52 protein-coding genes and 2 pseudogenes (1 of these 54 running past the window's edge) are annotated in these 57,671 nt (G+C 42.1%); 22 read left to right on the top strand and 32 right to left on the bottom strand.

Going from position 1 to position 57,671, the window contains the following annotated elements; genetic code table 11:
• A protein-coding gene (locus tag RMZ95_RS13655; protein WP_322683023.1) for a diguanylate cyclase domain-containing protein crosses the window boundary here: on the top strand, nt 1-1,222 show its 3' portion. 146 nt of this gene lie to the left of the window's left edge; 1,222 of the gene's 1,368 nt are visible here — the last part of the coding sequence; its start codon lies beyond the left edge, outside the window; the stop codon is at nt 1,220-1,222.
• Between the two features lie 69 nt (nt 1,223-1,291).
• On the opposite strand, the gene RMZ95_RS13650 is transcribed toward RMZ95_RS13655, so the two are convergent.
• Both RMZ95_RS13650 and aat read right to left on the bottom strand, forming a co-directional pair.
• Nucleotides 1,292-1,912: a hypothetical protein gene (locus RMZ95_RS13650; RefSeq protein WP_322683022.1), complete on the bottom strand. Its 621-nt coding sequence runs from the start codon at nt 1,910-1,912 to the stop codon at nt 1,292-1,294.
• A 41-nt stretch (nt 1,913-1,953) separates the two neighbouring features.
• Nucleotides 1,954-2,529 (bottom strand): leucyl/phenylalanyl-tRNA--protein transferase, encoded by a 576-nt coding sequence (aat, locus tag RMZ95_RS13645; RefSeq protein ID WP_322670971.1) that lies wholly within the window; start codon nt 2,527-2,529, stop codon nt 1,954-1,956.
• Nucleotides 2,530-2,633: 104 nt separating this feature from the next.
• Here aat and RMZ95_RS13640 point away from each other — a divergent pair, with 104 nt between their 5' ends.
• Nucleotides 2,634-2,963 (top strand): hypothetical protein, encoded by a 330-nt coding sequence (locus RMZ95_RS13640; protein ID WP_012410384.1) that lies wholly within the window; start codon nt 2,634-2,636, stop codon nt 2,961-2,963.
• 83 nt (nt 2,964-3,046) lie between these two features.
• Here RMZ95_RS13640 and rpsN read toward each other — a convergent pair whose 3' ends face one another.
• From rpsN to RMZ95_RS13610, 6 genes are all read right to left on the bottom strand, one after another.
• Nucleotides 3,047-3,349, bottom strand: a complete 303-nt coding sequence (gene rpsN, locus RMZ95_RS13635; protein WP_190939279.1) for a 30S ribosomal protein S14 — start codon at nt 3,347-3,349, stop codon at nt 3,047-3,049.
• Between the two features lie 76 nt (nt 3,350-3,425).
• Nucleotides 3,426-4,115, bottom strand: a complete 690-nt coding sequence (gene nth, locus RMZ95_RS13630; RefSeq protein ID WP_322670969.1) for an endonuclease III — start codon at nt 4,113-4,115, stop codon at nt 3,426-3,428.
• Complete coding sequence (gene rseP, locus RMZ95_RS13625; RefSeq protein WP_322670968.1) at nt 4,091-5,191, bottom strand: RIP metalloprotease RseP; 1,101 nt, start codon at nt 5,189-5,191, stop codon at nt 4,091-4,093. The genes nth and rseP overlap by 25 nt, the downstream gene beginning before the upstream one ends.
• Nucleotides 5,192-5,314: 123 nt before the next feature.
• Nucleotides 5,315-6,595 carry a serine--tRNA ligase gene (gene serS / locus RMZ95_RS13620; RefSeq protein WP_322683021.1) on the bottom strand — a complete coding sequence of 427 codons (1,281 nt, stop codon included), beginning with the start codon at nt 6,593-6,595 and terminating at the stop codon, nt 5,315-5,317.
• A 101-nt stretch (nt 6,596-6,696) separates the two neighbouring features.
• Nucleotides 6,697-6,894 (bottom strand): hypothetical protein, encoded by a 198-nt coding sequence (locus tag RMZ95_RS13615; protein ID WP_322683020.1) that lies wholly within the window; start codon nt 6,892-6,894, stop codon nt 6,697-6,699.
• 233 nt (nt 6,895-7,127) lie between these two features.
• Complete coding sequence (locus RMZ95_RS13610; protein ID WP_322683068.1) at nt 7,128-7,706, bottom strand: DUF3611 family protein; 579 nt, start codon at nt 7,704-7,706, stop codon at nt 7,128-7,130.
• Between the two features lie 597 nt (nt 7,707-8,303).
• Here RMZ95_RS13610 and RMZ95_RS13605 point away from each other — a divergent pair.
• The gene (locus RMZ95_RS13605) at nt 8,304-8,651 is read left to right on the top strand and encodes a PadR family transcriptional regulator (protein ID WP_289798053.1); all 348 of its coding nucleotides are present in this window, start codon (nt 8,304-8,306) and stop codon (nt 8,649-8,651) included.
• 52 nt (nt 8,652-8,703) lie between these two features.
• Nucleotides 8,704-9,234, top strand: coding sequence for a cofactor assembly of complex C subunit B (locus tag RMZ95_RS13600; RefSeq protein ID WP_322683019.1), 531 nt, complete (start codon nt 8,704-8,706; stop codon nt 9,232-9,234).
• Between the two features lie 451 nt (nt 9,235-9,685).
• Here the strand turns inward: RMZ95_RS13600 and RMZ95_RS13595 are convergent, their stop codons facing one another.
• The gene (locus tag RMZ95_RS13595) at nt 9,686-10,003 is read right to left on the bottom strand and encodes a DUF3155 domain-containing protein (RefSeq protein WP_041566316.1); all 318 of its coding nucleotides are present in this window, start codon (nt 10,001-10,003) and stop codon (nt 9,686-9,688) included.
• Between the two features lie 287 nt (nt 10,004-10,290).
• Between RMZ95_RS13595 and RMZ95_RS13590 the strand changes: the two genes are divergently transcribed.
• Entirely contained in the window at nt 10,291-11,643 is a 1,353-nt protein-coding gene (locus tag RMZ95_RS13590; RefSeq protein WP_322683018.1) for an ATP-binding protein, read from the top strand.
• Nucleotides 11,644-11,668: 25 nt separating this feature from the next.
• On the opposite strand, the gene RMZ95_RS13585 is transcribed toward RMZ95_RS13590, so the two are convergent.
• The 3 genes from RMZ95_RS13585 to RMZ95_RS13575 all read right to left on the bottom strand — a co-directional run bounded on the left by RMZ95_RS13585 (nt 11,669) and on the right by RMZ95_RS13575 (nt 14,479).
• Nucleotides 11,669-12,556, bottom strand: coding sequence for an aldo/keto reductase family oxidoreductase (locus tag RMZ95_RS13585; protein WP_322683017.1), 888 nt, complete (start codon nt 12,554-12,556; stop codon nt 11,669-11,671).
• Between the two features lie 126 nt (nt 12,557-12,682).
• Complete coding sequence (locus RMZ95_RS13580; protein ID WP_322683016.1) at nt 12,683-13,513, bottom strand: SDR family oxidoreductase; 831 nt, start codon at nt 13,511-13,513, stop codon at nt 12,683-12,685.
• Entirely contained in the window at nt 13,514-14,479 is a 966-nt protein-coding gene (locus RMZ95_RS13575) for an NADP-dependent oxidoreductase (RefSeq protein ID WP_322683015.1), read from the bottom strand. It abuts the gene before it with no gap.
• A 296-nt stretch (nt 14,480-14,775) separates the two neighbouring features.
• Here RMZ95_RS13575 and RMZ95_RS13570 point away from each other — a divergent pair, with 296 nt between their 5' ends.
• The gene (locus tag RMZ95_RS13570; RefSeq protein ID WP_322670961.1) at nt 14,776-15,696 is read left to right on the top strand and encodes an AraC family transcriptional regulator; all 921 of its coding nucleotides are present in this window, start codon (nt 14,776-14,778) and stop codon (nt 15,694-15,696) included.
• A 410-nt stretch (nt 15,697-16,106) separates the two neighbouring features.
• On the opposite strand, the gene RMZ95_RS13565 is transcribed toward RMZ95_RS13570, so the two are convergent.
• The 4 genes and pseudogenes from RMZ95_RS13565 to RMZ95_RS13550 form a co-directional block, all read right to left on the bottom strand.
• Nucleotides 16,107-17,348, bottom strand: coding sequence for an S-layer homology domain-containing protein (locus tag RMZ95_RS13565; protein ID WP_322683014.1), 1,242 nt, complete (start codon nt 17,346-17,348; stop codon nt 16,107-16,109).
• A 416-nt stretch (nt 17,349-17,764) separates the two neighbouring features.
• Nucleotides 17,765-18,394: pseudogene (locus RMZ95_RS13560) on the bottom strand (S-layer homology domain-containing protein); the annotation flags it as partial.
• A 1,640-nt stretch (nt 18,395-20,034) separates the two neighbouring features.
• The gene (locus tag RMZ95_RS13555) at nt 20,035-20,754 is read right to left on the bottom strand and encodes a conjugal transfer protein TrbI (RefSeq protein ID WP_322683013.1); all 720 of its coding nucleotides are present in this window, start codon (nt 20,752-20,754) and stop codon (nt 20,035-20,037) included.
• 410 nt (nt 20,755-21,164) lie between these two features.
• Nucleotides 21,165-23,435 carry an NACHT domain-containing NTPase gene (locus RMZ95_RS13550; protein WP_322683012.1) on the bottom strand — a complete coding sequence of 757 codons (2,271 nt, stop codon included), beginning with the start codon at nt 23,433-23,435 and terminating at the stop codon, nt 21,165-21,167.
• Between the two features lie 162 nt (nt 23,436-23,597).
• On the opposite strand from RMZ95_RS13550, the gene RMZ95_RS13545 reads away from it, so the two are divergent.
• Together RMZ95_RS13545 and RMZ95_RS13540 are read left to right on the top strand one after the other, a co-directional pair.
• The gene (locus RMZ95_RS13545; RefSeq protein ID WP_322683011.1) at nt 23,598-23,792 is read left to right on the top strand and encodes a hypothetical protein; all 195 of its coding nucleotides are present in this window, start codon (nt 23,598-23,600) and stop codon (nt 23,790-23,792) included.
• Between the two features lie 354 nt (nt 23,793-24,146).
• Entirely contained in the window at nt 24,147-27,173 is a 3,027-nt protein-coding gene (locus RMZ95_RS13540; RefSeq protein ID WP_322683010.1) for an SMC family ATPase, read from the top strand.
• 25 nt (nt 27,174-27,198) lie between these two features.
• Here the strand turns inward: RMZ95_RS13540 and RMZ95_RS13535 are convergent, their stop codons facing one another.
• The 3 genes from RMZ95_RS13535 to RMZ95_RS13525 all read right to left on the bottom strand — a co-directional run bounded on the left by RMZ95_RS13535 (nt 27,199) and on the right by RMZ95_RS13525 (nt 31,258).
• A complete protein-coding gene (locus RMZ95_RS13535) occupies nt 27,199-28,620 on the bottom strand; it encodes a peptidoglycan-binding protein (RefSeq protein WP_322683009.1) in 1,422 nt (473 codons plus the stop codon).
• Between the two features lie 175 nt (nt 28,621-28,795).
• Nucleotides 28,796-29,305 carry an SH3 domain-containing protein gene (locus RMZ95_RS13530; protein ID WP_322683067.1) on the bottom strand — a complete coding sequence of 170 codons (510 nt, stop codon included), beginning with the start codon at nt 29,303-29,305 and terminating at the stop codon, nt 28,796-28,798.
• A 441-nt stretch (nt 29,306-29,746) separates the two neighbouring features.
• Nucleotides 29,747-31,258 carry an AAA family ATPase gene (locus RMZ95_RS13525; RefSeq protein WP_322683008.1) on the bottom strand — a complete coding sequence of 504 codons (1,512 nt, stop codon included), beginning with the start codon at nt 31,256-31,258 and terminating at the stop codon, nt 29,747-29,749.
• Nucleotides 31,259-31,565: 307 nt separating this feature from the next.
• Here RMZ95_RS13525 and RMZ95_RS13520 point away from each other — a divergent pair, with 307 nt between their 5' ends.
• Together RMZ95_RS13520 and RMZ95_RS13515 are read left to right on the top strand one after the other, a co-directional pair.
• Entirely contained in the window at nt 31,566-32,018 is a 453-nt protein-coding gene (locus tag RMZ95_RS13520) for a hypothetical protein (protein ID WP_322683007.1), read from the top strand.
• Between the two features lie 9 nt (nt 32,019-32,027).
• Nucleotides 32,028-34,193: an NACHT domain-containing protein gene (locus RMZ95_RS13515; protein WP_322683006.1), complete on the top strand. Its 2,166-nt coding sequence runs from the start codon at nt 32,028-32,030 to the stop codon at nt 34,191-34,193.
• 274 nt (nt 34,194-34,467) lie between these two features.
• Here RMZ95_RS13515 and RMZ95_RS13510 read toward each other — a convergent pair whose 3' ends face one another.
• From RMZ95_RS13510 to RMZ95_RS13480, 7 genes are all read right to left on the bottom strand, one after another.
• Nucleotides 34,468-34,986 (bottom strand): DUF177 domain-containing protein, encoded by a 519-nt coding sequence (locus RMZ95_RS13510; protein ID WP_322683005.1) that lies wholly within the window; start codon nt 34,984-34,986, stop codon nt 34,468-34,470.
• A gap of 172 nt (nt 34,987-35,158) precedes the next feature.
• The gene (locus tag RMZ95_RS13505; protein ID WP_322670949.1) at nt 35,159-35,686 is read right to left on the bottom strand and encodes a protein jag; all 528 of its coding nucleotides are present in this window, start codon (nt 35,684-35,686) and stop codon (nt 35,159-35,161) included.
• Entirely contained in the window at nt 35,683-36,834 is a 1,152-nt protein-coding gene (yidC, locus tag RMZ95_RS13500; RefSeq protein ID WP_322670948.1) for a membrane protein insertase YidC, read from the bottom strand. The genes RMZ95_RS13505 and yidC overlap by 4 nt, the downstream gene beginning before the upstream one ends.
• 174 nt (nt 36,835-37,008) lie before the next feature.
• A complete protein-coding gene (locus RMZ95_RS13495) occupies nt 37,009-37,401 on the bottom strand; it encodes a PH domain-containing protein (protein WP_322670947.1) in 393 nt (130 codons plus the stop codon).
• Nucleotides 37,388-37,810, bottom strand: a complete 423-nt coding sequence (gene rnpA, locus RMZ95_RS13490) for a ribonuclease P protein component (RefSeq protein WP_322670946.1) — start codon at nt 37,808-37,810, stop codon at nt 37,388-37,390. Before rnpA ends, RMZ95_RS13495 begins: the two co-directional genes overlap by 14 nt.
• 26 nt (nt 37,811-37,836) lie before the next feature.
• A complete protein-coding gene (gene rpmH / locus RMZ95_RS13485) occupies nt 37,837-37,971 on the bottom strand; it encodes a 50S ribosomal protein L34 (protein WP_099102484.1) in 135 nt (44 codons plus the stop codon).
• Nucleotides 37,972-38,077: 106 nt separating this feature from the next.
• The gene (locus tag RMZ95_RS13480) at nt 38,078-38,590 is read right to left on the bottom strand and encodes a DUF2808 domain-containing protein (RefSeq protein WP_322670945.1); all 513 of its coding nucleotides are present in this window, start codon (nt 38,588-38,590) and stop codon (nt 38,078-38,080) included.
• 816 nt (nt 38,591-39,406) lie between these two features.
• On the opposite strand from RMZ95_RS13480, the gene RMZ95_RS13475 reads away from it, so the two are divergent.
• The 7 genes from RMZ95_RS13475 (at nt 39,407) to RMZ95_RS13445 (ending at nt 44,302) form a co-directional block, all read left to right on the top strand.
• Nucleotides 39,407-40,582, top strand: a complete 1,176-nt coding sequence (locus RMZ95_RS13475) for a Re/Si-specific NAD(P)(+) transhydrogenase subunit alpha (protein ID WP_322683004.1) — start codon at nt 39,407-39,409, stop codon at nt 40,580-40,582.
• A gap of 126 nt (nt 40,583-40,708) precedes the next feature.
• On the top strand, nt 40,709-41,002 hold the full coding sequence (locus tag RMZ95_RS13470) for an NAD(P) transhydrogenase subunit alpha (protein ID WP_138499926.1): 294 nt from the start codon (nt 40,709-40,711) through the stop codon (nt 41,000-41,002).
• On the top strand, nt 40,999-42,405 hold the full coding sequence (locus RMZ95_RS13465; protein WP_322683003.1) for an NAD(P)(+) transhydrogenase (Re/Si-specific) subunit beta: 1,407 nt from the start codon (nt 40,999-41,001) through the stop codon (nt 42,403-42,405). Before RMZ95_RS13470 ends, RMZ95_RS13465 begins: the two co-directional genes overlap by 4 nt.
• 255 nt (nt 42,406-42,660) lie before the next feature.
• A complete protein-coding gene (locus RMZ95_RS13460; RefSeq protein ID WP_322683002.1) occupies nt 42,661-42,951 on the top strand; it encodes a hypothetical protein in 291 nt (96 codons plus the stop codon).
• A gap of 47 nt (nt 42,952-42,998) precedes the next feature.
• Nucleotides 42,999-43,265, top strand: a complete 267-nt coding sequence (locus RMZ95_RS13455; RefSeq protein WP_322683001.1) for a hypothetical protein — start codon at nt 42,999-43,001, stop codon at nt 43,263-43,265.
• On the top strand, nt 43,262-44,161 hold the full coding sequence (locus tag RMZ95_RS13450) for a DUF4351 domain-containing protein (RefSeq protein ID WP_322683000.1): 900 nt from the start codon (nt 43,262-43,264) through the stop codon (nt 44,159-44,161). The genes RMZ95_RS13455 and RMZ95_RS13450 overlap by 4 nt, the downstream gene beginning before the upstream one ends.
• A 3-nt stretch (nt 44,162-44,164) precedes the next feature.
• A complete protein-coding gene (locus tag RMZ95_RS13445; RefSeq protein ID WP_322682999.1) occupies nt 44,165-44,302 on the top strand; it encodes a hypothetical protein in 138 nt (45 codons plus the stop codon).
• Nucleotides 44,303-44,339: 37 nt separating this feature from the next.
• On the opposite strand, the gene RMZ95_RS13440 is transcribed toward RMZ95_RS13445, so the two are convergent.
• The 3 genes from RMZ95_RS13440 to petN form a co-directional block, all read right to left on the bottom strand.
• Nucleotides 44,340-47,489 carry a GAF domain-containing protein gene (locus tag RMZ95_RS13440; protein ID WP_322682998.1) on the bottom strand — a complete coding sequence of 1,050 codons (3,150 nt, stop codon included), beginning with the start codon at nt 47,487-47,489 and terminating at the stop codon, nt 44,340-44,342.
• Nucleotides 47,490-47,641: 152 nt separating this feature from the next.
• On the bottom strand, nt 47,642-47,803 hold the full coding sequence (locus tag RMZ95_RS13435; RefSeq protein WP_322670936.1) for a hypothetical protein: 162 nt from the start codon (nt 47,801-47,803) through the stop codon (nt 47,642-47,644).
• Between the two features lie 7 nt (nt 47,804-47,810).
• Nucleotides 47,811-47,900, bottom strand: a complete 90-nt coding sequence (petN, locus tag RMZ95_RS13430; protein ID WP_017322509.1) for a cytochrome b6-f complex subunit PetN — start codon at nt 47,898-47,900, stop codon at nt 47,811-47,813.
• A gap of 279 nt (nt 47,901-48,179) precedes the next feature.
• On the opposite strand from petN, the gene RMZ95_RS13425 reads away from it, so the two are divergent.
• The 5 genes from RMZ95_RS13425 to RMZ95_RS13405 all read left to right on the top strand — a co-directional run bounded on the left by RMZ95_RS13425 (nt 48,180) and on the right by RMZ95_RS13405 (nt 53,797).
• Nucleotides 48,180-50,066 carry an ATP-binding protein gene (locus tag RMZ95_RS13425; RefSeq protein WP_322682997.1) on the top strand — a complete coding sequence of 629 codons (1,887 nt, stop codon included), beginning with the start codon at nt 48,180-48,182 and terminating at the stop codon, nt 50,064-50,066.
• A gap of 30 nt (nt 50,067-50,096) precedes the next feature.
• On the top strand, nt 50,097-51,359 hold the full coding sequence (locus RMZ95_RS13420; protein ID WP_322682996.1) for a sensor histidine kinase: 1,263 nt from the start codon (nt 50,097-50,099) through the stop codon (nt 51,357-51,359).
• 125 nt (nt 51,360-51,484) lie between these two features.
• Entirely contained in the window at nt 51,485-51,919 is a 435-nt protein-coding gene (locus RMZ95_RS13415; protein WP_322671001.1) for a hypothetical protein, read from the top strand.
• 178 nt (nt 51,920-52,097) lie between these two features.
• Nucleotides 52,098-52,670 (top strand): 3'-5' exonuclease, encoded by a 573-nt coding sequence (locus RMZ95_RS13410; RefSeq protein WP_322670933.1) that lies wholly within the window; start codon nt 52,098-52,100, stop codon nt 52,668-52,670.
• 329 nt (nt 52,671-52,999) lie between these two features.
• Nucleotides 53,000-53,797 carry a superoxide dismutase gene (locus RMZ95_RS13405; RefSeq protein WP_322670932.1) on the top strand — a complete coding sequence of 266 codons (798 nt, stop codon included), beginning with the start codon at nt 53,000-53,002 and terminating at the stop codon, nt 53,795-53,797.
• A gap of 44 nt (nt 53,798-53,841) precedes the next feature.
• Here the strand turns inward: RMZ95_RS13405 and RMZ95_RS13400 are convergent.
• The 3 genes and pseudogenes from RMZ95_RS13400 to RMZ95_RS13390 form a co-directional block, all read right to left on the bottom strand.
• Nucleotides 53,842-54,366 (bottom strand): annotated as a pseudogene (locus RMZ95_RS13400) (ABC transporter ATP-binding protein); the annotation flags it as partial.
• Nucleotides 54,367-54,575: 209 nt separating this feature from the next.
• A complete protein-coding gene (locus RMZ95_RS13395) occupies nt 54,576-55,895 on the bottom strand; it encodes a hypothetical protein (RefSeq protein ID WP_322682995.1) in 1,320 nt (439 codons plus the stop codon).
• A gap of 125 nt (nt 55,896-56,020) precedes the next feature.
• On the bottom strand, nt 56,021-56,719 hold the full coding sequence (locus RMZ95_RS13390; protein ID WP_322670930.1) for a hypothetical protein: 699 nt from the start codon (nt 56,717-56,719) through the stop codon (nt 56,021-56,023).
• Nucleotides 56,720-57,671: the final 952 nt, after the last annotated feature.

The following is a 57,671-nucleotide window of genomic DNA, read 5'->3' as shown; positions in this document are numbered from 1 at the left end:
AATAAAGGCAAAGCGACCAGACATCATTCTTTTAGATATTAAAATGCCAGAAATGGATGGCTATCAAGTTTGTAGAACTCTGAAAGCCGATGAAGTTCTACGCACCATTCCCGTTATTTTTATTAGTGCTTTAGATGATGTCTTCGATAAAGTGATAGCCTTTGAGTCAGGGGGCATAGACTACATCACTAAACCCTTTCAGATGGAAGAAGTTGTAGCGCGTCTAGAAAATCAGTTAACCATTCAACGCCAGCAACGGCTTCTAGAACAAGAAAATATTAAGCGTAGGGAAACAGAAGAAATACTGTATCAGTCTAGGGCAATGCTAGCCAGTATTTTGAATAGTTCGCTAGATGGTATTGCCGCTATGCAAGCTGTCCGCAACCCTGTAACTGGAGACATTGAAGATTTTCGTTGCTTAGTTATCAATCCTGTTATTGCTAAAGCTTTCGGAAGCAAATGTGAAGAGATAATCGGCAAATTAGTACTCAAAAAACTCTTAGCTCATCTAGAACCAGAACTCTTTAATCACTTCGTTAATCTTGTCAAAACAGGGGAAGCTTTCAAGCGAGATTTTTATCATCCATTAGGTAATTCTTGCTGGTATCACTTTGTTGCAGTCAAACTAGATGATGGTTTTGCTATTACCATATGCGACATCACTGGACGAAAACAAATTGAATTGGCTCTCCAAGATGCAAATCAGAAACTAGAACAACTGGCAAATTTAGATGGCTTGACTCAGGTGGCTAACCGTCGTTGCTTTGATGCACGACTTAAAGCAGAATGGAGACGCCTTGCACGAGAACAACAACCCTTGTCACTGATTATGTTTGATGTTGATAAATTCAAACTTTACAACGATTACTATGGTCATCTTGCTGGCGATGATTGTCTAATGAGGATAGCGCAAACAGTGCAACAAACAATTCATCGTCCTGCCGATTTAGTAGCGCGTTACGGTGGAGAAGAATTTTTGGTACTCTTGCCCAATACTGACTTAGCGGGAGCGATTAAAGTAGGGCAAAGTATTCAGCAAGCAATTCATGCTCTGGCTATTCCCCATGTACAGTCTGATGTCAAAAATATTATCACCGTTAGTTTAGGAATTACCTCTCGCATACCTATTTGGAACATCAGGCCAGACACACTCATTGCTTCAGCAGATAAAGCACTGTACGATGCCAAACAAAATGGGCGCGATCGCTATTGTAATGATTGAAAGATTTTTATGGCAATACCTTCATTTCCAGCATTATTACATCAGTAACAATCACATCCAGCTTTTCTTTTAAAAGAATACAGGAGCTATTATTTCAATGCTGAATCGACCGTGCTTGAATACCACATTATACCATTCCTCGTCATCCATCTCGTTATAGTGTAGGTAGCCATCGCGGAATGCACAAACACGTTTAGGTTCAAGAAGCAACAGTTTCCAAAATGCCTTGGCAATACGTTCATAAATCTCAGTTGATGAACCATCTGGATTAAAACGTAGTCCAGCACGAAGATTGTAATCTTCACAGATAAATGGGTATGCTATCCAGTCTCCATTTGACCCTAGCTCACAAGCCATGAACATTTGCTCTATGAGTGCATACTTGTAGTCTGGAATAGACAAGCTGATCAAAATATTAGAACCAAATATGGCTGGAATTCTAGCCCGTACCCACACTGCATTAGCTGATTCTCCAAATAGATCCTGGCATCTCTGTAAAATACTTGGAGGTTGTCCCTCAATGTAGTCTGAAAGAGGAAACATTGGATCTTCTCCAACCCTCTGATATGAGATAATTTCTAGTTCGCTACCCAAGTCACCTAATAGCGCAATAAAAACAAACCCACCATGCTGGGCACATTCCCCAAGAATCTGATGAAACCATCCATGTTTGATAACAATGGAAACCATCAATCGAACTACTTATTTAATATTAATAGTTTTGTCATTATTTATACTAAATTACAAGTACGTTGCAACGCTTGCTGAAGTAAAGATTGATATTCTTCATCCCCAACCCGATAAGCGCCAAACCTTTCCAAATGGGGATTCATCATTTGGGCATCAAAAAATACAAATTTCCTCTGGCGCAATCTTTCCACCAATTTAACCATCGCCACCTTTGAGCCTTCGGGAATGCGGTAAAACATCGACTCGCCAATAAAAGCCCCACCAATCACAATCCCTAAAATTCCTCCAGCTAATTCGTCACCTTGCCAAGTTTCAAAACTATAAGCATAGCCACTCTGGTAAAGTAGCCAGTAAATCTTTTCTAATTCCGGTGAAATCCAGGTTGTCTCTCTATCAGCACAGCCAGCCACCACAGCTTGGAAGTCCCGATTAATCGCCACAGTAAACCGCTCTTGATTCAGAACACGCTGCAAAGACTTGGGATAACGAAACCGTTCATCCAAAGGAATAAAAGTTCGATCGCGACTTCCGTACCAACTCAGGCGATCGCGCTCATCAGCCATGAGAAAATAGCCTTGTGCATAGCCCTCAACAATAGCCGCGATATCATATTGCATAAATAAATATAAAAAAACACTCCTAGAAACGCAATTTGATGCTAAAAAATCAACCTCAGCGTTCCTCTGCGTTTCCCCTTGCGTCCCTCTGCGTTTAAAAAAAGATGACTCAACCAATTCCACCCATCACCCTACCACCGCCCGAAAACCCCCTACTCGAAGGTGAATGGTTACGAGAACGCTTACAACGGTGGCTAGATACAGAATTTATCCCCGAAGCAGTAAACCAAAATATTGCCCAACGAGCCGCACAGATTTTTGTGCGTCAACGGATGGAAGGAGAAAATGACCTTGGTTCTCTGGTAATTGCCATTGTCACAGAGATGCAGTCCTATGATTTTTCCAATAGCTTCTACGGAGAGTTTGCGATCGCCAACGCCGTCAGCGATCTACTCTTAGAAAGTCTGGGAATTGATAAGTGTTGTGGGCAATAATTTTTGTCATTTGTCATTTGTCATTTGTCCTTTGTCATTTGTTCTTTACCAATGACTAATGACTAATGACTAATGACTCTTGACTACCAACTAGACTTAACAACTCCAGGTAAAAGACCTTCATGCGCCCATTCTCGCAGTACGTTCCGAGACAACCCAAAATCGCGGTAAACTCCTCTAGAACGACCAGTCAACCAGCAACGGTTGCGGTGGCGGGTGGGCGCACTGTTCCGGGGTAGCTGTTGAATTTTCCGGTGGATTTCTAGTTTATCCAAAGGAGATGCTGCGCTTCTGAACTCTTCTAAGAGAGCTTCCCGCTTGTCAGCATACTTTTCGATCAACTTGGTGCGCTTTTTCTCGCGCTCAATCATGCTCTTTTTTGCCATATATTCTCTAACTTATTTGAAGACACCGTTTTCCATTCTACAGTCTCTCCATCAATTCTGGGGTTACTTGTGTCGCTTATCCTACAACCACTGGCTTATTTGCAGCCGGACATAAATCGGCAAGCTCGCAAGCAACGCAGACGGGAGAGCGGGCTTTACAAATAGCACGACCGTGATAAACCAGCCGAATTGACCAATTTTCCCAATCAGGCTGAGGCAATAAACCCATTAAATCTTGCTCAATCCGAATGGGGTCTGTATGTTCAGTTAAACCCAAGCGTTCGCACAGGCGCTTAACGTGAGTATCTACTGTCACGCCAGCATTAATCCCATAACCATGAGCTAGGACTACATTTGCTGTCTTGCGCGCCACACCTGGAAGCTTTAATAATTGCTCCATTTGGTTGGGGACAACAGAGTTAAACTCAGTGACAATCATCCGACAGGCGGCTTGAATGTTCTTGGCTTTATTGCGATAAAACCCTGTTGAACGCACCAAACTTTCTAATTCTACCAAATCAGCGATCGCTAAACTTTCTGCATCAGGAAACCGAGCAAATAAAGCTGGTGTTACTTTATTCACCCGCTCATCAGTACACTGAGCAGAGAGAATCGTTGCCACCAACAATTGTACTGGCGTTGAGTAGTTCAAAGAGCAAGTAGCATCTGGATAAAGACGCTTCAGCCGAGCTAAAATTTCTATCGCCCGTTGCTTTTTAGATAACGATTTGCAGGTAATGCTTACTGGAACAATTTTTGTACCCATTCCAATTGGCTAGTTAATTGGGTAGTTTCTTTGACGATCAGAAAAATTCCTAACCCTAAGAGTAACACCAAACCAGTTTGCATTACACTTTCTTGAATGCGGGCGGGTACAGGCTTACCGCGTAAACCTTCAATTAGCAGGAAAGCGAGTTGTCCGCCATCCAAAGCTGGTAAAGGCAAAATATTGATAATAGCCAAGTTAATGCTGATAATTGCCGCAAAAGACAACAGATTTACAGTATTGTCCTCAGCTAATTTCGCACCAATTTTGACAATATTAACTGGCCCAGAAACTTGCCCAGCAGTTTGTTGAAAGTTAGTAATTAACTGACCAAAACCGCTTAGTGTACCAACAAATAATTGTTGAAATCTATTAGCAGCAAGACCAAAAATTTCAAAAGGACTATTAGGACGGCGATAAATTGCTGTAGCATTTGGACTGAGTGCCACCCCAACTACGCCTTTGCCATCGGCTCCCAATTTCGGAGTTAATTTCAGGGTTTGTTGTTGGTTTTCACGTTGAATTTTCAGTTCGATTTGCTGATTGGGATGAGTTTGAATTTCTTTAGTCAGCAAAGGAGTTGATTTATCAGAAGCTAGGAGTTCCTGACCGTTAACAGCCAGAATAATATCTCCTTCCCGAATTCCTGCTTGGTAGGCAACAGATTCTTGATTAACAGGCTGGACAACGACACCAGCTTGATAGGTTAATTCCTTGGGAATGCCGACAATACCCAATTGCAGAGCCAACACCAAGTAGGCAAATATTAAATTGGCGATTACTCCAGCACTGATGACAATCGCCCGGTCTAAAACTGGACGGTTACGCAGCAGATTTGGGTCATTGGGTGGAACATCGCTATCGGGGTCATCATCGGGAAAGCCCACAAAACCGCCCAAAGGAAAGGCGCGGACAGCATATTCGGTTTGTGAACCTTGGTACTTCAAAAGAACCGGGCCAAAACCCAAAGAAAAACGGTTAACGAGAATGCCTTGAGAACGTGCTGCAACAAAATGCCCCAACTCGTGTACCAAGATCAAAACAGCCAAGACTGCGATCGCTGCTAAAACTGACATAGAGTAAATTGTGAAGATATTAAGCTATAGTTATCTCCATTCTAATTGGGCATTGGGCATTGGGCATGGGGCATAGCTCATTGGTAAAAGACAAATGACAAATGACCAATGACCAACGACAAATTACAAAACTTCACGTCCCAAGTAAGGTTGCAATACTTCTGGTATCTTCACCGTCCCATCAGATTGTTGATAATTCTCCAAAATTGCTGCCATCGTCCTTCCTACCGCCAAACCCGAACCATTGAGGGTATGTACGAACTGAGTACCTTTCTTCCCCGTCTCTTTGAAACGAATATCAGCCCGTCGTGCCTGAAAATCTATAGTATTGGAACAGCTAGAAATTTCACGGTATTTTCCAGAAGAGGGCAACCAAACCTCTAAATCATAAGTTTTAGTAGAGGCAAATCCTAAATCCCCAGTACTTAAATTTACTACTCGGTAAGGCAATCGCAACGCCTGTAAAATTGCTTCTGCATTCCCTACCAATTTTTCCAGTTCATCAAAAGACGTACTGGGTTCGACAAATTTCACCATTTCCACCTTGTTAAATTGATGCAGGCGAATTAATCCCCGCATATCGCGCCCATAACTACCAGCTTCGCGGCGAAAACAGGGAGTAAAGGCACAGTGGTAAATAGGCAAATCTTCAGCAGCGAGAATTTCACCCCGATAGAGATTTGTAACTGGAACTTCAGCTGTCGGAATCAGCCATAAGTCATCATCAGCGCATTTAAAGCTTTCTTCCGCAAACTTGGGTAACTGACCGGTCGCCGTCAAAGACTCAGTATTAACTAACAGCGGCGGACTGACTTCCACATACCCAGCTTGAGTATGGAGAGACAGCATAAATTGAATTAATGCCCTTTCCAATCCTGCACCAGCGCCTATTAATGTCACAAAGCGACTTTGGGCAACTTTTACAGCTCGTTCAACATTGAGAATACCCAGCTTTTCGCCAATTTCCCAGTGAGGGAGAATATTCGGATTTTGAGGAATGTACTCATCACCCCAACGCCGCACCTCTACGTTATCTTCCTCATTCTTTCCAAGGGGTGTAGAGTCGCTTGGTAAATTCGGAAGTGCCAACACAAGTTGAGCAATTTCAGCTTTGAGGTCTTTTTCTTGGGGTTCGAGTTGACTCAATGTCGCTTTGACAGAGTTACCTTCATCCCGCAAAGCTTGAATTTCTGGGTCTTGAGGATTGATCCCAGATTTTATCTTTTGCCCGACAATTTTACCAATTTCGTTGCTACGAGCTTGGAGCTGACTGCGCGTCCCCTCAAGTTCCCGTTGTTTCCGATCTAACTGTAAAATCGGTTCGATGTCGTATTTACCACTACGACTATTCAATCGTTCTTGAACTAATTGGGGATTTTCCCGTATTTGCTTGATATCCAGCACAGATTTTTCTCAGTTTTTAGCCTATTATCTACCTGCCAACACATCAGCATATACTGATTTTGGCTTTGTGTGAGCAGAAAAGCAAGCATTTAAATTTAGTATTATTCTGATTTTGTAGATTCCTGAGTGTTTGCAGGTGAGGCTAGCCAGTAGGCAAGTACGCCTGATAAACCACTCCAGTAAACTGCCTGGTTTTGGCTATTATCGCGTTCCAAAAAGATTAGGGAACTACATAATCCAATCATCAATGTGCTAAAAAGTACTTGTATACCAAACTTCCATATTTCTAGTTTTTTCATAGTGTCAGACCTTCAATAAAAATTAATTCACCTTGATAACGGTTCTAATATCACTCTTTAGATGGGTGCTAACGTAAGAAACTGGTATTATTCTTCACACAGTAATTTAATAATTTCGGAAAAGTACAATCAACATATTTGAATTATTGCCATACAACTTTTGAAAAAGAGGAGAAAAGAAGTCAAAAGAATTGCTGATTTTTGACTATTACCTTTTCTTCTGACTCCCTTTTCTACGGTCGGTTAATGCGATTGAGTAACCAAAGTGACGCCACCAGCCCTGCAAAGTGGGCTGAGACAGTGTTGGTGTTTGCCTGTACTACAAGCATATCTAGACCGCTAATAATCCGGGTAGGGTCAAAAAATTGGGTAGTTATCGCTTGCGGAGATATGGATCGTGCTACCAGTGTTCCAACGATCGCTTGCGCTCCCAAAAGAGTCACTAGCGTTCCTCCTAAATTCACCCACACACCTAAGCGTAATACTTGCACAGTCTCGCTTTTCCGAGGGCGGTTGCTGGGATTGGAGGATTCCAATTGCTTGCCAATTCTCGTGTAACGGTAAGCTAAATAAATCCCCCCACCTAAAACAACCAGTCCACAAATTGCTAAAAATACGCCAAAGCCAGTCCCAGGATTATTACTAGGACTGCCAGTTCTTTGATTAAAGATGGCGAACAGCAGCACAATTATGCTAGAAACAACGCCTAGTACTAGCTGAACCCAGAAGCTAATCCAACCTGTAAGGCGAAAAGTTTGGGCAATTGCCCTAAGAGTTGAGGAAGATGATGGGGCATCGGGAGTTTGTGACATAGCGATCGCTAATATGCTGGGTGCTTGATAAAGGAAGGCGAAGAGGAGAGGACGAAGGGAGTTTAGCGCCTTCTTTGATAAATTTACTATCACACTTGTCAAATAAGACAAAAAATTCTGCGATCGAGGAAATCAGAAATGATTACTGTTTAAGTATGTCTACCGACGTAGCAGTTCGATCTCAGATATATCCCTTAGCTTAAGATTTTAGAATTTGCATTGGGAAAATCACTGTAAAACAAAGTGTTTATTAAGCTTTACAGACAAAATAGCATTTTACCTGTAAAATTTCTTCGATGGCATTTTATTGCTTAAGCAGCTCGGCATCAGTTAACACCAAGATACTGAGTCTCTCACTGTCTGTTCGCTCCTCACCACACCGTATCGAGCTTGAGTGGGGGTACATTGTTTTGTGCCCCTAAAACTCGCAAACTCGCCCCACAACTTCACAGGCGTGGGTAATTGTTTGATGTTTACGCAATAGATATCTAGTCTAAGTAGCTTTATATGTATTACTCGCGTAGTAGTAGCACTGTATACTAGCTACAAGGATTGTAGACTTTACCCTAAGGCATTTTTTTTAGCCATTCACTAACCATGAAACTTGAGGATATATATCAATTTTTTGAGAATCCTCCGCCAACTTACCTTTGTCAAGAACTAGCAGTTTGTTACATACTGTCTGTTTTATTACAAGGTGAATCCTACGGAACCGAGTTGATTGAGCAATTAGAAACTGAGTATCCCGTCTATCGGCTTTCAGATACCGTACTTTATAGTGCAATCAAATTTCTAGAAGACCAAAAGGCAATCACTGGATATTGGAAGAAACTCGAAGGACGGGGGCGCCCCAGGCGGATGTACCAAGTTTCTCCTGAATGGCAAGTTCAAGCTCAGGATTTAGCTTTTCAATGGCTTGACTACATCAACGGGAGGAAAAAGTAACGAATCATTGATAATGAATAAGTCTCCTCCAGTCAAACACTAACAATTAGTTATGGATACTGCTATTCTGCCATCTACCTTCCTGCTAACCTTGTTGTTATCGGTTGGGCTGTTTTTCTTTATTCGTGCCTCGACTAAAGACCGCACAGAAATAGCCCACCTAGTATCTGAGCAAGATGAAGCTGTTTTAATGTCTCAATTAAAAGAGTATTTTCGATCGCGGTCTTACCGAGTGGCAACGGTAGACCGAGAACAAAATCAGGTAATTTTTGAAGGTAATGTTCGTCCCAGCTGGTTCTTAGCCATATTTCTAACTTTCCTAGCAGCGACTGGCATTGTTTGTCTATCTCTGGTGACATCCCTGCTTTTTCCTAGCCTGAGTACCCTTGTTCTGGCGATGGTACTGCTGTCGCCTTTAAGTGGTCTATTTTATTGGAAAAAATCTGGAAGACTTGAGAAGGTATCGCTCAAAGTAGAAACAACTCAGAGCGAACAAACCTCCTCAAGTAAGATTGCTGTAGTTGCCCATCGAGATGAACTCAGCGAGTTGCAGAGGACTCTACAGCTCAAGCCTGGGAAATAATTGTTGATTGTTGCGACCATCTCTTAACTATGATATGCAGACTTCTGACCTAACCTACTATGCAGGCAATGGAAAGTAGTCAGGAGAAAATCAAGACTGCTGCTTTGTCAGTTTTCCCCACGACCAAAGTCGTGGGGAAAAAATTTAAATTCATTAACTTAAATTCATTGACAGAGCAAGCTTTAACCATCTACGGCATAAGAGCGCAACTTCACTCTTCTTTTTAGACGCGCTTGGCTCTATACCCACTCCCTTTTGCATCATCAAATTAGTATCAATCCATGCAATCTAGCATGGTTTGAAACAGCTTCACTTTCCAACTACCTGGACTAGATTTCCTGGCAAATCAGCTACAAACTAAAAAAAAATTAAATTTTGCATAAACTTAGCAATTTTGCCAGTTAATAATAGTCAGGAGCCACATTCAATGCCCAAGATGACCATCTATGGTTCAACGACTAGCTAAAGCAAGAGGTTCTTGACCTGGTGAAGGTTCCAACACCCTCAAACTAGGAAACAAGAAATGGTTTTCCTCTACGTATTGAGCACCAAACAGTCCCTTTTCTGCCCAGAAATAACGATCTGTAGTGTGTTCATTTCGCTTTACAAGTAGCAACGCTGGTGGCAAAATCCCTTCAGCTTGAATGAATCTTCTCGCTGCTGTTACTGGCTTTTCTTCGCCACTTTCGATGCTATATTGAGGCACGTGTTCCAAAATACGCCGTCCTTCCTGACGACGACGACTCTTCCTTTTGCGTCTCCTTGCCAATATACTGTCCTCCTCTTTCAAGCTATAGATTGTAGTGATAGCTACAAAATCCGTCGTCATTATATAGGTTCTAGTTCAGAATATCAATAGTTTTTAACCTTTTAATATAAGAAAGTTAATATCTTTGAAACATCAAGAAAATAAAATCACCTAAGAATATAATTCCTTAGTACAAACCATCTCTTTTGAAGATTTTAGTTAAGCTTGATGAAATGAGTGAGGTAAAAATTAAGTATCCTCTCTTACATCATGCCTCAAAATCTATAATCTTGAGCAAAAGCTAAAAAATGTTAATGTCTGCCAGTTCTGATTTTCTTGCTTTGTGTCGAGAGCAAATAGCGCTACTAACCCAAGGGCTAGGAGCAACTTTAAGTATTGTGTACTTAACACAAGAATTGGTAGATACTCCTTCTGGCGATGCCAAACTGATTCCTGTGGTGATTTACCCGGAAACAGCATTATTGCTGCCAGGAGAGGAAACTATTGAAGCGACGGCATACAAGCAACTTCAACTTGGAAAGGCGTTTATATTACCCAATCAACAGGGAAGGTTATTGACAGCAGGTTCAGAATCTCCAACTTCGTCACGGGAGTCTGAGATACCAGATACGTCTCAACCCGATCTCAAAGAGGAATACCTACTTAGTGGCAACCAAATTGTTTTACCTTTGATTTATGAGGGTGTGATGATGGGGTTATTAGTGACAGGTAGGAAAGATCGGGTATGGAATGAACACGAACAAAGTCAGATTCAACGGATAGCCCAAACATTAGCGATCGCTTGTATTTTAGATCAGCGGCGAGCATGGTTTGAGCAACAGTTGCGCGAGCAACAAATTCTCCAAGAAAAACAGCGAGATTTGCTGGATAATCTATTGCATCAGTTTCGTAACCCATTAACGGCGTTACGGACTTTTGGCAAACTCCTATTGAAACGACTACGACCAACAGATGCTAACCGGGATGTGGCAAATAGTATTGTCAGAGAAAGCGATCGCCTCCAAGAATTGCTGCAACAATTCGATCAAGTAATTGATTTGACAGAGGCAGATTTAGCACCACTACATCTCCCTGAAGAAGTATTTGTAGAAGCAACTATCCAAAAAGATGCTAAACCTCCGTTATTATTACCAGGAACGGGAGATAAAGCAGTTGACTGCTCCCTAGCAGATATATTAGAACCATTATTAATATCAGCCAAAGCGATCGCCCAAGAGCGAAAGCTAAAACTAATAACTGAAATTCAAGAAAATTCATCCCTAGTACGTGCCAATGTCAAAGCATTACGAGAGGTGTTAACTAATATTATTGATAATGCTTTGAAATACACTCCCACTGGTGGCAAAATTTTGATTCAGGCGGGGCAAGAAAAAGCTAATTTTCAGGGAATAGTTATTAGTGATAACGGGCCCGGCATTCCACCCCAAGATTTAGAACATCTTGGAGAACGGCATTATCGCGGAGTACAAGCGCAAACAGAAATCCCAGGTACAGGTTTGGGGTTAGCGATCGCTAAACAATTAATAGAGCAAATGCAGGGTGAAATTGAGGTTTTCAGCCCTGCAATCAACTCTAAATTCACTTCACCCAATGCGCCAGGAACTACATTTATTATTTGGTTGCCGGAAGTTGAGAATTAGTTTTTAGCCTTGGACAATAATGTTTTCACTGAACCGCAGTTGTAGCGATCGCGTCGAGATGTGCGATCGTTTGCGGTGAAAGTTGCAGGTCTGCCGCTTTGGTGTTTTCGTGCAGATGACTAATGGATGACGTTCCGGGAATTAACAGGATGTTCGGCGATCTCTGAAGCAGCCATGCCAAGGCGACCTGCATCGGTGTAGCTCCAAGTGATGCTGCGACAGCATCGAGGGCTGACGATTGCAACGGATTGAACCCACCCAGCGGGAAGAACGGCACATAAGCAATTCCCTGCTTCGCGAGGTCGTCAATGAAAGCGTCATCTTCTCGGTGCGCTACGTTGTACTGATTCTGCACGCAGACGATTTCTGCGATCGTTTGCGCCTCTGCCAACTGCGTAGGTGTGACATTGCTCAAACCGAGGTGACGAATTAATCCCTGCTCCTTAAGTTCGGCTAAGGTCGTTAGTGGCTCTGCAAGAGAACCCTCCGATGGCCCATGAACGTCACCCATCAAGCGGAGATTGACAACATCGATCGCATCGAGTCCGAGGTTACGCAGGTTGTCGTGAATCGCTTCGGTTAGTTCCTGTGGCGACATCGCGGGAACCCACGAGCCATCTTCAGGACGACGCGCTCCCACCTTAGTAACAATTACCAAATCTTTCGGGTAGGGATGCAGTGCTTGTCTGATAATCTGATTCGTGATGTGAGGTCCATAGAAGTCGCTGGTATCGATATGATTAATGCCAAGGGCGATCGCTTCGCGCAAAACAGCAACGGCTGCATCCACATCTCGCGGCGCACCCATTACATTCGGGCCCGCGAGTTGCATGGCACCATAACCTATGCGCTTCACTGTTATTGAAGTGTTCGGCAACGTAAAAGTGCCGCCAAGGTTCGTTTGCTCAGACATATTGCTACTTTCTCCAAGAATTTTTTAGTGATTTAATGAAAGCAATTTTGTAGAGTCCATTTCTCATTGATCTCGCTGCGTGCGATCGCAGCCCTCTCTTGGCGATCGATAGATTCCTATCGCTTGTCATTGTTCGTTGCGGCTCGCGAATATTTGCTCATACTCACCGTTCCTTTCAGCAAATCGTAGTGCTTTGACACGATTAACAAGGATTTCGCCGTGGGGCGGATTGGGAGTGCTGAGAATCTGCATCACTTCAGCAATAAAGTCAGCGAGTGGCATTGCAGCAGGATCGGTCGCCTGACTAGCCCCGCCAAGCTCCGTCTGTACATAGGGTGGGGCAAGTTCAAGAACCTCCACGGAGGTTTCTTGAAGCTGAACGCGGAGCGACTGCAACCAAGAATGCAGAAAAGCCTTGCTCGCGCAATAAGTCGGATATGGACTGATGGGAACGAAAGCCAAGCCAGAGGTGGTGGTGACGATCGTTGAATGCGGTTGCTGTTTGAGAGTCGGGAGGAGTGCCGCCGTGAGGTGAAGTACACCGACAACATTAGTCTGAATCATAGACTGGATCGCAAAGAAATCGATCGGATCTGAGGTGAGGTCTTCCGTCTTAGCAATTCCGGCATTGTTGATTAGAACATTGAGTTTAGGGAACTGCTCTCGAATGCGGGACGCAAAGGCTTCGATGTCCGCCGGATCTTGAACGTCAAGTTGAATCCCGTGCATACCGGAGTGAGCGGCGGTGATTTCGTCGAGGAGATGTTGACGACGACCCGCAATGATGACTTGATTACCGCGTTGATAGAAAGCCTCGGCAAGCCCACGACCGATGCCGCTTGTGCCGCCAGTGATGAGGATGGTGTTGTCCGTGAGATTCATAAGTATTTTTCCTGCAAAGATGTCAAAATTTGTTGAGAGTAAAGTTGTTGTCAAAGCTGAAAATTCAATCAGCACTTATTCGCCGCTCACGCGCAACACGATTTTGCCCAGATAGTGCTGTTTCATCGCATCCTGCGCTTGTACCGCCTCTGACAGCGCAAATGTCTGCGCGATGTGAACTTGAAACTCACCGATACCGATCAATCGGTTAAGTTCGTCTAACAACATTGGGTCGGCGAAGCCATTTGCCTTCTTGAGTTCCACACCGTCGGGCGCTTTGGGTTCGGGCATCACGCCGTTAGGAAAGGAGACGATCCCACCCTGGCGCACCAAACTCAGCGTGGATTGAACCTTGTCGCCGCCCACCAGCACCAGCGCCGCATCGAAACCATCGGGGGCAAAAGCGCGGGCGCGTTGGGCAATGTCGTCGCTGTGTCCGTCCACTGCTTCATCGGCACCCAATTGCTTGGACAGCTCTACGCCGTCTGCACCCGATGCGATCGCGAAAACGTTTGCCCCCATACGTTTAGCCAGTTGCAGCGCCACGTGACCCACGCCGCCGCTCGCGCCCCACAGCATTAATTTGGTTTCGCTGCCTATCCCCAGCGCCTGCAAATTGTTTAGCGCTGTGATACCAGCAATGGGTAGCCCGCCTGCCATCAGCATATCGAGACCATCGGGTATCGACGCGACCGTTTTTTCAGATAGGACGACGTATTGGGCATAGCTACCGCCCTTGTCATTCATGAAGCTCTGGGCGTAAATGCGATCGCCAACAGCAAAACGCTCAACGCCGTCGCCAATGGCAACGATCGTGCCTGCACATTCGCCGCCCAGCACGCGCGGAAAGTGGACTTCGTTATACACCAGATCGCCTTCACGCTCCATTGCGTCCCAGATGCCAACTCCGGCAATCTCGATGCGAATCAAAACTTCGCCTGCATCTACCATAGGCACGGCTAAGGTGTGCAAAGTCAGCTTGTCAGCATGACCGAACTCGTCCACAGCCATTGCTTGCATTTGTTGGGGAGTATTTTGCATAAATAGGTTCTCCTGCTTATTGCTTCAGTTGTTATTGAAGAGTTCAAAGGCGTAAAACTTTTCAAAGTTTGTTTGGACGGATTGCCATTTCCTCCAAGAAGTTTTTAATTTCAGGAAACAAATGCGGCATCGTTGTTCGGACTCTTTAAGGTCTTGCTTGAGATGCTTTCATCCTACGAATTCGATTCAGAGTTTCCAATGCCTAAAACTCTTCGATCCTTGCCTAATTCTCCAGCATGGATTGCTTGAAGACATTCTATAATCGTGTAGGGCATTGAATGAGTCGAGGCTTTACCATGACTTTCGTTATCCCCAATTCTGAGGTAGTTGCAGATCGATGCGAAGCGCTGGCGGCATTAGTGGAGCGGCACACCGAACCCAATAACAACCTTGTCTATCCAACTGCGATCGCACCATTGAGCTTTTCGCGATCGAATGCGTCATCTGCCATCATCTACCAGGATTATGAACCGCGTCTGGCCATTCTCGTTCAAGGCAAGAAAAACATAGTGCTGGGAGAGGAAACGTATCCCTATGAGATCGGGCAATGTCTTGTTGTCTCAGTCGATCTCCCCATCGGTGGGTGTATCGTTGAGGCGACAAGCGATCGGCCGTATTTAGGATTAAAGCTGACCCTAGATCCAATGCAACTTTGTGAAATGGCTGCTCAAATGAATTTTAGTTCAGCGAAGAAAGAGAACTCCGTCCGAGGCTTATTTGTGAGCAACGCCGATCCCACGTTGCTTGACTGTGCCCTTCGCCTCACTAAGCTCTTAGATACGCCACAGGATATTCCTATGCTGGCACCGATGATGATTCGGGAACTCTACTACCGTCTGCTGATCGGGGAACAAAGTGAAGCCGTGCGTCAAATTGCTACATCTGGTAGCAGTATGCAGCGAATTGCTGAAGCGATCAAACGGATTAAGTCTAAGTTTACTCAGCCGATGCGAGTCGAGGATTTAGCAAAGCAGGTAAGAATGTCTACTTCGTCGTTTCATCAGCACTTCAAGCAAGTGACCTCAATGAGTCCACTTCAATATCAAAAGCAGTTAAGACTGTTAGAAGCCCGTCGCCTGATGCTGACGGAAGATTGTGATGCAACCTCTGCTGCTTATCAGGTCGGGTACGAAAGTCCCTCACAGTTCAGCCGGGAATATTCCCGCCTATTCGGTGCGCCACCGATGCGAGACATTGAACGGTTACGAACGGCTTGACTGAATAATTACTAATTCGTAATTCGTAATTCGTAATGACGCTCCTGCGTCGCTAACGCTGCGCTAATGTAATTCGTAATTAATGGTACAAGCTTACGCTAATAAAAAACGGCGTAAAAAATTTGCTTAACTTAAATTTAACGTGAGTTCGACGGCTCTAAAAACCCCACTTCCATTCCTCTCTCCCTGTGGGGGAGAGGCTTTGAAACCCTAATTTTTTCGTTGTCAACTAAAAATATTTCTGCCCCTCTCCGCCTCGGAGAGGGGTTGGGGAGAGGTTCATCGAACTCACGTTAAATTTAGTTTAAGCAATTTTCTAAAAGTTTCTAGTTTGATAAAAAACTAGCGTAAATACTAAATATATTAGTATTTACGCTATTCTTACAATTCGGCTTTAGATGTACTAATGACTATCTTAATGAAACCAATAAGTTTTGATTGATGGTCATTTGTAAATCGGTATTTGGGTCAATGGCGATTAAGTCAACACTATTCTTGCCGAAGAACAGACCAACCAACGCACCGATACCAGCACCACCCAAGACTTCTTCTGTGGCAATGGCGCGATCGCCTGTGACAGCAGATACCGCAGTTGCCGCACCTGCGCCCAATACAGTATTCTTGATAATTGAACCAACACTAGTACCCTTCTTGACGGTTTCAGTTTTGGTAATCACTTCAGAACTAGCGTTAAGTTGATACTCTTGACCATTGGTCAAAACTAGTTTCTCGGCAACGAATTGAGAACCGCCTGTAGCAGGTTTGAGTTGACCAACAACTTGACTACCAGCAGGAATCACTACAGCTCCGTCTTGCGTCACCACGTTTTGGGATACTGTCAATGTCAAGGGCGATGTTTCATCCTTTGTAACGAGAATTTTTTCTGCCTTGTCATACTTCACAGGAATAGTAGTCCCTTGGGCAATTGTCACTGATGTAGGTGTTGGGGTAGTAGATCCGACAGCCACAACATAAGGTGAGTTAATTGCTGAGGCTTGATTAGAACTAACCAATGCTTGGTAGATAAAAGCTGCTACCTGGGCGCGAGTAGCGGTTGCAGTTGGATTCAGGAAGTTCACATTTGGATAGTTCACCACAATTTTCCTTTCAGTTGCTGCGGCGATCGGGCTACGGGCATAGCTAGCGATGTTAGAGGCATCGTTGAAGTATTGCAGAGTGCTTTCGGTATTACCGCTAGGAGTATATTCCAAACCGTTAGCAAGGGAAACTAAAACCTGTTCGCGGGGAATAGCTTGATTAGGTTCAAAGCGATTACCGGGATAACCAGATAAGAAACCAATGGTATAAGCTTGTTGAATCGCGCTGGATGCCCAATAGTTGCTGGGTACATCAGCAAAATTGATTGCTGGCCGTTGCTGTGCTTTTTGGAAAGCTTTGTTAACCATCGCGGCAAATTGAGCGCGTGTCACCGGTTCTTCTGGGCGGAAACTACCATCAGGAAATCCGGCAATTACACCTCGTTGAGATAATTGTTGAATAAATTGTGCTGCCCAATAATTAGATGAAACATCAGAAAAAGTCGTTTGAGCTAAAGATGGTGAAGCTGTAATGAAAGGCGCTACAGTACCGACTGTGACGCTCAAAGCCATGAGTGCAGCTGTTCTAGATTGCCAACGATTTAAGTTAAACATTATTTTTTTGCTCCAGTTTTATTATTTTTTTTACTGTTAATTAGTTAGACATTTACTAAAGTCCAAGGTTCCTAATTTTTCTGCTTTTTGTCAAAACCATTACTTTAGTCATGCAGTCATCATTAAAACATCTATGCCAAACGAACTAGCTAATAGAAGTAATATCATCACACTATTCTCTATTAGCAGATTTCCAAAAATATAGATACGGAGTGAGACGATCTAGAGAAAGAATAGTTGCTGTTGAGTAGAAAATTTTATGGTTAAAAGTAAAGGCGATCGCACACTCTAGTTAAAGTAGCGATCGCCTATTAAATAACTATCTAAATCAACAGATTCTAATTGTGACTGATACAGGTGTTGAAGTAGTAGACCCGACAATCATTGTATAGGGCGAGTTAATTGCTAAGTCTTAACACAACATAAGGCGAGTTAATTGCCGAGGCTTGATTAGAACTAACTAATGCTTGGTAGATAAAAGCTGCTACCTGGGCGCGAGTAGCTGTTGCAGTTGGATTCAGTAACTTTACATTTGGATAGTTCACCACAATTTGCTTTTGGGCTGCTGCGGCGATCGGGCTACGGGCATAGCTAGTGATGTTAGAGGCATCGTTGAAGTATTTCAAAGTGCTTTCGGTATTGCCACTAGGACTATATTTCAAACCATTAGCGAGGGCAACCAAAACCTGTTCGCGAGGGATAGCTTGATTAGGCTGAAAGCGATTTCCAGGATAACCAGATAAGAAACCAATAGTATAAGCTTGCCCAATCGCACTGGATGCCCAATAGTTGCTAGGCACATCAGTAAAATTGATTGCCTGCCGTTGCTGGGCTTTTGGGAAAGCTTTGTCGATCATCGCGGCAAATTGAGCGCGTGTCACTGGTTCTTCTGGGCGGAAGCTACCATCAGGAAATCCGGCAATTACACCTTGCCCAGACAATTGTTGAATAAATTGTGCCGCCCAATAGTTAGATGAAACATCAGAAAAAGCAGTTTGAGTTGAAGATAGCGGGGAGCATCCCACTGCGATCGGTTTGCCTTGCAAAGGATAATTCACTGGATCGCAAACAAAACCTGCCGAATTAGCCTGTATAGATGTTCGCGTTGGCGGATTTTGTTTCTCTAGTGATTTCCAATCGTCAGAGATTTTTTCGAGAGTGGGATGCTTACTTAAAAACTCTGAGTCTGCAACAATATCGTGAGGCCCCTTAGCAGTTATCTTAGAGCTATTGAGATAGATATTATAATCATAAACAACGTTTTTGTTTTTAGTGTTGTTATTAATATTTTTGTCAGGAAAAGCATAGAGAATGTTCCTGAGAATTCTGACATCGGATGAGGTATGAGCAAATATTTGCCCCCCATTAATTTCTGGACTCTGATTATTTAAAAAAGCTGTGTTATTTACAATATCAACATGGTCGCTAAAAAATGCATGAATCCCTGAGCCACCATTATTAAATGCAAGATTGTTTTTAACTAAAGTACGTCCTTTATATACACCCAATTTTGAGTTGTCTTGATTTCTTGTACTATCGATAATAATGCCATTACCGTCTGTGATCTTTCCAACTGCAATCCAAGGGATGTACATACGATTGTTGTAAGTCTTGTTGTTGGTAACAAACATCTTGTATCCCTGGTTGTTATCAGAATTCCAATTATTCAACATCGAAATGCCACTGCAACCATAAACGCTGTACCAGGCATTATTAAATACCACATTATTATCTATTGTCACATAGTCTGCTTGAATTGCTGAAATACCTGCTCCTCCACAGTCATGCACTTTGTTGTTCAAAATACGGATGTGATGAACATGGCCATTGGTTCGACCATCAATGTTGATACAGTTTCCATTCGTCAGTGGGTTTTGTTTGTTAGTCTTCTGACTCATCGCGTAATCAAGGGTTATATTGGCATTGTTTCCCATAACCTCTAGCCCATTGATCTCGATATATGAAGCTTTATTTGAAATCGTGATCCCATTCCATGTATTGTGCTGAATTTTTGGGAAATGCGCAGGATATGCTTTATACCTAATCCATGCATTTGCAGTTCCAGAACGTATAATATTTACTACACTCCCAGCTTTGCCTGTATTTGTGTATACTCCATTCATTATCAATACTGTATCGCCAGGGTTCGTAAGGTCTGCTGCCTTTTGAATTGTTTTAAAGGCAGATGAAGTAGAAAGTCCGCTATTATTGTCGTTTCCACTACCACTAACATAGTATGTTTTCGGTGTTGAATTCGCGCTGATTAGCTCACGGCTAGATAGACTCATTTCCTTGTTAGTGGATACCTGACTGGCATTTTCAACTAAAGATACTTTTATATTGTCTCCCGGAACCAAAAGACTTAATACTACAGGAATTGCAAGATATGTGCTTAAATTCAAACCTTGAATTACCACAAGAAGAAGCTCCTCGATCGCTACTACTTAATAAAAGTATCAGGATATTCCATAATTTTGAATACTCTTTTAGATACAGAAGACAATAGAGCCAATTTTTAAATAAGTATTTAAATAAATATTCATACTGATTAAGACGATATAGAGGTGGAATAGTTGCTGTACAATAGAAATTTTTAGGGTTAAAAATAAAGGCGATCGCACACTCTAGTTAAAGTGGCGATCGCATATCAGGGATGATTAAATTCACAACTTGAATGAAGTTAAATCTAGTAGCGGGATTGTGGTACTAAATTCAAGTTAGAATTCAATGTAAGCCTTAAATCCTGTTCAGGTCTAAGGACAAATGCATTTCCTTCTTTTTTCCGCAACAGCACACTCGCACCTGCACCCGCAGCCGCACCAATAACAGGTTTTAAATCGTCAATTTTGCGATTACCAGTAATTAATGAACCTAAAAGACCAGCACCCCCACCAATAGCTGCGTCAGTTAAAACCTGAGTAGTGTTGGGCTTCTGTGATACTCTTTGAGTTGTGGTGTATGTCCGAGAAGTTGCATTAATCGACTGACGTTGACCGTTAGAAAATTCTAATTCTTGAGCGACAAATCGCACGCCTTTTCCTTGGTTATCATCATTTCTTGTATCTCTAGAATAACTATCTAAGTCAACAGATTCTAGCCGTCCATTTACTTTAGTACCAGCAGGAATTAAGACATTTCTATTTCTGTCGATAATGTCGTTCGCTATTCTCAAGGTTAGAGATTTACTTTCTCCAGGAGCGATAGTAATTGTCTCTTTTTCGTAGGTGACAGGAAGAGCAACTCCAGAAGGAATGGTAACGTTTCCGTATTGCCCAGTTCTGTTTTGATCGATTCTGTATTGAGCATTAGCAGGAGCCAAGCTGAATAGGGGGCTAATGACGGTTGTAGTAACGGCCATTGCCATAAGTGCAGCAGTTCCAGATTTCCATTGATATAGGCGAGTCATAAGAGGGTTGTCCTTTGTGTATGTGATGTATTTAATGACGAGGATTCACTGAGTTTGTTTCTGGCTGTTTTTGAACCTGTTTATGGGCGTATTCCGAAAAGAAAAGTACTTACTATGATGGGAAGTGTGTGCGATCGCGCAGACGTAAACCGTCATAGACATCGCTTGTCAGAATTTGTATTCTGCTAATGTACGTTACTAAAATTAAAGGTGAAAGATTTCGATGACGTAAATGAGTATCATTTTGTTCCAAAATGCTGTTTTATTACTCATGTCCACATATCTAAGCCATTGAATAGAGGCGAATGGGTTGACTATGAACTCTTAGTTACATTCTAGATTTATTTGCTAATATTTGTGAAATATTTTTGCTTTTTTAACGAATAATTCACTATCTATTATATGGGTATTTATGATTGCTGCTGACGCTGTTTAATCTCTGCGATCGGTAATAGCAAAGTATCTTCTATTTGCTGTCGGACTTCACGGCTGACATAACAATCGCTATTTAGGAAAGATATCAGTAACAAATTAGCATTGTGGTATTGGTTTAGTAACTCCTTCTGTCGTTCGCTAAACTGCCAATCATGACCAACATTACGATGTTTAATTATTACTGCTCTCAATTCCTCTCTCCAAGCTTGCATATCATCTAACCACCATTTCTGAGATTTTTTCCAGTCTTTTCCGTCTGGTAGTTGCTCTTGAAGTTGTTGCAGTGAATACTTGAGTTCTGAGTTAAGGGTTCTGGAGAGAAGTTGAGAGAGATTGAGATCGAGAGAGAGGTTGACTGGTCGACATAGCTCAAAGTCGAGGTCAAGGTCGAAGTTGAGGGGAAGGGAGACTTCGAGAGTTCGGGAGAGGGAAACAACTCGAGAAAAGGAGAAGGCTCGAAAGAAGGAGAGGGAAAAGTAAAAAGCTCTAACTGTTGCTAGTTTATAGGAAACCTCAACAGAAATAGATTTATCTCTTACCCACATAAGAAACTGTTGCAACTTTTCTTCATCAGCCAGACTCGCATCAATTTTCTTTTTTATACACAGCAATAATCGATCTGCGTTTGGTGACATTCCAACAGCTAGTAAAAAGACTTCTCGCCAACGTTTCTCGGTCATGTGGCTAACAAGATTTTGCAGCGCTTCTTCTGATGACTGTCTGACAACCACAAATTCTCTAGCAGTGAAATACTCGTGGAATGTAAGGTGAGAAAAGGAGTAAATACCTTTTGCCCTGGCTACAACAAGTCCATGATGATGCTCAATTGAATGCAAAACTTGCTCGCTATCAAATTGCAATGCTTCCTCATGAGTATTAGCACCGGGTAAATTGCGGATGTATTCTGTAATGTATTGTTCTGCTATTTTTTGTTTAAAGAAATAGTCACCTAACTCAAAGGTAGCCAGAGCAATTTTACTGAGTAAATCTTCTTTACGTTGGACTGACAGATTTTTGTAAACTTGATCGCGCTGAATTCCCCGCTTGGCATCCCATTTTTTTAATAGCGTATCTATTCCTTCTTTGTATAGCTCAGAACGATTTGCGGGGAAATCTCCTGACTCTTGAAATGCTAAACATAGCAGTGTTAATAGTAGAGGACTTATAGCGAGTTCTTGAATTCGATTATTGTCTTTGAGGAGTTTAATAAAAGTCTCTGATTTTATAACTTTATTCTTAAACCAATTATTTGCAAAATTAGCAATTTGCTCATCGTCAAAATCAGCGACTTCAACCTCTGTGAACTTTTCAAAGGTATACTCACGTGCTGCAATCCGGCAAGTCATTACAAAGTGATTATTTGGAAATCGGTCAGAAAAATCACGAATTTCCTTTAAAATACGGCTGTTATCTTCTCCTCTAACCTCATCCAAGCCATCGAGTAAAAGTAATACCTTACCGTGAGTTATCACGTCTTGAATAGACGCGATAAATTGCGTCTCTAAAATGTTACCTGTTGCAGAAACGTGATTTACGGCGCTTTCACTGATGTATTCCAATAATCCAGGTTTATTTAGGGCTTCAGCGAAATCTTTTAGTGTGACAAAAAGTGGCACGCAATTACCCTGAAATTCATTTTCAATACACTGAATTGCCAAATACTTCAAAAACGTAGTTTTACCTGCCCCTGGCTTACCCAAAATCATCAACTTAGGATATTTTTCTACCGCCTCTAGCCCTGGTACTCGTTTTTGAGTAATTCTGCCCAGTCCAAAGCGATCAAAATCTTCGCTAGTACACTGTTGTAATAATTCATCAATTCCTAGTCGTTGTCGCCCAGTGATTTTTTCCAGAATATTAACGCTGGTGTAAATGTCATTCAACCCAATGGGTTGAGTCATATCCAGCACTCGCATTGTGCCGCAGCGTTGTTGAATGATGGGTTTTATCTTTTCGCGTACCTCTTGCACGATCGCATCAATATCAACATCAATCCTGTTATCTTGATTTACCTCTGGTTCACTGGCTGGTTCAGCAACTATTTCTTCCCACTCTAGGTCTAGCCTGTCACAAATCTGGACAAAGAGATTGCGGTCAACAGGTTTACCTGTAAAGAACTTTCCGATCGGCTGGCGAGTTACTTCTAACTCTTCAGCTAATGCCTTTTGAGTTAAAGAATAACGAATTAAAGCTTTTTTTGCTTTTTGGATACCTTCTGGAGAACAGGAAAGCGATCGCCCGGACATAAGCTAACCATCACACTTTTGCTGATTCTAACTACCAATTTGGCAATTCATCCTTATCGCATACACAAGTCACTCATATCTCAAACCTGTATTTAAGCCTAGAACAAACACTCACCTGTCAAAGTATAGATGTAGTTATTCAAACAATTTGCGAGGGAGTCTATGTTATCCAAGAAATTTCCTTCAAGAGATGAAGTGCTGGCTGTTGTAACGCTGATTATGGTGATTGGTTCTCTCACTCTGGCAGTTATCGATGAGAAAAGTCGCCCTCCATTTCTAGATTTAACCAAATTTGCTGTCGGTACATATATTGGATTGTTGATACCTCGGTCTAAGTTAAGCGATCGCGATGTCTAAGACGGGCTACGCCTACGCAACTAGCCAATAACAATCCTAAATAATTCCCAAGAAACAAGATCCCCGACTTCTTTGCAAAGTCAGGGATCTGTAACTTTCAATTCTCACAAATCAAAAAAGAATGTTTTCTCCTCAGACAACAGAAAGAAATAACAAAAGTCTCCTGGAAAGTTTCATTTTTCTCCGAAGACAGTAAAACTTTTTCATGCAATAAGAAAAATTGACTGATAGTATTGTAAATTTTTGTAAATTTGATGTCTTCAAAACTAGAAACCTGATATTTAGATAGCTAAACTAACAAACAGTGCATCTGTACTGTTAATGATTAAAAGTAGATGTGGCGCTATAGCGTGAATGATCCCAGTACAACTTATCCTCAAAAACTTTCTTAGTTACCGTGATGCAACTTTAGATTTTGGCGGTTTGCATACGGCTTGTATTTGTGGTTCCAATGGTGCGGGTAAATCCTCCCTTTTAGAAGCAATCACTTGGGCAATTTGGGGTGAAAGCCGCGCCACTGCTGAAGATGATGTCATCTATTCTGGTGCGAAAGAAGTTCGAGTTGATTTTACTTTCAAAAGTAACCAGCAAAAATATCGGGTGATTCGTACCCGAATTCGGGGAGGTACTAGTGTCCTCGAATTTCAAATAGAAATACCATCTGGGTTTCGCTCACTCACTTGCAAAGGGGTAAGAGCAACCCAAGATTTGATTTTAGAACATATCAAGCTCGATTATGATACATTTATTAATTCTGCCTACTTACGTCAAGGTCGCGCAGATGAATTCATGCTCAAGCGTCCCACAGAACGCAAAGAAATTTTAGCGGAGTTATTGAAACTCAATCAGTACGATGATTTGGAAGAACGGGCAAAGGAATCTTCTCGTCAGTTCAAAGCCCAGGCAGTAGAATTAGAGCGTTCTTTGGAATCGATAAAAATTCAGCTGCAACAACGCCAGATTACCCAAGCGCAAAGGGTGGAGTTAGAAGCCGAACTCAACCAACTGCAACAGGTGCAAGCTTTTGATAATATTCAATTACAAAGTTTGCAAGTTGTCCAGCACCAGCGCCAAAATTGGGAACAACAACTTAGCTTTATAAAGCAGCAATACCAAAATCTTACCCAAGATTGCGATCGCCTCCAACAAGAACAATCAGCTATTGGCTCTCAGCTATCAGATTTAGAAAAAATATTACACCAAGAAGCTGAGATTAAAGCCGGATACGCCCAATATCAAAGTCTACAATCTCAAGAAGAAGCTTTTGCTGTCAAATTTGAAGAACATACCCGCGCTGGGCAGACTCGCCAACAAAAGCAACAACAGCTTACCAAAGAAATTCACGAAATCGAACGGCAACTGCAACAAGCCCAAGCGCAGCTAGAAGCTTTGCAGCAACAAGAGCGAGATATTCAACAAACTTTAACTAAATCAGGTGAAGTCGAAGCCGCTTTGTCACAACTAGCCGCAGCTCGTCACCATGTTACTCGCTTAGATGAATTGCAAATGCAAGTGACTCCCTTGTTGCAACAACGAGCAACTTTACAAAGCCAACTCGATCGCACTCATGCTGGTTTAGTAGCACGACTCGAACAACTCCAAAGCACTGAGAACCAATTGCAACGCCAGCACAGTCGCCAACCACAACTGCAACAAGCGGTAATGGATGTGGCAATTCAGATTGAGGAACTGGAGAAAAAGCGGGTTTATCTGCAACGAGTCCAAGAAAAAGGGCAAGAAAGGCGGCATTTTATTGAACGTTTGCAAGCTCACCAACGAGATTATGAAAAACTGCTGGGAGAATTAGAGCAGAAATTGCAAATGCTGCAAAATCCTGAAGCACTTTGTCCATTATGCGAGCGTCCTTTAGACGAACATCACTGGAGTCGGGTAGTGGAAAAAACCCAAAGTGAGTTAGAGGATACTCAAGGGCAGTTTTGGGTAGTACGGGAACAATTGGCTGTGTCTGACAAAGAAATTCAGACACTCAGGCAGGAATATCGCGACATATCCCAACAATTGGCGGGCTACGATGGTTTACGCGAACACCGGGGACAGTTAGCAGCCCAGTTAGAAGCGACAACTGATGTGCAACAACAGTTACAACAAATTGCTGCTGAAAAACAGCATTTAGAGCGATCGCTCCAAGCTGGTGATTACGCTCCCGATAAACAAGCCGAACTCCGACAGCTAGACCAATATCTGCAACAAGTTAATTATAATGAACAAGATCATGCCCTTGCCCGGAGTGAAGTTGAGCGGTGGCGATGGGCAGAAATTAAACAAGGGCAAATTAAAGATGCAACTAAGCGACAAGCGCAACTATTAGCCCGAAAACCAGAATTACAATCCCAAATTGCCCAATTACAAGTTAAAATCCAGCAGGATCGGATTGATTCTGAATGTGCTAAACAAATCGCAGCGCTTGAGCGTCACATTACTGAAATTGGCTACAGTTCTGAGCAGCACAACAATCTGCGTATGGCTGCAAAGAAAGCTCAATCTTGGCATTTGCGCTATCAACAACTGCTATCAGCCCAACAGCAGTATCCGCAACTCCAGACGAGGTTGCAAGAGTTAGAGGAGTCTAGAAGCGCTAGAGTAACAGAGCGGCAAAAACTCGGCAGCCAAATCGAAAGCATTATTCAGCAATTACAAGCTACAGCTAACCCATCTGCCCAAATTCAAGCTTTAGAGCAACAGTTAGCAATCCGCAGACGGCAACTCGATGAGCAAATAGCCAAGTTGGGACGTTTAGAACAGCTGGCGCATCAACTAGAAACGCTGCAAATTCAGTATGAACAACAGCAGCAGCAATTACAAGCTTGCAAGCAGGAATATCGGGTTTATCAGGAATTAGCGCAAGCTTTTGGTAAAAATGGTATCCAAGCACTGATGATTGAGAATGTGTTGCCACAACTGGAAGCCGAAACAAATCAACTACTTTCACGTTTGAGTGGTAATCAATTTCATGTACAATTTATTACTCAAAAAGCTGGACGCAGTGCTAAATCAACCAAGAAAAATGCCAAACTGATAGACACCTTAGATATTTTAATCGCCGATTCTAGAGGAACACGAGCTTACGAAACTTACTCAGGTGGAGAAGCCTTTAGAATTAACTTTGCCATCCGTTTGGCTTTGGCAAAACTATTAGCGCAACGGGCAGGGGCGGCGTTGCAATTGTTGATTGTGGATGAGGGTTTTGGTACACAGGATGCCGAAGGATGCGATCGCTTGATTGCGGCGATTAATGCGATCGCCTCCGATTTCGCTTGCATTCTCACCGTTACCCACATGCCCCACCTCAAAGAAGCCTTCCAAGCCAGGATTGAAGTGAATAAAACTCAGGAAGGTTCCCAGTTGAGTTTGTCAATTTAATTACGAATTACGAATTACGAATTAGTTAATTGTATTTTACCCGTGCATCCAGACCTAACGAGCGGAGCTTTTTCGTGAGGGTTTCTGCTTGGGCGCGATCGCTAAATGCTCCAGCATTCACATAATCCCCTAAATTGGATTGCTCCGCGACAGCATTGGGTATATATTGTTGTACTTTACTCAGAGTATCATTACTGGAAATTGGAATTATTACTCTGTAAGGATTATTAGCAACTAATGTGTTGCCATTAGTAACAGGTACTACATTGTCATTGGCAGGAGGTAATGCATAGCGGTTAGTGTCAGCTAATACATAATCATTAGTTTGAGTGTAATTGCCCCCAGTTGAACCATTCAACCCTAATGCTTCCCAAGTTTGCCAATCTACATTTCCACTAGAATTAATTCGAGAATATTGCTGGAATGCAATCACAGATTGTCTAGTGTAATCGTTGAAAAGTCCATCAGGATTAGTATTAGAGAAACCCAACTGCGCTAAACGCTCTTGAACTAATCTGACATTTTCTCCGCGATCGCCTACAGTGAGATAATTTCTACCTGGTTGTTGAATACTACCTGTAGAGACTCTACGTACTGAGTCCAAAACTTGGGCATTAGCAATGCCATCAACAGGTAATCCATTATTTCGTTGGAATGCAATTACAGCTTCTCTAGTCATTGGGCCAACATTCCCAGTGGCATCAGCATTTAAATAACCTAGCTGCCGCAAACGCACTTGCAGTTCTCTGACTTGTTGAGTGGAAAGACTCGATCTTCCTGGAGTCGGAGAAGAACCCATTAGTGCGTTCCAAGTTTGTCGATTCACAATCCCGTTAGCAGTTATACGATAACTTCGCTGGAATGCTATTACAGCATCTTTAGTAATTCGTCCAAAATTCCCAGTGGGATTAGTATTAAAGTAGCCTAACTGCCGTAGACGCTGTTGTAATCTTGTGACGGCTGCACCAGTTTTGCCTTGAGAAAGAGTAGGATATTGACCAACTGGCGAACGTGATGCGCCACCGATATTTCTATTAGAACTTCTATTTTGACACGCTCGTTGCAAGGCTCGTTGAGTGCTAACACCTATAACTCCATCAGCCGATATTCTATTGGCTCGCTGGAATTTGATCGTAGCATTTTGAGTCAAGCTAGCAAACTTACCTGTCACTGGCCCATTAAAATAGCCTAACTTTTTTAAACATCTCTGGCTACTACTAACTTCAGGCCCATTACTTCCTATTTTCTGAAGTGCTAAAACTTCTCCAGCAATACTCAGAAGCCCCGTAATCAGAGCCACAGACAAAAGACGCATTGCACCAAAAGTCGATAACTTTTTCCAATTTAAAAATTTAAAATTAACTACGATAGGAACAACCTTGATGCTTTCGGATGCCTCGTAGACTGAGGCAAGCTTGATTAAATGGCTAGCTACCCCTGTTTTCACTTGCTTTTTTAAGTTAATAAATATAAAAAAGTATACCACTGACTATATGTAAGAATTACTTTTCGTATGATTCTTTACAAGTAAGTGTCCTGGGGATGAGGGAAACAAGGGGACAAGAGGACAAGGAGAATAACCAATGCCCAATGCCCAATGCCCAATGCCCAATGCCCTATACCTATTGTTCATCAACTTTTTCAGTATTACCTGCTTTCACCCAACCTTCTTGTTCGCTATCTTCCAAACGGATCTTTTGCCAAGCTTTATCCTCGCTTTCTGACAAAATAATAATTTTTTGATTAAAAGCAACTCCACCAATTTTTTCAGCTTCTTGATTTGGTTGCGATCGCAAACTCAAGCCTTCAGCCCAATTAACACGTCCTCGGTAAGCTCCCGATGGTAATGGTTTGGATGATGGGGTAGCCTTTGGTGATTCTGTAGGAGTAGAGGTTGAGCTTGGAGACGATTGAGTAGATGTTCCAGGTGTAAGAGCGGGCTTACTTTCTCCAGGCTCAGTTTTTTTAGGAGCTTGGGCTTTCACTGAAGGACTATCATTAGAAAAAATGGGTTTGGCAGGGGCTATGCCGGTGCGATTCATAAAATAGAGTGCAATTGCAGCACCGCCACCTATTAGCACAGCGATCGCTAAGAAAAACCCCAGTATAAACTTTGTTAAGCCAGACAACATAATTAAAACCTGATTATCAAGAGTCAAGGGTGTAGGTGAGCCAGTTATCTGCGTATTTTCCCCCATTGAGGAGAGTGGTGTTTAACTGGCTCTCAAGGGTTACGAGTAGACAGGCAAATCTGACTTTTCACGGGATCTGGAAAACCCCTCTCCAAACCTCTCTCCTTCTAGGGGAGAGGCTTTGATTTCTCCCCCTTCCCTACAAGGGAAGGGCGGCTGAGGGGTTAGGTTTTCCATTGGCTTTTCCACATGACGTGAAAACTCAGAGGCAAATAACCCATCAGTATAAAAATCAATAGTCCATAATAATTCATCATTATTGACTTTTGACTAACTGATTATTGTAGCTATGCTGAATAGACATCTGGTGAAATTAAATATGCGTTATCCAAAATCTTTGTAGAGACGTAAGCACTCCTGCGTCTCTACATTTTTTTGGGTTCACGTAGTGCGCCGGAGGCGTTCGCTCAAAGGATTGTGTTTAGATGCTAAACGCGCTCTCCCAGCAGCAGCCCATTCTTGGAGTTGCTGAATTTGCTCTACGGCAGTTCGTGCTAAGGGTATGATCTGACTGGCTGCTTCTAAAATGTCGTCGGTAGCAAAGTCGCGGTTTTGGCTAAATCCAATATGCATCGCTTCAATTAAAGTTTGCTCAATCTCAGCCCCAGAAAAATCAGGGGTTTCATAAGCTAGCCTGTCGATGTCATAACTTTTCAAGTTATGGGGGCGCAGTCGGGATAAATGAACATCATAAATTGCTTTTCTCTCTTCTTGAGTAGGCAAACCCACAAAGAAAATTTCATCAAATCGCCCTTTGCGGAGCATTTCCGGCGGTAAAGCTTGAATGTCGTTGGCGGTGGCGACGACAAACACGGGTGAGCTTTTTTCGGCTAGCCAGGTAATAAAAGTACCAAACACACGGCTGGCTGTTCCGGCATCACCTTTGCTACCAAGCCCTGCAAAGGCTTTATCGATTTCATCAATCCATAAAATACAGGGAGCGAGGGCTTCAGCTACTTGAATCATTTGGCGAGTCCGAGATTCTGATTCACCCACCAAACCACCAAATAATCTGCCCACATCCAAACGTAGCAGGGGTAAATGCCAATGATGAGCGATCGCTTTTGCTGTTAACGATTTACCAGTTCCCTGAATACCCACCAACATTAAACCACGGGGGTGCGGTAATCCGTACTGTCGCGCTCGATCTGTAAATGAACCTCCCCGCCGAATCAACCAATCTTTCAAGTTATCCAGTCCGCCAATATCAGAAATTTGCTCAGTGGCGGGGTAGAAGTCCAGGATTTGGGTTTGGCGGATAGTTTGGCGCTTTTCTTCCAAAACCAGTTCCACGTCTTCTGGTCGCAATTCTCCGTGGGTTGCGATCGCTTTTGCCAAAACGCGGCGAATCCGTTCCATCGAAAGTCCTTGACAAGAGCGCACCAAATCATCTAAAACTTTGCCAGAAAGGGAGTTACCAGTACTTTGTAGTAAGCGATCTACCTCAGTTTTAATTTCTGAGGCGGCTGGTAAGGGAAACTCGACGACTGTCAGCACTTCCGTTAAGTCATCAGGGATGGCGATGCGCGGCGACAGTAATACAATATTTTTTGGTTGCGATTTGAGAAGTCTGGACAGATTGCGGAGTTTGCGGGCGATCGCCACATCTTCTAAAAAGCGATGATAATCTCGTAAAATCATTACCGCAGGTGCGGAAGCTGGTAATTTTTCAATAAATTCCAAAGCTTGCAACGGGTTACGTCGCCCAAACCCAACATCATTGGGGTTTCCCTGGTAGCCATCGACAAAATCCCAAGTATACACCGGGCGATTACCCTGGTTGGTGGCTTCTTCTCGGATAGCTGCTTCTACCCGCTCTTCCTCGTATGTAGGAATATAAATCAAAGGGTAGCGGGCACGTAGCAGCAGCTTAAACTCTTCACGGAAGTTCATATTTAGCTATGCTTATTAGTTCTTCTCTCATTGTTCAGGTTTGTATCGCCTCTAACAACTAAAAACTCTCGTTACCTGCCTCTACTAGACAATAAAACTTGAAGAAGCTCTGCTTCCATAATGGTTGAAGTAAAGCCGCAAAGCTTCCATTTGCAGGTGGAAACTGAGAATAAGTGAATTTACACTACCATCCAGGAATGTAGTAATTGGCCTACTATATACGCAAATTTTTTTAATATTCGGGAAAGTTATCTGCTTGATTTGTATTCAAGCTTAAATAAGGTAATGTTTTTATCAAGCAAATAAAATGGCAGAAAATAACTCACAGCCCAAAAACACTGGAGGAATGTCCCTCAACATTGGCGGTGGTCAATTTTCAGGTGTTCAAGTTGGACAAGCTGCTGGCGACATGACCCAAAATCAGCAAAATACTCAGGGTGGGGCTGAGAAAGAATTGACCTTACCAGAGGTTGCTGAATTAATGGCACAAATTGAATCCATATTCCGTAATTCAGATTTACCAGAAGACCAAAAGAAACAAGCGCTGAAACATCTGGATTATGCAACCGATGCAGTTAAGGAAAAAGAACCAGACAAAGACACTGCGGCAACAAGTTTGCAAAAAGCTAGTAAAGTCCTCAAAGAAACAAACGAAACGTTTAATGCAGGGCAAGGGATTTGGCAAAAGTTAGAGCCAATTGCCAAACAATTAGCTCCTTGGTTAGGAGTTGCAGTTAAAAGTCTTTTATTTTTTACATAAAAAAAGCTTATGAATCAAGAACAACCCCTTCAGAATTTGAATATCGATGGTGCTTTGATTCGGGAAGCTCAAATTGGACAGGCTGGACGCGACTTGCACCAAATTCAGTACCTAACTGTGAATGAAAGCTTTAGCCTAGCTAAACTAATAGGTCACAGGCAGGTAAAACCTCCTTCAGGGAAAGAGGAGTACCGTTTCCGAGAAGTTTTACTCAATAAAGTCAAACAGTATTGGATTAAAGGCGTACTAGAAAAATCTTTGTATACCAAAGGTCTAATTGATTTGGGACTGGAAGAACGATTAGACGCAGTAAAGCGCCCGTCTAGCATTGTTCAAGAAATTCCTAATAAGTCTGGGCAAACCTTACCTGAAGGTAAAAGTGTCTCTGATGTTTTCAATCAGATGGGAAAAGGACGAACCTTATTGATTTTAGGAGAACCCGGCGCGGGTAAAACGATCACTCTCCTGAAGCTGGCACAAGAATTAATTGCTCGTACCGAAAAAGATTTTAGCCAGCCTATTCCAGTAGTGCTGAACTTATCTTCTTGGGGGAATAAACAGCAAACAATTGCTGATTGGCTGATTGAGGAATTGAATAGTACATATCAAATTTCTAAGGCGCTTGGTAAAGTCTGGATTGAAGATCAACAACTATTACTGCTGTTAGATGGTTTAGATGAGGTGAAAATTGAGTGTCGGGAAACATGCATTCGAGCCATCAACGAATTCATGCAAGAACATGGGTTGATCGAGATTGTGGTGACAAGCCGTATCCGAGATTATGAAGCTCTCTCTACTCGTTTACAATTGCAAGGTGCTATCTGCCTCCAATCTTTGACATTTCAGCAAGTTAACCAATATTTAAACAGGGCTGGTGAACAACTGGAAGCAGTAAAAACATTGCTTCAAGAAGACACTACATTGCAAGAGTTAGCCAAGTCTCCCCTGACTTTAAGTGTCATGACTCTGGCTTATAAAGGTAAGAAACTTGAAGATTTACCCAATACAGGTTCTAAAGAAGAACGCCGAAAGCACCTGTTTGATGCTTATATTGAACGGATGTTTAAGCGTCGTAAATATGAGCCAAGATACTCAAAAATGCAAGCAATGCGCTGGCTAATTTGGCTAGCACAGCAGATGATTCAGAAGTCTCAAACGGTCTTTCTTATTGAAAGAATACAGCCTACCTGGTTGTCAAATCGAGTGCAAAAAATACTTTATAAATTTATACATTGTCTGCTTGGAGTAATCATTTGTGGGTTAATCGGCTGGCTAATAGATCAAATATTTCAATCATCCGGGGCGGCGTTAATTGGTGGAATGACGGCTGGACTAAGTTTAGCGTGGAGTACAGCAGAAATAAAACCAGTTGAAACTTTGAGATGGTCTTGGGAAGAAGCCAAAAAGTTTCTGAAGAATGGACTACCAGGTGGATTGCTTTTGGGGCTGATTGTAGGACTGGGTTTTAAGCTAGTTAACGCTCCATTTAATCTCCAAACTGGGCTGCGATTAGGTTTACTATATGGGCTAATTGGTGGACTAATTTTAGGGTTGTTAGGTGGACTGAGAGGCCCAGAGATAGAGACAAAAACAATTCCCAACCAAGGGATATGGAACTCAGCCAAGAATGCCCTGATAATGGGATTGATTGGTGGATTCCTTGGATTCATTGGCGGATTGATTGGTGGACAAATCTTCGCAAAACCACAATGGCTGCAATTGGGTTTAGCGTTTGGGCTTGTATTTGGGCTTGTATTTGGGGGTGGACAAGCCTGCCTACAACACTTTACCTTACGCCTCATTCTCTACAGCCAGGATTGCATCCCTCGAAACTATGTCCGCTTTCTTGATTATGCTACTGAACACATTTTTGTGCAAAAAGTTGGAGGTAGTTACATTTTTATTCATCGAATGCTGCTGGAGCATTTTGCCCAAATGGAGCCAGTATTTATTCAACCAACTTCACAACCAATTCATCAGTCTCATGATAGGAATAATGCACTTACTGAATTTAATTCAACCAAGAATTTTAACAGAGATACTCCATCTCAAACTCCAGTTGAAAATAAAATAGTATGTATAGTATGTACCAATTGTAGTTGCACTAATCCGCTTACTTTCAACTTCTGTACCAAGTGTGGGAGGCGATTAAATCAACCAATTAGCCGAGGCTAAACTAAGCGTAGTCATAATGATAAATAAAGAACATTATTTGCCAGTTTGTGTTTATTATTATGGCTAATTGCTTTCAGTTGCTGGCTTTACTGTGTATCCTACAGCTATAGCAATCCTAAATCATTTGCAAGAAACAAGATCCCCGACAACTTTTATGAAGTCGGGGATCTGCGGGTTGCAATTCTCACAAATCAAATAAGATTGCTATATAATAATTGACTTTTTGGAAGAAACGCGCTCTTATGGCGCATTGACCAAGTTGAAAGTAACCTGTCTATCCTGGAAGTTGCTTTTTCAGTGCTTCCAGAGAAGCCCAACGGTGATCAACTGGAATTTCAGAACTATCAGAATAACTCTCAGCAGTAATTACAGGAATACCTGGACAATTGCGATCGCATAACTGGCGCTGCGGTATTGCCAAACACATCTGCTCATACAGCCATTCGTTGGGATAAAAATAACCATCGGGCGGTAAGCTTTCCAGCAAATCTTCCATAACCACTTCCCTTTCTAAGGGCAAGTCATTTGCCTGATTTGCAGTTTCATCTAACCAGATGATTTCCTTTGTATCAACCCCTAAACGGCGATTGTATTGCTGCAAGCAACGGTTGCAGGTACAAGTAATAATTGTTTCTGCCTGACCTGACACTTCCAGGTAATTGCCATGATGTTGCACGCGCACATGACCGCGAACTGGTGTTAACGTTTCTAGACCAGGCAGAAATTCCTTAACTTGAACTTCCTCTGTTCGCTCCGATGCTCTAGTTAGCTGCGGAATATAAATTGCGTCCATAGGATTTGTGAGACATCCTCACTAAAATTTATCTTGATTATCAGCAATTATACTGATACTGAATCTTTATTTTATCCCTTAACAAAAAGAGAAATTTTGAAATTATATATGGTTATGAGTTTTCAATTAACTCCAAACTCCTGTACAGACGCGATTAATCGCGTCTCTACTCCTAACTCCTAACTCCTTCCAACGAAGCGGGACAAACAACCAGATGGCGATGTGGCTCTTTACCGCGACTGAAGGTTTCTAAATCTCCAAATTCCTTTAAGAAGGTATGAACTTGACGCCGTTCAGCAGAACTAAGAGATTTGATTTCCACTTCTCTACCAGAAAAGCGCACTTCATCGGCTGCTGCTTCTGCTAATGCGCGAATTTCAGCTTCTCTTTTGACTCGGTAGCCATTTAACTCAATAGTGAAAGAGGCTTGTTCCTCCGGCGGTTGGCTGAGGTTTAGAACCGAATTTGCTAGATACTGAATCGCATCTAACACAGAACCATCAGCACCAATTAACACCTGAATTTGTTCTGATGTCAAATTGGTTTGGTCAATAGTCAACCAGTAGTTATCTGGTTCTGGAGAATCGCCGTCTTGAGATTGGGCAGTTTCTAAATGACCCTGAATCTCAGCAGGTATTCCAGTGAGTTCCAGCAGGGTTTTTAACCATTGCTGACCTCTCTGCATTGGAATGTCGCTCATGATCCCCCTGCCGCCTTTTTCTTAGGACTTTTTGGTTCAAACGGTAATGCTTTCTGTTCTGTGACTGCTGCTTCTTTTTCCTGGGTTTCTACAATTTTTTGTAGTTCCTCCGGTAGAGGTTCGCGGGAGAGAAGATAAGTTTGGGCGGTTTGGAAAATATTACCAATCACCATATACATCAGCACCCCAGCTGGTAGGGGGAAGAACAAGAACATTCCAGAAAAGATGACGGGGGTGATTTTGTTAACTGTATCCTGCTGCGGATTGCCACCGCTGGAATTTTGCCCGGAAAGCATTTGGCTAACATAAAGGCTGATTCCAAAGAAGACGATCATGGCGACGATATCCCAGTGGATTGTGCCATCTGGATCTTGTGCGCCAACCCTGCCTAAAGCATCAATGAATAAAAAGCCTTTTTCTGCTGCTAATCCAGGAATTGTTCCTTGAATAGTAACTTCTCCTGGTTGCAAGGCTTCTACATTGCCTTGGGCATCAATTTTTATCCTATCTTCACCTTTGGTAACTTTCCAATCAGGAACCAGCTTATTTTCTGGGTGTTCTGCTAAGAGTACCTGAAATGGTTTACCTGCAACAGTCTGATACTGTATCTTGGTTTGTTCTCCTACTGCTAGTTTGTTTCCGCTAGGAATAATAGCAGCTACTTTAACGTGTTCCCCATCTGCAATGTAAATATTTTGAGGAGCAGTAGCAAAGGCTTGTGGTTGAATTTGTTCGATTTGTTCTGCGGGAAGAATTTGCAGGTTAACGCTGTAGTTCGCACTTGCAAAAGGCGAACCCCGCAAGGTAGCAAACAGCGCTAACAAAACTGGCATTTGCACTAGTAATGGAAAACAGCCTGCCAAAGGGTTGCCAAATTCTTTTTGGACATTAACCATTTCCTCCTGCTGCTTTTGCGGTTCATCCTTATAGCGCTCTTTAATTTCTGCCATCCGCTTCTGCATCAGAGGTTGTACAATTCGCATCTTCCGCATATTGCGAATTGAGCCAGCACTCAGGGGATAGAGCGCGAAGCGGACTATCAAGGTCAAAGCAACGATCGCTAATCCGTAACTAGGCACAATACCATAGAAGAAATCTATGATTGGCAGCATCACGTTGTTCGAGAGAAAGCCGATACCAAAATCCATTATTCTGAATTCAACCTGAGGTACTGTAAACTGAATCTAATTTATCTAAATCATGAATTGTCGGCGACTATCTCTCGCTACGGATAGCCGCACATTATAAATGGGGCATTGGGCATGGGGCTTTGGGCATTGGGCAATAACCAATAGTTTTTCTTCCCCTGCTCCCCCTGCTCATCACTTATTGGCAGTGCCGCTAAATTCGGGATTTTTTGCAGCAATTCTTTCGTTAATGTAGTCATAGACTTCCCGAAACTTGGGAATTGCGCGCAATTCGAGACGACTGCCGTTTTTTAGGGTAATGGCCATATCTCCCCAAAAGCCAATGCCACGGGGGACTTTGACGATTTTGACAATTTCTGAGTAAATTACGTCAGTGCGATCGCGTCCCTGCCAACCTCCGGTAACAGTAATTCGGCGATCGGTGATGCGGAAACGCAGCCACAATGCCCTGACAATTGCCCCGACTGCTAATGGTAGCCCGACAATGGTTAGCCCAATCAGCAGGTTGACAATTAAATCCCCAACATGGGGGCCACCTTCATAATAAACATCTTCACGAATTCCCATCGAACACCTCAGCTTGTGCCAACAACTGCTCTAATTCTTGCAGAAATTGTGGGCTTACGCACTTAGATTCTGCTGCTGTGGGTTTGACAATGAATACTAGCCGCCATCCTGGTGATAATTTTGGCAGCAAGTTGTATAAAGCAGCAGTAATTTGCCGTTTGATTCGGTTGCGAACCACTGCCCTTTTGCTGACTTTTGTGCTAATTGAAATACCAATCCGCGTGCTGGCAAGGAGCTTTGAGTCAGTTGCTTGTGTAGTCTGGGTGGCAGTGTCCAAAGAAGGTTTCGTTGAATATAAGGGCTTTAAGGCTCTCAATGTTAAATAAGAGCCATGACGCCGAATTCCTTCTCGGAAAACTGCCTGGAAATCCTTGCGGGATTTTAGCCGATTTGTTTTGGGCAAAGCCACAGATGCTCTTTATCGCTCGATCTGTCCTAAACACTCAGACGGTGACGGCCCTTTTTTCTTCTGGCGCTAATCACGTTTCTGCCGTCTGGTGTCCGCATCCTGGCGCGAAAACCAGAGGTTCTTTTTCTCTTACGGCTAGTACCGCCCAGTGTTCTTTTCATACTCTTCTCCTCTTAAGTGATTTTTATAAAAACTCACAATCTCTAATTGTATCACTTTGTTAGGAAATTGGGAATCATCGATTGGTTATATCCCTACTCCCTATTCTTAAGTAATACTCAAAATCCATGTTCCCATATAGCGCAGTAGTGGTACATCGCCAGGGGAAAGCACTTGACAGTTAAAATAGTAAACTCCACCGAAGGATGGGTTTTTCACGTTAGATAACACCACTTCGACTGGGCTACCTGCTGGTACTGGATCTTGAGGAAAAATATTGATCAGTTTACCTTCTTTGTCCCATTTCACCTCAGAAAGCGGAACTGCTTTGCCTTTGACTCGGACTTCAATTTTTTTCTGGTCAAAAGTTCCTTTGTAATAATCAGGGTAGGTAATGGCAAATTGACCAACTGCCAATTTCATTCTTTTAGCTGGAATCTTTAGTATGTATCGATCCCAACCATTAGCTTGTCCGCCAAAATCTAATCGGAAGGGTAGCTGATTTTCTTGTTTGACGCCGCTAAACAGCGTAAATCCAGGTAAGCTTTGCGCCCAAGTTAAGGCTGGTAATCCAGTAACCAAAAAGCTAGTCACGGCTAAAGCAGAAAGTAAACGTCGCATAATCGGGCTTCCTCTACGAAAATATAAATCTGCGATCTAAAAGTAACTGTGTGTTAGTATTCTTTACTAAACTTTACTACTGGCTTCTCGACAATGGACGTTTAATTTCCAAAAAAAGTGCCATCCTGTCTGATGTTTAGGCAACAGTAAACTTACTTAGTATTAAAACAAACTTATATTAAATTTACTTCATTACCCTTATGTAGCTATGATTTGATGGCTAAATTGGGTCAAATTGGAACTAGATATAAACACAGTTGGGGGTTGGATTGTGTTTCTAAATATGTATAAGTGTATCTAAATTTGAGAATTTTGTTATAAAAATTGAGGTCTGCCATCAGCGATCGCCAGTTAAGTTGGGCTAAATTGATTAAAATAAGTTGGATTGGAATCGAAGTTGTAATCATTAAAATTTGATTGGGAAATTATCAAGCTTTCAAAATTCGGTCAATATTACTCTATAAGAAAGGAATACCAAAATTTCTCAATCCCGAAAACAACCTAAAGATAAAGATGCAAAATTTGGGAATCAATTTAGGATGTGCAATACATAACCCTGTTTGCAAATATCTGAAAATATGACATCTGCGAGCGGCAAAGCAAAAAGTCCGATTGGAGGGAACCTCCGCTCAGAACTTTACAAAAAAATGAGGCTTTGTCTAGAGAGCAAAGAGTGGGAGAGGAAAGATTCAAGGTTCAATCTACAAGTAAAATTCATGGCTGATGTTCCTGCCTAAGTACTATGAGTGCGGGACACCCATCATCTGGACAATCGCTTACTTGGCAGAGATTAGGTATTTATCTTCAGGAGATTTCATGAGAATAGCAGTTGCTAAAGAAATTGAAGTTTGTGAACGTCGTGTGGCATTAATTCCTGACACCGTTGCCCGATTGGTAAAACAAGGTTTGGAAGTTTGGGTAGAAGCGGGTGCAGGAGAACGCTCATTTTTTGGCGATCCTGACTATGAAGCAGCAGGAGCCACAATAATCAGCGATACTGCCAAATTATGGGGTGAAACAGATATTCTGCTGAAAGTAAGTCCACCGCAAGAACGAGAAGATGGACGCTCAGAAGTTGATTTGTTAAAGGAAGGGGCTGTATTAGTCAGTTTCCTCAATCCCTTGGGAAATCCTGTTGTGGCGCAGCAACTAGCAAATCGGAAAGTCACAGCTTTGAGTATGGAGATGATCCCCCGTACCACCAGGGCGCAAAGTATGGATGCTTTGTCCTCGCAAGCTTCATTAGCCGGTTACAAAGCAGTATTAATTGCCGCCGCAGCCTTACCGAAATACTTTCCGATGTTAACCACAGCCGCAGGCACGATCGCTCCAGCGAAAGTATTTATTATGGGCGCTGGTGTAGCCGGATTGCAAGCGATCGCCACCGCTAGACGTTTGGGAGCAGTGGTAGAAGCCTTTGATATCCGTCCCGCCGTCAAAGAAGAAGTGCAAAGCTTAGGGGCAAAATTCGTTGAAGTCAAATTAGACGAAGAAACCGTCGCTGCTGGCGGTTACGCCAAAGAAATTTCTGAGGCTAGCAAACAACGTACTCAAGAAGTTGTCGCCGAACACATTAAGAATTCTGATGTAGTGATTACTACAGCCCAAGTACCTGGAAGACAAGCACCACGGCTAGTTACAGAAGAAATGGTGGCACAAATGAAACCAGGTTCAGTAATTGTGGATTTGGCTGCTGAACAAGGTGGTAACTGCGCCTGCACAGAACCCGGCAAAGATATTGTATGGAACGGCGTAACAATTATCGGCCCCATCAATCTCCCATCATCAATGCCAATTCACGCCAGCCAATTGTATGCCAAGAACGTAACCTCGTTGATTCAACTGCTAATTAACAAAGAGAAAGCTTTGCAGGTGGACTTTGGCGACGACATCGTTGATGCAGCTTGCGTTACCCACGCAGGTGAAATTCGCAATCAACGAGTGCGGGATGCACTACAAGCATCGAATACTCAGCAACCGGCGGTTAATTAGGGACTGGGAAGTAAGAATTTTAGATTTTAGATTTTAGATTTTAGATTGAAATTTAATCCAAAATTTAAAATCCAAAATCCAAAATTGAATCGCCCAATGCCCATTTACACAAGGAGTTTTGATTTCATGACAGAGGCATTACTTGCTGCTTTGTTTGTATTTGTATTGGCATCTTTTATCGGCTTTGAAGTTATCAACAAAATCCCACCGACTTTACACACGCCCCTAATGTCAGGCTCAAACGCGATTTCTGGCATTTCGGTACTTGGGGCAATAGTGGCTTCAGGTGCTAGAGAAACAACTGTGTCAGTGATTCTCGGTTTAATTGCCGTAGTACTAGCTACAGTCAACGTTGTAGGTGGCTTTCTAGTCACAGATAGAATGCTGCAAATGTTCAAGAAGAAGGAGATTAAGGCGTGAGCGACTTTTTACCAACTGGCATTCAGCTGACATATTTAGTCGCTGCATCCTTATTCATTTTTGGTTTGAAAAAGCTGGGTTCACCAGCTACAGCGCGAAACGGTAATGTGATTGCATCTGTGGGGATGCTGCTAGCAATTGTGGCGACAATGCTAGATCGGAATGTGTTGAACTACGAGATGATATTGTTGGGCTTGGCGATTGGATCGGGAATTGGGGCGATCGTTGCCTACAAAGTCCAAATGACGGAAATGCCCCAAATGGTGGGTTTACTCAACGGTTTGGGTGGTGCGGCTTCTGCATTAGTCGCCGTTGCTGAATTTTGGCGATTATTGGATTCTGGCGCACCCGTACCCTTAGATGTGAACATTTCCATGCTATTGGACGTGTTAATCGGTGGTGTTACCTTCACAGGTAGTTTCTTAGCCTTTGCTAAATTGCAAGGTTTAATTAGCGGTTCTCCGATTACATTTCCTTTCCAGCAACCATTTAACCTCTTACTTCTGGGTGCTTATTTGGTAGGTAGTGCCTATTTAATCATCACACCAGATAGCTTACCCATATTCTTGGGAGTGGTAGCTGTTTCCTTAGTGCTGGGTGTGATGTTCGTCATCCCCATTGGTGGCGGCGATATGCCAGTGGTAATTTCGCTGTTAAACTCCTTGTCAGGTGTAGCGGCGGCGGCTGCTGGTTTCGTGGTGATGAACAATATGTTAATCATCGCTGGTGCTTTGGTAGGAGCATCTGGCTTAATCCTCACCGAGATTATGTGTAAGGCGATGAACCGCTCTCTCTTCAGTGTGCTGTTCAGCGCTTTTGGTACAGGATCTACTTCTGGCGGTGGTGCTGCTGGTGGTGGTGCAACCGATCAAACTGTTCGCAGTATCGATCCCGAAGAAGGGGCGATGATGTTGGGTTATGCCCGTTCTGTAGTAATTGTGCCTGGTTATGGTATGGCAGTTGCCCAAGCGCAACATAGCGTCCGGGAATTATCCGATCAGTTAGAAAAAATGGGCGTTGATGTCAAGTATGCCATTCACCCTGTTGCTGGTAGAATGCCGGGGCACATGAATGTGTTGCTAGCAGAGGCAAATGTGGCTTATACCCAGTTGTATGACATGGATGATATTAATCCCCAGTTTGAACAAGCGGATGTGGCTTTGGTAATTGGGGCAAATGATGTGGTAAATCCGGCGGCGCGGAGTGATGCAAATAGCCCGATTTATGGTATGCCGATTTTGGAAGTAGATCGGGCGAAGCAGACGATTGTGATTAAGCGCGGGATGAGTACGGGTTTTGCCGGTGTAGATAATGAGTTGTTCTACAAGGATAAAACGACGATGCTTTTTGGTAGTGCGAAGGATATGGTGGCGAAGTTGGTTTCGGAAGTGAAGCAACTTTAACGAACCGCAGAGAGAGGCGCGAAGGAAGAATTTAGAGAGTTAGCTTGCCTTGGGGGTGTGATATTCCCAAGGCAAATTTTTTAATCATAAAAATATTATCTAAGTGAATATTCCATAGGACTTCGGTTTGATTAATGAAAAGTTTTTTAGATAAAAGCTTTACTTAACAAAGATTTTAGTCTAAGTATGCTTTCAAAAATAAAATAGGAGTTTTATATTATATAATAAGTATCTTTATTAAATAAGGATGATTACATGACTTACAACAATTTTACTCGTTTCCTTTTCGGCGAAAAGATCAATCAAGAGCCATGTTCATTATTTGGCTCTCTCCCTATGAATTCATCACAACAATTGAAGCAAGAGACAGAACAAATAACTAAAGAGGAAGCAAGTAAAAGAGAAAAATGGTTGCGTCAATTTTTAGTAGAAGAAAAGAAAATAAGACAAAACCAAAACGATATTTTATTACAGCAAGATAGTTCTTCTACAAATCGTGCGTACTTAGCCGTAAAAGCTATTACAGGCAGAAGCACTTTCGGCTGATATTACTTCCTCTATGTCCTCTGCGCCTCTGCGGTTCGTTAAAAAAGGTGATCGCCTGCAAAAAACTCCACCGTGCGATCGCCTCTTCTATTCTTCCTTGGCGTCTTGGCGGTTCGTTAAAAAAGCGTAGGCGAAGCCAGCCGTTGGCGAAGCCTCTCGTAGAGAAGGTATCGCCTGAAAAATTTCCACTGTGCGATCGCTCCCTTCTGACTCTGTGTTCTCTGCGCCTAGAAAGGTTCGTTAAAAAGAGCGATCGCCAATCTCCACAATGCGTAGGCGATCGCCCATCAAAACATGATATAAATTTGACATGATAGACCACGATCGCTTATTTAAAGAACTATTAACAACCTTCTTCTGGGAGTTCATCGAGTTATTTTTTCCAGAGATAACAGCTTATCTGGAACGGGATACGATCTCTTTCATTGACAAAGAGGTATTTACCGATGTTACTGCTGGAGAAAAATATGAAACTGACTTAGTAGTAAAAGCGCGATTTAGAGAGCAAGAATCGTTTTTTCTAATACATCTAGAACATCAAGCTTATTATCAAGAAGCTTTTGATTTGCGGATGTATCGCTACTTCGCTAGATTGTATGAAAAATACGCCTTGCCAGTATATCCTATCGCTTTATTTTCTTACGATAGCCCCAAAAAGGCTGAAACAAATTTTCATCAAGTAGCATTTTCCAATAAAGTTGTCTTGCAGTTTAACTATGATGTCATCCAGTTAAATCATCTGAATTGGCGAGAATATCTGCAACAGCAAAATCCCGTAGCTAGTGCGCTCATGGCTAAAATGAACATAGCGCCAAAAGACAGGCCCAAAGTAAAATCTGAGTGTCTGCGCCTGCTAGCTACCTTGCAGCTAGATCCAGCGCGAATACAATTGATTTCCGGGTTTATTGATACTTATCTGCGACTAAATGCCCAAGAAGAAGAAATTTTCCAGACTGAAATTGCTCAATTTGAACCAACTCAACAGGAGGTTGTTATGCAAATCGTCACCAGTTGGATGGAGTCAGGGATACAACAAGGAGAGTTAAAAATAATCCAGCGTCTATTAACAAAGCGAATTGGTGTAATTACTGCTGAATTACAAGAGCGGCTGCGCGGGTTATCGTTAACTCAGTTAGAGGATTTAGCGGAAGCCTTACTAGATTTTTCCACTGAAGCTGATTTAATGGCTTGGTTGCAACAGCAGCAATAAGATATGTATTCCACAAGGGGAGCGATCGCTTTCTCCTTCCTCTCTGTCCTCTGCGCCTGGAGTGGTTCTTTAAAAAGAGCGATCGCCTGTAAAATCTTCAGCGTGCGATCGCCTTTTTTCTCCTTCCTGTGTGTCCTCTGACGTAGCCTCTCATAGAGAATGCATCGCCTATTTTTTCCTAACTAATTGTCCTTTTCATCGGAATTTGTATCCAGAACTCACAGCCATTAGCAGGTTCAGAAACACATTTGATATTACCGCCGTGTTTTTCTACAATAATTTGGTAACTAATAGATAACCCCAAACCAGTACCTTGGCCAGGTTGTTTGGTAGTAAAGAAAGGTTCAAAAATGCGCGATCGCACAATCTCTGGAATCCCACAACCATTGTCAGCAATCCAAATCAGAACAATATTCTCTTCTATAACTTCTGTACGTATCCAAATTTTAGGATTGTCAATTTTTTTGCCACTAATTGCTGAGTTTTCCAGTGCATCAATCGCGTTGTTGAGAATATTCATAAACACCTGATTCATCTGGGCTGCATAGCAGACTACTGGAGGCAATTCACCATATTGCTTAACTACCTCAATAGCAAAAGAATTAGTTTGTGGTTGCAGTCGATGTTGTAAAATTAGCAAAGTACTGTCGATACCTTCATGAAGGTCAACGGGCTTCATTCCTGATTCGTCAAGCCGAGAAAAACTTCGTAACGACAAGACTAATTGAGAGATCCGCTCTGCACCCATCTTCATTGAAGCCAGAATTTTGGGCAAGTCATCATTAATGAAATCTAAATCTAATGCTGCTACTTGCTTTTTAATTTCTTCTGTTGTCTTAGGATACTGTTTCTGATAAAGGCGCAGTAATTTAAATAAATTTTCGGTATGTTCGGTAACATAAGTGATATTCCCATAAATGAAACTAATCGGGTTATTAATTTCATGTGCTACACCAGCAACTAACTGCCCTAAACCTGCCATTTTTTCACTTTGAATTAACTGACTCTGAGTGTCCTGTAATTCTTTCAGAGTCTGGGTCAACTCTTCTTTTTGACATTGAGTTTGTTCTAGTAATTCCGCTTGCTGAAGTCCTACGCCTAACTGAGTACCAATTTGCATCAACAAATCTACTTCATCTTCTTGCCAATCACGGGGTTTGATATTTTGATAAGCTGCTAGCAATCCCCAAAGTTTCTCACCCTGAAAAATCGGCACAATCATATATGCCCTAGCCTCCATGAGTTCGATCAGGGCAATATAAGGAATAGAATCATCGGTGCTGTAAATATCCTTAATAACAAGAGTTTTACCATTAGCAAAATCCCCACCTTGGGTTTCTTGCAAGTAATTACTTGCATAGGCGTAGCCTGTCGTAGACATTGCAGGTACAATTTCCTTTACTGATGTCCAACCTTCGGCTAAAGACTCAGCAACAAATTTCCCACTCCAATCAGTCCCGAATCGATAGATTGTTACTCGGTCAACTTCCAATAACCGTCGGACTTCTTCTGTACTGGTCGCAAAAATGGTGTCAATATCAAGAGAGTGGCGGATTTTCTCCACTGTTGCAGCTAAGGCCTTCTGTCTTTCGGCTGCTTTCCGTTCTCGTTCGGCGGCTTGAGCCAGTTTTTCGGCTTGCACCTGCATCTGTTTCAAGGATTCAGCTTGCTGTAATGCTACCCCCAATTGAACGCCAACTTGGGCTAGCAAGTTGATTTCTTCATCTTGCCAATAACGGGGCTGGGAGTTTTGATAAGCTACTAGCAATCCCCACAGCTTTTCACCCTGAGAAATTGGTACAAAAACTTCATTACGTGCATACTTACCCGCTTGTTTTCCTTGCACAAGAACGCGTTCTGTCACAGGCTGCGGCTTAACCATTGGTGTCCAGCCATCAACGATCGAATCAGCCACAAATTCGCCACTCCAATCAGGATAGAAGCGATAAATTGCGACTCGTTCCACTTCTAATAACCGACGAACTTCTTGAGTAGTGGTTTTAAATATGGCTTCAATTTCAAGAGACTGACGAATTTTTTCTACTGTGTGCGCTAACGCTCTTTGCCTTTCAGCAGCTTTGCTGATATCTGCTGCTTGAATCTGCATTTGTTGGATAAATTCCGCTTGCTGCAAAGCCACACCTAGTTGAGTACCCACTTGAGTAAGCAAGTAAACCTCATCTTTTTGCCAATCACGGGTTCCAGCATTTTGGTATGCTGCTAGCAAGCCCCAGAGCTTTTGACCGTGGTAAATAGCAACGATCGCATAAGCTTTTGCTTGATATATCTCTAAAATTTTAATGTAGCAGTCACTAAAGCCTGAATTGTAAATATCATTACAAATTCGGTACACTTCACACTGAGTGAAGTTCCCACCCTCTGTATCTTGTAAATAGGTATCAGCGACTGGAGGTTTAGCTAAATCTTTGGCGCTACATTCGCTGACGTTATCTTTCAATTCCGGGCGTTGCGACTGTTGATCTATCAGGGAAACCCAACCCTCTGCCACTGATTCAAACACGAATTCACCACTCCAATCGGGATTGAACCGATAGATAGCCACGCGATCGGCATTTAGTAGCTGCCTAAGTTCTGCGGTGGTTGTGTGGAAAATGATTTCCAAATCTAAGGACTGGCGAATTTTCTCAATGGTGATAGCTATAGTTTTCTGCCATTGAGCCGCTTTTTCTCTGGCTTTTGCTTGTGCTAGTTCTGTTGATTGTAGTTTGACTTGTTCGAGGAAATCTGCTTGCTGTAAAGCAACTCCTAGATGTTCGGCAATTAATTGCACAAACTCAATTTCTGATGCTTCCCATTGTCGAGGACTACCACACTGATGAATACACAACAATCCCCATAAATCTTTACCTTTGATCAAGGGGGCAATTATACTGGCACGTACTTGGAATTTTTCCAGAATCTGGATGTAGCAATCACTGGCATTTACTTGATAAATATCAGTTATTGCTCTAATTCGACCTTGCTGATAAAGTCCTGCGAACTCCTCACTAAAGCAGTGGTCGCGCAGTTTGGCTGCTAATGCCGAATTCCATTCGGTTGCCACATCTTCATAGATAAATTCTCCTTCCCATGCCAAATCAGGATAAAAACGAAACACGCCAACCCGATCGCTTTTCAGAAGTTGGCGGACTTCAGTGACTGTAATTTTGAAAATAGTTTCTATGTCTAGAGACTCCCGAATACGGGCAATAACTCCAGATAAGGCTTTTTGTTGCTCATTCTGACGCAAGGAGCATGTTACATCTGAATGAGATTCTTGCCGTTCTGAATTTGGTTGTATGGATTGAGTAGTAGAGGAGTTTTCCATTCCCAGTGGGACTTTAAATATTGAAAGTCTTCTATTTCATGATTCCCGTTGCGATCGCAAAGGTAACAGTTATTTCCTGGGAATGTCATAAAAACAATGTAGGGACGCGATACAATCGCGTCCCTACAAAAAGATTTTCAATTACCAGAAAACTATCGCCGCTTGGGAGTGGCGCTGCGGGTGGTGCGTTTTTCTTCATCTCGGCGACGGCGATCGCGCCAATCCGCCAGGGTTAAATAACCAATACCACCAGTGACTACTACGAGCAGCACTACAGCAAATAAAACCAAAATACTCAAGAATGGACTTTCCACAATGCCTCTATAGTCCGTTACGTCCCCACACTACCATTGCAATTGACCAAGTAAACACAACTAACAACGCTACCCAACCTAGTGTCAAAATCTCCATAGTCCCACTTTTCAAATAATTACAAAAGGTTTCTAATACTTATCATACAGGGATTGGGCAGGCTGAGATTTTTTTATCAATCAGATTGTAACTTTTGCGTGTGATCTTTACGACAGAGTACGTTTACACAAAAAAGACACCAACTTTTCTTGATACGTTAGTACTTAAAGCAACGATAAACACGAATGTAAAAAAGTAGCGATCGCGCTTTCTGACTTGATACTTTTGGGAATACTAGGGCTATGGGTATATATTTCCAATCCAGCAACCCCTAATATCATGCCGACATTTTTCAACTATCCTTTCCACTCCAACGGTTTTATACCTCATGGACATTGTTATCTTTGGCAAACTGGATTAGTCTGGCTGCACATTATTTCTGATGCCACGATCGCTCTAGCCTATTATTCTATTCCCTTCCTACTGATTTACTTTATTTCTAAGCGTAAAGACCTTCCTTTTAATGGCGTCTTTTTGTTATTTGGTGCTTTTATCATTGCTTGCGGTACTGGGCACTTAATGGATATTTGGACGCTTTGGCATCCAAATTATTGGGTTGCAGGTAGTTTAAAAGCTCTAACTGCCATTATTTCGATATATACGGCATTTGCGTTATTTTATCTCATGCCTCAAGCTCTAACACTACCTAGTCCAACCCAGTTAGAAGTTATCAATCGAGCGCTTTCAACTGAAATTGTCGAGCGCAAGCGCATCGAAAAAGAATTACGCCTTGCAGAAGAAGTTGCTCAAAACTCCAGCCAAGCCAAGAGTGAATTTCTCGCCAATATGAGTCATGAACTACGCACACCTCTTAACGGTATTTTGGGCTATACACAAATTCTTCAACGCACAGAATCTTTGAGTGAAAAAGGACGTAAAGGAGTCAGCATCATTTATCAATGTGGTTCTCATCTTTTAACCCTAATTAATGATGTTCTGGATCTCTCCAAAATAGAAGCCCGGAAACTAGAATTGTATCCTGTTGATTTCTACTTACCTGCCTTTATAGATAGCGTGACTGAAATTTCTCGCATCCGCGCAGAACAAAAGGTGATTGCATTTCACGTCCAACTCGATCCTAATTTACCAACGGGCATTCATACTGATGAAAAACGCTTGCGGCAAGTACTGATTAACTTGCTGAGTAATGCGATTAAATTTACTAATGAAGGTAGTGTCACCTTCAAAGTTAAGGTCATTGCTAAACAATCAAACACCAATGGAAAAACTAACTACAAAATTCGTTTTGAGGTAATAGATACTGGTGCTGGAATAATCCCTGAACAAGCGCAGAAAATCTTCCAACCCTTTGAACAAGTAGGAAATCAAAAACGACAATCTGAAGGTACAGGTTTGGGATTAGCAATCAGCCAAAACATTGTTTTGTTGATGGGTGGTCAGATTCAGGTACAAAGTGAATTTGGCAAAGGTAGTACTTTCTGGTTTGAGGCAGAATTTCCAGAATCTAAAGACTGGGCAAAGGTTTCTAGAGTGGTCGAGCAAGGAACTATTATTGGTTATCAAGGACAAAGCCGCACCATTTTGATTGCGGATGACAAATGGGAAAATCGATCGGTAATTGTAAATTTACTAGAACCAGTTGGGTTTACTGTTGTAGAAGCTAGTCAGGGTCAGGAAGGATGGGAAAAGGCTCTAGCCCACAAACCAGACTTGATTATTACTGACTTAGTGATGCCTATATTGAATGGATTTGAGTTGATCGATCGTTTACGTAAATCTGAGCAATTTAAAGAGATTGCTGTCATCGCTTCCTCAGCCAGTGTGTTTGCAGCCGACCAGTACAAGAGTATTGATGTAGGTGCAAATGCATTTCTACCAAAGCCTGTAGAAGCTGAAACGCTGCTGGAAATGCTACGACAGTTTTTGCAACTGGAATGGATTTTTGACGTAAAGGTAGATGAAATCAAAAAAACCAATATAGATGCTTTGGATCGACCAAATGAGATGATTTATCCTGCCAAAGAGGTTTTGCAAGATTTACTCGAACTGACAAAAGACGGTGATATTCAAAAAGTTTTGGAACTGGCCGAGGAACTTTCTAAATCTGACGAGCGTTTAAGCATTTTTGTCCAGCAAATCGTCCAGCTTGCTAGTAATTTCCAACTCAAACGTTTGGAAACTTTTATTCAAGAATATATCAATTAATTTGAGTTAAATTTCAATTTTTAATTAATCATGCTTAAAACCTCAGATACCGGATTTATTTTGATTGTGGATGATAATCCCACAAATTTATCTCTCCTGTGTGAAGCGCTTAATAGTGAGGGTTTTCGTTTTCGGGTTGCAGTCGATGGAGAAAGTGCGATCGCTCAAGTCGAACGCAATCAACCAGAGTTGATTTTGCTGGACGTACAAATGCCTGGTATTGACGGATTTGAAACTTGTCGCCGCCTCAAAGCCAATCCTGTTACCCAAAACATTCCGATTATTTTCACTACTGCATTAGCGGATACAGAGAGCAAAACGAAGGGATTTTCCCTTGGCGCAGTTGACTATATCCCGAAACCATTTGCCCAAGAAGAAGTGATTGCAAGAGTACGCGTACATTTACAACTCAAACAATTGACTGAATCTTTGGAACAACAAGTTAGCGATCGCACCAGGGCTTTGCAAAAAGCCCAAGTCCAATTAGTACAGCAAGAGAAACTATCAACACTCGGAGAGCTAATCGCTGGTATTGGCCATGAAATCAATAACCCGATCAACTTTATTTCCAGCAATATTCCACCCTTGCAAGAATATATTACAGCAGTAACCGAGTTGCTTCTACTATATGAACAAGAGTATCCAAACCCAACAGCCAAAATTACCAAAACTATTGAGAACTTGGATCTAAACTTTGTTCTCGAAGATATGGGAAAAATCTTGAACTCACTCCACATAGGAAGCGAACGAATTCGCAACCTTTCTAGTTCACTCCGCAGTTTCTGTCGCTCGGATAGCGATGCCAAAATATCTGCTGATTTACATCAAGGAATAGATAGTACCCTAATGATTTTGCAACACCGCCTCCATGCTAATAGCGATCGTCCCCGCATTGAAGTGATTAAAAATTATGGAGAATTACCACAGGTTAAGTGTTATCTAGGGCAGATGAATCAAGTGTTTATGAACATTCTCGCGAATGCAATTGATGCCCTTGATGAAGCTATAATGGAAGGCAAAATCAGCAATATAATTCCTCAGATTAAAATTATCACAGAAATAGATTCTCAACAATTGGTTATAATTCGGATTGCTGACAATGGGATTGGTATTCCTGAACGGCTGAAAAAACGCTTGTTTGAGCCGTTGTTTACGACAAAAACTGTTGGCAAAGGTACTGGACTTGGCTTGTCGATCGCATACCAAATTATTGTAGAAAAACACGAAGGTATATTAGAAGTGAATTCTCAACCTGGTATGGGAACCGAATTTATCATCAAAATTCCCACTTGAGAGCGGTATTTAATTAATGACAAAGCTGCTCAAGCATTTATCATACTGGAGAGTAAGGAAAAATTTCCCTAATATCTAATCCTTAACTTCTATATAGAGTGAACTCAATTTTAGATCCTCAATTAATGGCAGAACGCATAGAATCCCTCAAGGCTGGAATAGTTGGGGGATTCTCTGTGTGTTTGGCTTTTGCGATCGCTAACCTGTTGAATACTTTCATACTGGCAAAGTATTTTCAGACACTTGTATGTCTGCAAAGTGATGTTAACTGGCACTTGGTGGTGAGTGGTGCGATCGCAACTTTTATTGGTTTCCTATTTGGTGTCACCTACCGCTATATCATCCGCTCCGATCGAAATCCCCAACTCAAAGCTGGTGGCGTGTTAGCCTTTGGCTTGGTGCGCGGATTAACTCAGATAGAATTTGGGTGGAATTCCCACAGCGCAATTTGGCCTTTTTTGGTGTTGGCGGCAGAAAGTTTGTTATGGTTTGCGCTGGCTGCGATCGCTCTTGATATCGCTATTCAACTCCGTTGGGTTAAACCTTTTTCATCAATCTAAATTTCTGTAATCTTACAGCTACCTGTAAGCCTATACAGAAGGTTGTGGTTCAAATAAATGAAAAAAGCAAAGCTACTGTAAACATTACGTTCTTGTAGTATAATGTATGCGATTACTACAAACTTCATAGTTTTAAAATATAAGTATAAAAAGTTACTAATATTATTCTCAATCTAATATGAATACTAGAATATCTCACTATTATCTGATAGTTGATTTGGAAGCTACATGCTGTAACAGTAAAACTATTCCACGTCACCAAATGGAAATCATTGAAATCGGTGCAGTGATGCTCAACCGAACAACGTGGGAAATTGATTCGGAGTTTCAGCAATTCATCCAACCTGTGAGACATCCGCAACTGACAAATTTTTGCACAGAATTGACTAGTATTCGCCAGCAAGATGTTGACGAAGCGCCAAAATTTTTAGAAGCAATTTCTCGCTTCAAAGAATGGATTAATTTATTTCCTGACTATATTTTTTGTTCTTGGGGTAATTATGACAAAAAGCAATTTATTCAAGATTGCACGTTTCATAATTTCCCTTATCCTTTTACTTCAGAACACATAAATATCAAAGAGGAATTTTCGGAATATCTTGGCGTATCTAAAAAATTTGGCATGGCACAAGCTCTCAATGAGTTGGGGATAGAATTAAAAGGTACACATCATCGTGGCATTGATGATGCCCGCAACATTGCAGCTATTTACAGACAGATGAAAAACAAAAAAAATCAGCTGAATAAATAATAGAAAATTTGTAGTGGTGTTGCCTAGTTCAAATAGTGGATAAAATCTAGCTATTATGCTGTAAACAAGATGTTCGTACAGGCAAATGGGACTCCCATACATAATAAAGTTAGGAGTTGTATGAATAATTCTTATTCTTAATCCAAGAGATTTATTCTTTACAAGGTTTGAATGATAAGTTTAAAAAATAAAATTTTAGCTAGATTTATTTTTGCTTTAATTAACTGATAACTAAGGTAATATATATAATATTTGGCTTAATATAACTGCAAAATAACACTCTAAGATCGGGTTATAAGCCAATAATATTGATTTTGAGGCTACAATTTATGATCGGATTTTGGCGAAAAAAAATAGTTTTTTTCTTCACAACAATTGTGTTGACAATTCTGCTAATTTATCACGAACCAGTACCAATAGCTGAGGCCCAAACTTCTACACCAACACCTACTAGACCGTTTGCCACTGTAGCTTATCCTAATAGGTCATTAAGTACTTCTCCCGCACAACTAGCACCATTACCTTATGCTTATGGGGCACTCGGAAAAGCGATTGATGCTGAAACGATGAAATTGCATCATGATGCACATCATGCTAGCTACGTCAAGAACTTAAATGATGCATTAAAGCAGTATCCAGATTTGCAAAAAAGAAGTGTTGAAGGTTTACTAGTGAATTTGAACAGCGTACCTGAAGATATTCGGACAAAGGTACGTAATAACGCTGGTGGTCATCTCAACCACACGATTTTTTGGCAACTGATGAGTCCCCAAGGTGGAGGACAACCATCAGGAGCGATCGCTCAAGAAATTAACCAAACTTTTGGCAGTTTTGATGCCTTTAAAAAACAGTTTAACGCAGCGGGTGCAGCTCGTTTCGGTAGTGGTTGGGTTTGGTTAGTACGCAATCCTCAAAAACAACTCCAGATTGTTACCACAGCAAATCAAGATAACCCGATTATGGAGGGTTCATATCCGATTATGGGTAACGATCTATGGGAACATGCTTATTACCTTAAATATCGCAACCGTCGGGCTGAGTATTTGGATAATTGGTGGAATGTGGTGAATTGGCCGCAGATTAACAGGCGATACCTTTCCTTCTCTACGGGACGCTCTCCGAACTAAACGCTACGCAAAGGGCTGATAAACTACGCCATTTTCATCAGGTTTTATACGCTATGCACATTATCCAGTCTGGTTTGTAGCTTCTTTGTTACCCCTTCAGCTAAACCATCTTTAACATGAATAATCCGATTAGTTTGATCGGCTACATCTGGTTCATGGGTAACGATAACAATCGTGATGCCTTGACTATTTAACTCAGTCAACAAATCCATCACTTCCTGAGATGTTTCACTGTCTAACGCTCCAGTGGGTTCGTCTGCTAGAACAAGTGCAGGGCGATTAACGAGGGCGCGGGCTATGGCTACTCGCTGTTGCTGTCCACCAGACATCTGGTTAGGACGGTTTAACATTCGCTCTGCCAAACCAACGCGGGTTAAAGCTGACTCTGCGCGTTTTCTGCGTTCCGATTTAGGAACACCTGCATAGACCATTGGCAACATCACGTTTTCTAAAGCCGTAGAACGAGCCAGTAAATTAAACTGCTGAAACACAAAACCGATCCGGCGATTGCGGATATATGCCAATTCATCATCGGTTAGCGTAGTTAGGTTTCTGCCTTCTAAAACGAATAGCACTAAGAAAAGCCCAAAGACTTATTGTATCCTCGTTCCCAGCCTGAAGGCTGGGAACGAGTTCTGAGAGGCTCCGCCTCCAGTGGCTTGACCAGAGGCAGAGCCTCTGGCAATACATTCCCAGTCTGAGGACTGGGAACGAGGCGAAACGATGCTACATAAGCCTTTGGGCTTTTCTTAGTGCCATGTATCCCTTTATGTAACAATTACGAATGACGGATTTTTAAAGTTCGGTGTTTGTTACGGACTATCCATAGTAGAACAATTATCAATACAAGCGCTTTGATCGTTGATGGCTCCACTACCTTCTTCACTTCCGTGGGGGTTTGAGGAGTAACATTACACGGAATCTCAACGATCTGTGTGTGATCGGAACTATTACCACTAGGAGTCAGATCGCATTCGCCTTTGTTGGTGAGAGACAAAGGTGTATTTTCTGGAGAAACAGGTACAGGTGGTTGAGATGAAGAAACAGATGGTTGAGCTGAAGAACTATCGCCACTCAGTAGTAGAAGCAGAATTAAACCAAGACCCCCAACGCCAATTATTGGCCAAAGTGGAAAGGAACCAGAACTCTCTGGTACTAAGACATCTCCCGTAGAGCCAGGGAAAGCATCAAAAGCTATTGTTTCTCCGTCCAACGGTAGTGGATTTTCACTCAGCAAAGTATCTCCTGCGATATCTTCTCCTAAGAGCTGATTAAATTCCGCTGGAATCGCATTATTAGGGCGTCCGAGTTCCCCACCATCTTCGGAGTATGGAAAGGATAGGACTTCAAAAATCTTCTGTTGGAGTTGATTCTGATTACCAGAACTCAACGCATCCAAGCCTGTAGAGATTTTATCTAAATAAAAATTTGTCATCTCTGGCGACAGACCTAGAGACTGAATCTGCTCTTGAATATTGGAAATTTTTGAGGCCTCTTCAAACAGCAGTCGTCCGTATGACAATTTCAGGTCTAGTAATCCATTACGGAGGCTAACAGAATCATTGACTCCTGAGTATGGTGCCCAGTAGAACTGCTTGGTTACAAGTCCGAGTCCTTCTACTGGATTGCGACCAAAAGGTTGTCCAAGAAGGTATTGAGATCCATCCATGATTGCGGGGGATGCGTTTCTCCAAAAGGAGGCGTAAGGCACCGCAGAGAGATTAGGATTATTGCCATAGAAGCTAGCGAAATTCTGGAAGTTTTTTTCCCCACCGGCTGCTCGGATCAGAAGGTTTTGATAACTAGTCCCATTGTTTAACTCTACTAATCGTTGGATTACCGATCCAGTCTTATTACAGGTCAGACCAAATCCCACATCACATCCAGGAATGACTCGCATCCGGCTCAAATTCTGGTTATTGATTTGGTACTGGAGATACTCAGACTCCAATCCTTGTTGGATGCCATAGCGTCCAACATTTAGTTGTGCAAAAGCAGACTGACACGTAGTGAGTACTACTGCAACAGATGAAAATGCGATCGCTGCAAAGCGAACTACCTTCGGCATCGCAATTCTTTGAACAATTGATTTAGGCAAGATGCACCTCCACTAGACGACATCAATTTAATTGGGGATTGGTCATTGGTCATTTGTCATTTGTCATTTGTCATTGGTCAAAAATTATTATTCCCCCCTGCCTCTCCTACTTCCTACTCCCCAATTCAACTCTTAGGTAAATCAATGTTGATTGTGATTCCCGTACCTTTGAGATTTCCTGATGAGAGTGTGTGATATAAGACCAATGCCCGGTTTGGTTGGTCGAAAAGATACCCACGACGCGTTGGTTTAATCTTCCCTTCTTTGACTAAGGAAACGAAGGCTTGTAGATATCTACGTATACCTTGACGGTTGTCTTGAGTAGTATTCGTATGATGCTCAATCAGCATCATAAAGAAGTCTAAGCTACGATTTTCCTGACCTTGAATTAGACTGCCTTCATCTAGGAAAGAACTTGCTATGAGCCTGCTATTAACTTGTTTGACCTTAAATAAAGTAAAGTAACGTCCTTCTTTTTTAGGATCGTTCGCATAACAGACCCAAGAACCCTCTTTATTTTGTGTAAAACCCTGTTCAGCAAGGTAAGAAAGCAAAGAATTACTTGTCTTAGTTTGTGGTGGAGGTAATAAATCTTCAATGGGATCTAAAGAGCAAATCCTCTGTGTTGTTTTTAGTGGATAAACAGCAGGTGTCTGCTGGGTATTGACGCGAAAGGGCTGTGTTGTTTTTCGTGGATAAACAGCAGGTGTCTGTTGCGTATTGACGCGAAAGGGCTTGTCATCAGACATTGCCATGCTAGACATTGCAGCCAACGCAGATAATTGCAGAACGATCGCTCCAAACAAACGAACTATGATATTCATGTTTTTCCTGTTACTCTTACTGACTTTGTGAATAATCGAATTTTTACTAGATCGAGATCGATCTAGCAGTCCTAAACTATTTGTTAAATTTAAGTGTTTGCCTGATTTGATCGAGGGTAGCTTAAGTTTTCACTAATCAAATAGGACTTTTATATATAGGTAACTAAGCACAAAGAGAATCAATATCTAAATAAAACACACAATGTTAATATCTTATTGGCAAGATAAATTAGGCTTTTTGATATTTTTACATATACAAAAAACTATTGACATTGCGTCAAAAATTTTCTATTTACTCTTGTCTAATTTTTTGCCATCTTAAGAAGGTTTTATGCCTTTCTCGCTGGCTATGATGATTCCTAAAAAAGAGCTTTAGTTAGCTCTTTAGTACCTTATATAAGCAGAGTTTAAAAAGCTCTGTGCTTTGCACGTTAGGGCTTTTGTTGATTTCCTGGGTAGGTTGAATAATTTTTTGTTTTTTAGAGGTAGCGCACCTAACTAGCTCTTTCAGCATGGTTACAAATTGATGTATAAATAATATCTCCCTGACAGTAAAATAATATTACCATGAGCTTGAGACATGCAACAGTATTGTGGACAGTTGTCAAAGTTGTACACTATGAATCGTAACTACCTCTTCATTAAATTTCATAGCAAATAGGTGAGAGGCAAGCTTAATCTATATTACACACTACTAGTATTAAATTATTAAATAACAACAGTGTGGAAACCGATACTACTAAGTATTAAATATAGCCTTTGTCTAAGTAAAAAACGTATAAAGAATAAATTGCGATCGCTAACCCAACTGTTTAATTACCCTATTAGTAGTCTGTCAACCTAAAAATGCGCTTGTGAGGTTTGGAGAAAGGGGAAAGGGACGAATGTCACTAAGATAAGCGTTAACCCTTGGTATTACTGGTTTTGGGGTGTAGGGTGTGGGGTGTGGGGT

It is taken from the genome of Nostoc sp. DedQUE07, assembly GCF_034530975.2.
Classification (GTDB): domain Bacteria; phylum Cyanobacteriota; class Cyanobacteriia; order Cyanobacteriales; family Nostocaceae; genus Nostoc.
Note: the sequence above shows the minus strand (reverse complement) of the source record. Positions and strands in the feature narration are given on the sequence as shown.

What these genes read in the sequence shown, in the direction of transcription:
- RMZ95_RS13650 (WP_322683022.1), bottom strand. Translation starts at nt 1,912, where the DNA reads ATGGTTTCCATTGTTATCAAACATGGATGGTTTCATCAGATTCTTGGG.
- aat (WP_322670971.1), bottom strand. Translation starts at nt 2,529, where the DNA reads ATGCAATATGATATCGCGGCTATTGTTGAGGGCTATGCACAAGGCTAT.
- RMZ95_RS13640 (WP_012410384.1), top strand. Translation starts at nt 2,634, where the DNA reads ATGACTCAACCAATTCCACCCATCACCCTACCACCGCCCGAAAACCCC.
- rpsN (WP_190939279.1), bottom strand. Translation starts at nt 3,349, where the DNA reads ATGGCAAAAAAGAGCATGATTGAGCGCGAGAAAAAGCGCACCAAGTTG.
- nth (WP_322670969.1), bottom strand. Translation starts at nt 4,115, where the DNA reads ATGGGTACAAAAATTGTTCCAGTAAGCATTACCTGCAAATCGTTATCT.
- rseP (WP_322670968.1), bottom strand. Translation starts at nt 5,191, where the DNA reads ATGTCAGTTTTAGCAGCGATCGCAGTCTTGGCTGTTTTGATCTTGGTA.
- RMZ95_RS13615 (WP_322683020.1), bottom strand. Translation starts at nt 6,894, where the DNA reads ATGAAAAAACTAGAAATATGGAAGTTTGGTATACAAGTACTTTTTAGC.
- RMZ95_RS13610 (WP_322683068.1), bottom strand. Translation starts at nt 7,706, where the DNA reads ATGTCACAAACTCCCGATGCCCCATCATCTTCCTCAACTCTTAGGGCA.
- RMZ95_RS13605 (WP_289798053.1), top strand. Translation starts at nt 8,304, where the DNA reads ATGAAACTTGAGGATATATATCAATTTTTTGAGAATCCTCCGCCAACT.
- RMZ95_RS13600 (WP_322683019.1), top strand. Translation starts at nt 8,704, where the DNA reads ATGGATACTGCTATTCTGCCATCTACCTTCCTGCTAACCTTGTTGTTA.
- RMZ95_RS13590 (WP_322683018.1), top strand. Translation starts at nt 10,291, where the DNA reads ATGTTAATGTCTGCCAGTTCTGATTTTCTTGCTTTGTGTCGAGAGCAA.
- RMZ95_RS13585 (WP_322683017.1), bottom strand. Translation starts at nt 12,556, where the DNA reads ATGTCTGAGCAAACGAACCTTGGCGGCACTTTTACGTTGCCGAACACT.
- RMZ95_RS13575 (WP_322683015.1), bottom strand. Translation starts at nt 14,479, where the DNA reads ATGCAAAATACTCCCCAACAAATGCAAGCAATGGCTGTGGACGAGTTC.
- RMZ95_RS13570 (WP_322670961.1), top strand. Translation starts at nt 14,776, where the DNA reads ATGACTTTCGTTATCCCCAATTCTGAGGTAGTTGCAGATCGATGCGAA.
- RMZ95_RS13565 (WP_322683014.1), bottom strand. Translation starts at nt 17,348, where the DNA reads ATGTTTAACTTAAATCGTTGGCAATCTAGAACAGCTGCACTCATGGCT.
- RMZ95_RS13555 (WP_322683013.1), bottom strand. Translation starts at nt 20,754, where the DNA reads ATGACTCGCCTATATCAATGGAAATCTGGAACTGCTGCACTTATGGCA.
- RMZ95_RS13550 (WP_322683012.1), bottom strand. Translation starts at nt 23,435, where the DNA reads ATGTCCGGGCGATCGCTTTCCTGTTCTCCAGAAGGTATCCAAAAAGCA.
- RMZ95_RS13545 (WP_322683011.1), top strand. Translation starts at nt 23,598, where the DNA reads ATGTTATCCAAGAAATTTCCTTCAAGAGATGAAGTGCTGGCTGTTGTA.
- RMZ95_RS13540 (WP_322683010.1), top strand. Translation starts at nt 24,147, where the DNA reads ATGATCCCAGTACAACTTATCCTCAAAAACTTTCTTAGTTACCGTGAT.
- RMZ95_RS13530 (WP_322683067.1), bottom strand. Translation starts at nt 29,305, where the DNA reads ATGTTGTCTGGCTTAACAAAGTTTATACTGGGGTTTTTCTTAGCGATC.
- RMZ95_RS13525 (WP_322683008.1), bottom strand. Translation starts at nt 31,258, where the DNA reads ATGAACTTCCGTGAAGAGTTTAAGCTGCTGCTACGTGCCCGCTACCCT.
- RMZ95_RS13520 (WP_322683007.1), top strand. Translation starts at nt 31,566, where the DNA reads ATGGCAGAAAATAACTCACAGCCCAAAAACACTGGAGGAATGTCCCTC.
- RMZ95_RS13515 (WP_322683006.1), top strand. Translation starts at nt 32,028, where the DNA reads ATGAATCAAGAACAACCCCTTCAGAATTTGAATATCGATGGTGCTTTG.
- RMZ95_RS13510 (WP_322683005.1), bottom strand. Translation starts at nt 34,986, where the DNA reads ATGGACGCAATTTATATTCCGCAGCTAACTAGAGCATCGGAGCGAACA.
- RMZ95_RS13505 (WP_322670949.1), bottom strand. Translation starts at nt 35,686, where the DNA reads ATGAGCGACATTCCAATGCAGAGAGGTCAGCAATGGTTAAAAACCCTG.
- yidC (WP_322670948.1), bottom strand. Translation starts at nt 36,834, where the DNA reads ATGGATTTTGGTATCGGCTTTCTCTCGAACAACGTGATGCTGCCAATC.
- RMZ95_RS13495 (WP_322670947.1), bottom strand. Translation starts at nt 37,401, where the DNA reads ATGGGAATTCGTGAAGATGTTTATTATGAAGGTGGCCCCCATGTTGGG.
- rpmH (WP_099102484.1), bottom strand. Translation starts at nt 37,971, where the DNA reads ATGAAAAGAACACTGGGCGGTACTAGCCGTAAGAGAAAAAGAACCTCT.
- RMZ95_RS13480 (WP_322670945.1), bottom strand. Translation starts at nt 38,590, where the DNA reads ATGCGACGTTTACTTTCTGCTTTAGCCGTGACTAGCTTTTTGGTTACT.
- RMZ95_RS13475 (WP_322683004.1), top strand. Translation starts at nt 39,407, where the DNA reads ATGAGAATAGCAGTTGCTAAAGAAATTGAAGTTTGTGAACGTCGTGTG.
- RMZ95_RS13470 (WP_138499926.1), top strand. Translation starts at nt 40,709, where the DNA reads ATGACAGAGGCATTACTTGCTGCTTTGTTTGTATTTGTATTGGCATCT.
- RMZ95_RS13460 (WP_322683002.1), top strand. Translation starts at nt 42,661, where the DNA reads ATGACTTACAACAATTTTACTCGTTTCCTTTTCGGCGAAAAGATCAAT.
- RMZ95_RS13450 (WP_322683000.1), top strand. Translation starts at nt 43,262, where the DNA reads ATGATAGACCACGATCGCTTATTTAAAGAACTATTAACAACCTTCTTC.
- RMZ95_RS13445 (WP_322682999.1), top strand. Translation starts at nt 44,165, where the DNA reads ATGTATTCCACAAGGGGAGCGATCGCTTTCTCCTTCCTCTCTGTCCTC.
- RMZ95_RS13440 (WP_322682998.1), bottom strand. Translation starts at nt 47,489, where the DNA reads ATGGAAAACTCCTCTACTACTCAATCCATACAACCAAATTCAGAACGG.
- petN (WP_017322509.1), bottom strand. Translation starts at nt 47,900, where the DNA reads ATGGAGATTTTGACACTAGGTTGGGTAGCGTTGTTAGTTGTGTTTACT.
- RMZ95_RS13425 (WP_322682997.1), top strand. Translation starts at nt 48,180, where the DNA reads ATGCCGACATTTTTCAACTATCCTTTCCACTCCAACGGTTTTATACCT.
- RMZ95_RS13420 (WP_322682996.1), top strand. Translation starts at nt 50,097, where the DNA reads ATGCTTAAAACCTCAGATACCGGATTTATTTTGATTGTGGATGATAAT.
- RMZ95_RS13415 (WP_322671001.1), top strand. Translation starts at nt 51,485, where the DNA reads ATGGCAGAACGCATAGAATCCCTCAAGGCTGGAATAGTTGGGGGATTC.
- RMZ95_RS13410 (WP_322670933.1), top strand. Translation starts at nt 52,098, where the DNA reads ATGAATACTAGAATATCTCACTATTATCTGATAGTTGATTTGGAAGCT.
- RMZ95_RS13405 (WP_322670932.1), top strand. Translation starts at nt 53,000, where the DNA reads ATGATCGGATTTTGGCGAAAAAAAATAGTTTTTTTCTTCACAACAATT.
- RMZ95_RS13390 (WP_322670930.1), bottom strand. Translation starts at nt 56,719, where the DNA reads ATGAATATCATAGTTCGTTTGTTTGGAGCGATCGTTCTGCAATTATCT.